The organism is Herbaspirillum sp. C9C3, assembly GCF_013359625.1.
In the GTDB taxonomy this organism is placed as follows: Bacteria; Pseudomonadota; Gammaproteobacteria; order Burkholderiales; family Burkholderiaceae_D; genus Herbaspirillum.
In genome coordinates, this window is record NZ_JABFMQ010000016.1 from 57,672 (window position 1) to 114,266 (window position 56,595).

At 62.6% G+C, this 56,595-nt stretch carries 53 protein-coding genes (1 of these 53 cut by a window edge); 17 read left to right on the plus strand and 36 right to left on the minus strand.

Features of this window, described 5'->3' with window-relative positions; translation table 11 throughout:
• The 5 genes from HNO82_RS15420 to HNO82_RS22390 form a co-directional block, all read left to right on the plus strand.
• Positions 1-203, plus strand: the 3' end of a protein-coding gene (locus HNO82_RS15420) for an HpcH/HpaI aldolase/citrate lyase family protein (RefSeq protein WP_175344327.1). 799 nt of this gene lie to the left of the window's left edge; the window shows 203 of its 1,002 coding nt (coding positions 800-1,002); its start codon lies beyond the left edge, outside the window; it ends in the stop codon at positions 201-203.
• 20 nt (positions 204-223) lie between these two features.
• On the plus strand, positions 224-772 hold the full coding sequence (locus HNO82_RS15425; RefSeq protein WP_008329961.1) for a hypothetical protein: 549 nt from the start codon (positions 224-226) through the stop codon (positions 770-772).
• Positions 773-900: 128 nt separating this feature from the next.
• The gene (gene acnA, locus HNO82_RS15430) at positions 901-3,612 is read left to right on the plus strand and encodes an aconitate hydratase AcnA (RefSeq protein ID WP_175344328.1); all 2,712 of its coding nucleotides are present in this window, start codon (positions 901-903) and stop codon (positions 3,610-3,612) included.
• Between the two features lie 150 nt (positions 3,613-3,762).
• Positions 3,763-5,010, plus strand: coding sequence for a DUF2863 family protein (locus HNO82_RS15435; RefSeq protein WP_175344329.1), 1,248 nt, complete (start codon positions 3,763-3,765; stop codon positions 5,008-5,010).
• A 47-nt stretch (positions 5,011-5,057) separates the two neighbouring features.
• Positions 5,058-5,186, plus strand: coding sequence for a hypothetical protein (locus HNO82_RS22390; RefSeq protein WP_008329968.1), 129 nt, complete (start codon positions 5,058-5,060; stop codon positions 5,184-5,186).
• 69 nt (positions 5,187-5,255) lie between these two features.
• On the opposite strand, the gene HNO82_RS15440 is transcribed toward HNO82_RS22390, so the two are convergent.
• From HNO82_RS15440 to HNO82_RS15500, 13 genes are all read right to left on the minus strand, one after another.
• Positions 5,256-5,762 (minus strand): chemotaxis protein CheW, encoded by a 507-nt coding sequence (locus HNO82_RS15440; RefSeq protein ID WP_008329969.1) that lies wholly within the window; start codon positions 5,760-5,762, stop codon positions 5,256-5,258.
• An 18-nt stretch (positions 5,763-5,780) separates the two neighbouring features.
• Positions 5,781-7,949 (minus strand): chemotaxis protein CheA, encoded by a 2,169-nt coding sequence (gene cheA / locus HNO82_RS15445; RefSeq protein WP_175344330.1) that lies wholly within the window; start codon positions 7,947-7,949, stop codon positions 5,781-5,783.
• A gap of 52 nt (positions 7,950-8,001) precedes the next feature.
• Positions 8,002-8,367, minus strand: coding sequence for a response regulator (locus tag HNO82_RS15450; RefSeq protein WP_006463269.1), 366 nt, complete (start codon positions 8,365-8,367; stop codon positions 8,002-8,004).
• 129 nt (positions 8,368-8,496) lie between these two features.
• Positions 8,497-9,051 carry a hypothetical protein gene (locus HNO82_RS15455; protein WP_008329972.1) on the minus strand — a complete coding sequence of 185 codons (555 nt, stop codon included), beginning with the start codon at positions 9,049-9,051 and terminating at the stop codon, positions 8,497-8,499.
• Between the two features lie 86 nt (positions 9,052-9,137).
• Entirely contained in the window at positions 9,138-10,076 is a 939-nt protein-coding gene (gene motB / locus HNO82_RS15460) for a flagellar motor protein MotB (protein ID WP_008329973.1), read from the minus strand.
• A gap of 77 nt (positions 10,077-10,153) precedes the next feature.
• Positions 10,154-11,014: a flagellar motor stator protein MotA gene (motA, locus tag HNO82_RS15465; RefSeq protein ID WP_008329974.1), complete on the minus strand. Its 861-nt coding sequence runs from the start codon at positions 11,012-11,014 to the stop codon at positions 10,154-10,156.
• Positions 11,015-11,203: 189 nt separating this feature from the next.
• A complete protein-coding gene (locus HNO82_RS15470) occupies positions 11,204-11,998 on the minus strand; it encodes a class I SAM-dependent methyltransferase (RefSeq protein ID WP_175344331.1) in 795 nt (264 codons plus the stop codon).
• Positions 11,999-12,096: 98 nt separating this feature from the next.
• Positions 12,097-12,711 carry a flagellar transcriptional regulator FlhC gene (flhC, locus tag HNO82_RS15475; protein WP_008329989.1) on the minus strand — a complete coding sequence of 205 codons (615 nt, stop codon included), beginning with the start codon at positions 12,709-12,711 and terminating at the stop codon, positions 12,097-12,099.
• Between the two features lie 174 nt (positions 12,712-12,885).
• A complete protein-coding gene (gene flhD, locus HNO82_RS15480; RefSeq protein ID WP_008329990.1) occupies positions 12,886-13,203 on the minus strand; it encodes a flagellar transcriptional regulator FlhD in 318 nt (105 codons plus the stop codon).
• Positions 13,204-13,882: 679 nt separating this feature from the next.
• Positions 13,883-15,079 (minus strand): cystathionine beta-lyase, encoded by a 1,197-nt coding sequence (locus HNO82_RS15485; RefSeq protein WP_175344332.1) that lies wholly within the window; start codon positions 15,077-15,079, stop codon positions 13,883-13,885.
• Positions 15,080-15,273: 194 nt separating this feature from the next.
• Positions 15,274-15,687: a hypothetical protein gene (locus HNO82_RS15490; protein WP_008329992.1), complete on the minus strand. Its 414-nt coding sequence runs from the start codon at positions 15,685-15,687 to the stop codon at positions 15,274-15,276.
• 14 nt (positions 15,688-15,701) lie between these two features.
• Positions 15,702-17,078 (minus strand): 30S ribosomal protein S12 methylthiotransferase RimO, encoded by a 1,377-nt coding sequence (gene rimO / locus HNO82_RS15495; protein ID WP_008329993.1) that lies wholly within the window; start codon positions 17,076-17,078, stop codon positions 15,702-15,704.
• A gap of 211 nt (positions 17,079-17,289) precedes the next feature.
• Positions 17,290-17,910 carry an FMN-dependent NADH-azoreductase gene (locus HNO82_RS15500; RefSeq protein WP_175344334.1) on the minus strand — a complete coding sequence of 207 codons (621 nt, stop codon included), beginning with the start codon at positions 17,908-17,910 and terminating at the stop codon, positions 17,290-17,292.
• Positions 17,911-18,009: 99 nt separating this feature from the next.
• Here HNO82_RS15500 and HNO82_RS15505 point away from each other — a divergent pair, with 99 nt between their 5' ends.
• Positions 18,010-18,870: a LysR family transcriptional regulator gene (locus HNO82_RS15505; protein WP_249777019.1), complete on the plus strand. Its 861-nt coding sequence runs from the start codon at positions 18,010-18,012 to the stop codon at positions 18,868-18,870.
• Between the two features lie 37 nt (positions 18,871-18,907).
• Here the strand turns inward: HNO82_RS15505 and phaR are convergent, their stop codons facing one another.
• From phaR to phaC, 3 genes are all read right to left on the minus strand, one after another.
• On the minus strand, positions 18,908-19,474 hold the full coding sequence (gene phaR, locus HNO82_RS15510) for a polyhydroxyalkanoate synthesis repressor PhaR (RefSeq protein WP_008329998.1): 567 nt from the start codon (positions 19,472-19,474) through the stop codon (positions 18,908-18,910).
• Positions 19,475-19,777: 303 nt separating this feature from the next.
• Positions 19,778-20,518 carry a 3-ketoacyl-ACP reductase gene (locus HNO82_RS15515; RefSeq protein WP_008330001.1) on the minus strand — a complete coding sequence of 247 codons (741 nt, stop codon included), beginning with the start codon at positions 20,516-20,518 and terminating at the stop codon, positions 19,778-19,780.
• Positions 20,519-20,767: 249 nt separating this feature from the next.
• Entirely contained in the window at positions 20,768-22,627 is a 1,860-nt protein-coding gene (gene phaC, locus HNO82_RS15520) for a class I poly(R)-hydroxyalkanoic acid synthase (RefSeq protein ID WP_175344335.1), read from the minus strand.
• 57 nt (positions 22,628-22,684) lie between these two features.
• On the opposite strand from phaC, the gene HNO82_RS15525 reads away from it, so the two are divergent.
• Complete coding sequence (locus HNO82_RS15525) at positions 22,685-22,954, plus strand: hypothetical protein (protein WP_175344336.1); 270 nt, start codon at positions 22,685-22,687, stop codon at positions 22,952-22,954.
• Positions 22,955-23,109: 155 nt separating this feature from the next.
• Here HNO82_RS15525 and HNO82_RS15530 read toward each other — a convergent pair whose 3' ends face one another.
• Together HNO82_RS15530 and HNO82_RS15535 are read right to left on the minus strand one after the other, a co-directional pair.
• Positions 23,110-23,373: a hypothetical protein gene (locus HNO82_RS15530; protein WP_008330006.1), complete on the minus strand. Its 264-nt coding sequence runs from the start codon at positions 23,371-23,373 to the stop codon at positions 23,110-23,112.
• Entirely contained in the window at positions 23,370-24,155 is a 786-nt protein-coding gene (locus HNO82_RS15535; protein ID WP_175344337.1) for a sulfite exporter TauE/SafE family protein, read from the minus strand. Before HNO82_RS15535 ends, HNO82_RS15530 begins: the two co-directional genes overlap by 4 nt.
• 151 nt (positions 24,156-24,306) lie before the next feature.
• Between HNO82_RS15535 and HNO82_RS15540 the strand changes: the two genes are divergently transcribed.
• Entirely contained in the window at positions 24,307-25,200 is an 894-nt protein-coding gene (locus tag HNO82_RS15540; protein WP_008330010.1) for a LysR substrate-binding domain-containing protein, read from the plus strand.
• 78 nt (positions 25,201-25,278) lie between these two features.
• Here HNO82_RS15540 and pgeF read toward each other — a convergent pair whose 3' ends face one another.
• The gene (gene pgeF / locus HNO82_RS15545; RefSeq protein ID WP_175344338.1) at positions 25,279-26,025 is read right to left on the minus strand and encodes a peptidoglycan editing factor PgeF; all 747 of its coding nucleotides are present in this window, start codon (positions 26,023-26,025) and stop codon (positions 25,279-25,281) included.
• Positions 26,026-26,037: 12 nt separating this feature from the next.
• Positions 26,038-27,156 (minus strand): RluA family pseudouridine synthase, encoded by a 1,119-nt coding sequence (locus HNO82_RS15550; protein ID WP_175344339.1) that lies wholly within the window; start codon positions 27,154-27,156, stop codon positions 26,038-26,040.
• A gap of 112 nt (positions 27,157-27,268) precedes the next feature.
• On the opposite strand from HNO82_RS15550, the gene HNO82_RS15555 reads away from it, so the two are divergent.
• The gene (locus HNO82_RS15555) at positions 27,269-28,069 is read left to right on the plus strand and encodes an outer membrane protein assembly factor BamD (protein ID WP_175344340.1); all 801 of its coding nucleotides are present in this window, start codon (positions 27,269-27,271) and stop codon (positions 28,067-28,069) included.
• 89 nt (positions 28,070-28,158) lie between these two features.
• Here the strand turns inward: HNO82_RS15555 and yaaA are convergent, their stop codons facing one another.
• Positions 28,159-28,935: a peroxide stress protein YaaA gene (gene yaaA / locus HNO82_RS15560; RefSeq protein ID WP_175344341.1), complete on the minus strand. Its 777-nt coding sequence runs from the start codon at positions 28,933-28,935 to the stop codon at positions 28,159-28,161.
• Positions 28,936-29,407: 472 nt separating this feature from the next.
• Between yaaA and HNO82_RS15565 the strand changes: the two genes are divergently transcribed.
• The 4 genes from HNO82_RS15565 to HNO82_RS15580 all read left to right on the plus strand — a co-directional run bounded on the left by HNO82_RS15565 (position 29,408) and on the right by HNO82_RS15580 (position 32,220).
• Complete coding sequence (locus HNO82_RS15565; RefSeq protein ID WP_034350685.1) at positions 29,408-29,692, plus strand: hypothetical protein; 285 nt, start codon at positions 29,408-29,410, stop codon at positions 29,690-29,692.
• A gap of 10 nt (positions 29,693-29,702) precedes the next feature.
• On the plus strand, positions 29,703-30,224 hold the full coding sequence (locus HNO82_RS15570; protein WP_175344342.1) for a putative toxin-antitoxin system toxin component, PIN family: 522 nt from the start codon (positions 29,703-29,705) through the stop codon (positions 30,222-30,224).
• 63 nt (positions 30,225-30,287) lie between these two features.
• Positions 30,288-31,445 carry a pyridoxal phosphate-dependent aminotransferase gene (locus HNO82_RS15575; RefSeq protein WP_175344343.1) on the plus strand — a complete coding sequence of 386 codons (1,158 nt, stop codon included), beginning with the start codon at positions 30,288-30,290 and terminating at the stop codon, positions 31,443-31,445.
• Between the two features lie 82 nt (positions 31,446-31,527).
• A complete protein-coding gene (locus tag HNO82_RS15580) occupies positions 31,528-32,220 on the plus strand; it encodes a glutathione binding-like protein (protein ID WP_008330052.1) in 693 nt (230 codons plus the stop codon).
• A 57-nt stretch (positions 32,221-32,277) separates the two neighbouring features.
• Here HNO82_RS15580 and HNO82_RS15585 read toward each other — a convergent pair whose 3' ends face one another.
• From HNO82_RS15585 to mfd, 12 genes are all read right to left on the minus strand, one after another.
• Positions 32,278-34,116 (minus strand): sensor domain-containing diguanylate cyclase, encoded by a 1,839-nt coding sequence (locus HNO82_RS15585; protein ID WP_217509939.1) that lies wholly within the window; start codon positions 34,114-34,116, stop codon positions 32,278-32,280.
• Positions 34,117-34,307: 191 nt separating this feature from the next.
• Complete coding sequence (locus HNO82_RS15590; RefSeq protein WP_175344345.1) at positions 34,308-34,763, minus strand: MaoC family dehydratase; 456 nt, start codon at positions 34,761-34,763, stop codon at positions 34,308-34,310.
• 78 nt (positions 34,764-34,841) lie between these two features.
• A complete protein-coding gene (locus tag HNO82_RS15595) occupies positions 34,842-35,870 on the minus strand; it encodes a GGDEF domain-containing response regulator (protein WP_175344346.1) in 1,029 nt (342 codons plus the stop codon).
• Positions 35,871-35,900: 30 nt separating this feature from the next.
• Positions 35,901-36,923: a chemotaxis response regulator protein-glutamate methylesterase gene (locus HNO82_RS15600; RefSeq protein WP_175344347.1), complete on the minus strand. Its 1,023-nt coding sequence runs from the start codon at positions 36,921-36,923 to the stop codon at positions 35,901-35,903.
• Positions 36,920-39,232: a hybrid sensor histidine kinase/response regulator gene (locus HNO82_RS15605; protein ID WP_175344348.1), complete on the minus strand. Its 2,313-nt coding sequence runs from the start codon at positions 39,230-39,232 to the stop codon at positions 36,920-36,922. Before HNO82_RS15605 ends, HNO82_RS15600 begins: the two co-directional genes overlap by 4 nt.
• Positions 39,229-39,906 (minus strand): chemotaxis protein CheW, encoded by a 678-nt coding sequence (locus HNO82_RS15610; protein WP_249777020.1) that lies wholly within the window; start codon positions 39,904-39,906, stop codon positions 39,229-39,231. Before HNO82_RS15610 ends, HNO82_RS15605 begins: the two co-directional genes overlap by 4 nt.
• The gene (locus tag HNO82_RS15615) at positions 39,899-41,179 is read right to left on the minus strand and encodes a CheR family methyltransferase (protein WP_175344349.1); all 1,281 of its coding nucleotides are present in this window, start codon (positions 41,177-41,179) and stop codon (positions 39,899-39,901) included. The genes HNO82_RS15610 and HNO82_RS15615 overlap by 8 nt, the downstream gene beginning before the upstream one ends.
• Entirely contained in the window at positions 41,176-41,643 is a 468-nt protein-coding gene (locus HNO82_RS15620) for a chemotaxis protein CheW (RefSeq protein ID WP_008330075.1), read from the minus strand. Before HNO82_RS15620 ends, HNO82_RS15615 begins: the two co-directional genes overlap by 4 nt.
• A 29-nt stretch (positions 41,644-41,672) precedes the next feature.
• Complete coding sequence (locus HNO82_RS15625) at positions 41,673-43,298, minus strand: methyl-accepting chemotaxis protein (RefSeq protein WP_175344350.1); 1,626 nt, start codon at positions 43,296-43,298, stop codon at positions 41,673-41,675.
• Between the two features lie 255 nt (positions 43,299-43,553).
• A complete protein-coding gene (locus tag HNO82_RS15630) occupies positions 43,554-43,916 on the minus strand; it encodes a DUF4870 family protein (RefSeq protein ID WP_008330079.1) in 363 nt (120 codons plus the stop codon).
• A gap of 36 nt (positions 43,917-43,952) precedes the next feature.
• Positions 43,953-44,819 carry a phosphoserine phosphatase SerB gene (gene serB / locus HNO82_RS15635; protein ID WP_175344351.1) on the minus strand — a complete coding sequence of 289 codons (867 nt, stop codon included), beginning with the start codon at positions 44,817-44,819 and terminating at the stop codon, positions 43,953-43,955.
• Between the two features lie 58 nt (positions 44,820-44,877).
• Entirely contained in the window at positions 44,878-48,315 is a 3,438-nt protein-coding gene (gene mfd, locus HNO82_RS15640) for a transcription-repair coupling factor (protein ID WP_175344352.1), read from the minus strand.
• A 198-nt stretch (positions 48,316-48,513) separates the two neighbouring features.
• On the opposite strand from mfd, the gene ispD reads away from it, so the two are divergent.
• The 3 genes from ispD (at position 48,514) to HNO82_RS15655 (ending at position 50,277) form a co-directional block, all read left to right on the plus strand.
• Entirely contained in the window at positions 48,514-49,254 is a 741-nt protein-coding gene (ispD, locus tag HNO82_RS15645; RefSeq protein ID WP_175344353.1) for a 2-C-methyl-D-erythritol 4-phosphate cytidylyltransferase, read from the plus strand.
• Positions 49,251-49,754, plus strand: coding sequence for a 2-C-methyl-D-erythritol 2,4-cyclodiphosphate synthase (ispF, locus tag HNO82_RS15650; protein WP_175344354.1), 504 nt, complete (start codon positions 49,251-49,253; stop codon positions 49,752-49,754). Before ispD ends, ispF begins: the two co-directional genes overlap by 4 nt.
• Positions 49,755-50,070: 316 nt before the next feature.
• A complete protein-coding gene (locus HNO82_RS15655; RefSeq protein WP_006464465.1) occupies positions 50,071-50,277 on the plus strand; it encodes a cold-shock protein in 207 nt (68 codons plus the stop codon).
• Positions 50,278-50,432: 155 nt separating this feature from the next.
• On the opposite strand, the gene aceB is transcribed toward HNO82_RS15655, so the two are convergent.
• Positions 50,433-52,019, minus strand: coding sequence for a malate synthase A (gene aceB, locus HNO82_RS15660; RefSeq protein ID WP_175344355.1), 1,587 nt, complete (start codon positions 52,017-52,019; stop codon positions 50,433-50,435).
• A gap of 252 nt (positions 52,020-52,271) precedes the next feature.
• Between aceB and HNO82_RS15665 the strand changes: the two genes are divergently transcribed.
• The gene (locus HNO82_RS15665; protein WP_175344356.1) at positions 52,272-53,180 is read left to right on the plus strand and encodes a LysR family transcriptional regulator; all 909 of its coding nucleotides are present in this window, start codon (positions 52,272-52,274) and stop codon (positions 53,178-53,180) included.
• Between the two features lie 69 nt (positions 53,181-53,249).
• Here the strand turns inward: HNO82_RS15665 and HNO82_RS15670 are convergent, their stop codons facing one another.
• Both HNO82_RS15670 and HNO82_RS15675 read right to left on the minus strand, forming a co-directional pair.
• Positions 53,250-54,860 (minus strand): methyl-accepting chemotaxis protein, encoded by a 1,611-nt coding sequence (locus tag HNO82_RS15670; protein WP_175344357.1) that lies wholly within the window; start codon positions 54,858-54,860, stop codon positions 53,250-53,252.
• A gap of 213 nt (positions 54,861-55,073) precedes the next feature.
• On the minus strand, positions 55,074-56,471 hold the full coding sequence (locus HNO82_RS15675; protein ID WP_175344358.1) for an aminotransferase-like domain-containing protein: 1,398 nt from the start codon (positions 56,469-56,471) through the stop codon (positions 55,074-55,076).
• Positions 56,472-56,595: the final 124 nt, after the last annotated feature.

Genomic DNA, 56,595 nt, shown 5'->3' on the forward strand with positions numbered 1-56,595 from the left:
AGGCCGGGACGGCGGCACAGATCTTGCTCAAGGCGCAGGCGGTGCAGTGGGGCCCGATTCAGCATGAGGGCAACCTGCATGACCGCGCCAGTTATCGCTATTACTGGAGTATCCTGCAACGCGCGCACGCCACCGGCATCGCGCTGCCGCCGGAGACTGCCCCCTGGTTCGCCCGCGGCGACGCCCTCTCAACCACGCAGTAACATCGTTTCAACCGACGTCCATGAAAAAGCACCTGACTCTCCTCGCCCTGCTGGGCGCCCTGTTTGCCACCGCCGGCATCACTGCGGCACATGCCCAACCCGACACCAAGCCGGCGGCCAAGAAAAAGGTCGTCAAGAAGGCGCACACCAGCAAGGCGCACGGCAAGAAGGCCGCCGCTGCCGCTGCCCCGGCCGCCAAGATGCCGTTCTCTTCCGATGCCGAGGATGATGACAGCGAACCCGACCTGGGCGGTACCGTCTCGGCCGACTTCCAGTGCGAAATGGGTCAGAAGCTGACCATCTGGAAGAACGAAGCCGATGACAAGCACATCGCCATCCGCTGGAACAAGCGCATCCACCGCCTCACCCGCGTGGCCACCACCACCGGTGCCAACCGCTTCGAAAACCACAAGATGGGCCTGGTCTGGATCGGTATTCCGGCCAAGGGCCTGCTGCTGGATTCCAAGAAGGGCCAGCAGTTGGCCAACGAATGCAAGAACGCCGAGCAGATGAAGGCAGCCGCCGCAGCACCGGCCGCCCTCCTCGCCGCGGCACCCCACCAGAACTGAGCCGGCAGCCGCCGGCGCAGTGTTTCAAGCAACACAGAATCAGGCAGCACCCCGCAGTTCACCATTGCAGCGCAAACCGGATTCGACTAGCTAGCATCACTAAATTGCCAAATTAAGGAGAAGAGGCCATGTCTCGCAACACATTGAACACCCTGAAGGAATTCAAGATTTCCGGTTCCAAGAAGGGCAAGTTCTACTCCCTGCCCGCCCTGCAAAAGTCGCTGGGCGTGAATATCTCGCGCCTGCCGGTGTCGATCCGCATCGTGCTGGAATCGGTGCTGCGCAACTGCGATGGCCAGAAGGTCACCGAAGAACACGTCAAGCAACTGGCCAACTGGGGCGCCAAGGCTGCCCGCGTCGATGAGATCCCCTTCGTGGTGGCCCGCGTGGTGCTGCAGGACTTCACCGGCGTGCCGCTGCTGGCCGACCTGGCCGCCATGCGCAACGTCGCCAGCAAGCTGGGCAAGAACCCCAAGAACATCGAGCCGCTGGTGCCGGTGGATCTGGTGGTGGACCACTCGGTGCAGATCGACCACTTCCGCGAGAAGAAGGCGCTGGACCTGAACATGAAGCTGGAATTCTCGCGCAACAACGAGCGCTACCAGTTCATGAAGTGGGGCATGCAGGCCTTCGACACCTTCGGCGTGGTGCCCCCGGGCTTCGGCATCGTCCACCAGGTCAACCTGGAATACCTGGCACGCGGCGTGCACAACAAGACCGGCGTCTACTACCCTGACACCCTGGTCGGCACCGACTCCCACACCACCATGATCAACGGCATCGGCGTGGTCGGCTGGGGCGTGGGCGGCATCGAAGCTGAAGCCGGCATGCTGGGCCAGCCGGTCTACTTCCTGACCCCGGACGTGGTCGGCGTGAACCTGACCGGCGCCCTGCGCGAAGGCGTCACCGCCACCGACCTGGTGCTGACCATCACCGAACTGCTGCGCCAGACCAAGGTCGTGGGCAAGTTCGTCGAATTCTTCGGTGAAGGTACCGAATCGCTGTCGCTGACCGACCGCGCCACCATCGCCAACATGGCACCGGAATACGGCGCCACCATGGGCTTCTTCCCGGTCGACGACGCTACCATCGACTACTTCAAGGGCACCGGCCGCACCAAGGCTGAAATCGACGCCTTCGAAGCCTATTTCAAGGCACAAGGCCTGTACGGCGTGCCCAAGGCCGGCCAGATCGACTACACCCAGGAAGTCTCGCTGGACCTGGGCACCGTCGCCCCGTCGCTGGCAGGTCCCAAGCGTCCGCAAGACCGCATCGAGATCGGCAACGTCAAGTCCACCTTCTCGGACCTGTTCACCAAGCCGACCGCTGAAAACGGCTTCAACAAGAAGGCCGAAGACCTGACCGCGTCCTACAAGAACGCCGATGGCGTGGATGTGCACAACGGTGACGTGCTGATCGCCGCCATCACCTCCTGCACCAACACCTCCAACCCGAGCGTGCTGCTGGCCGCTGGCCTGCTGGCCAAGAAGGCCGTGGAAGCCGGTCTGAAGGTCGCCCCGCACATCAAGACCTCGCTGGCCCCTGGCTCGCGCGTGGTGACCAAGTACCTGGAAGCGGCGGGTCTGCTGCCGTACCTGGAAAAGCTGGGCTTTGGCGTGACCGCCTACGGTTGCACCACCTGCATCGGCAACGCCGGCGACCTGACCCCGGCCATGAACGAAGCCATCGTCAAGAACGACGTGGTGGCCGCCGCCGTGCTGTCGGGCAACCGCAACTTCGAAGCCCGTATCCACCCGAACATCCGCGCCAACTTCCTGGCTTCGCCCCCGCTGGTGGTGGCCTACGCCATCGCCGGCAACGTCACCCGTGACCTGATGACCGAACCGGTCGGCAAGGGCCGTGGCGGCAAGCCGGTCTACCTGGGCGACATCTGGCCGACCTCGCAAGAGATCGAAAAGCTGCTCAAGTTCGCCATGAACGCCAAGACCTTCAAGGAAAACTATGCCGATGTGAAGGGCGCTCCCGGCAAGCTGTGGGAAGCCATCAAGGGCGTGGCCAAGGGCGAAGTCTACAACTGGCCGACCTCGACCTACATCGCCGAACCGCCGTTCTTCGAGAACTTCAGCGAAGAACCCAAGGCTGCTGCCACCGGCATCAGCGGTGCCCGCGCCCTGGGCGTGTTCGGCGACTCGATCACCACCGACCACATCTCCCCGGCCGGTTCCATCAAGGAATCCAGCCCGGCCGGCAAGTGGCTGCAAGCCAATGGCGTGCTGAAGGCTGACTTCAACTCCTATGGCTCGCGCCGCGGCAACCACGAGATCATGATGCGCGGCACCTTCGCCAACGTGCGTATCAAGAACCTGATGATCCCGGCCAAGGAAGACGGCTCGCGCGTCGAAGGCGGCATCACCATTCACCAGCCCTCCGGTGAAGAAATGTCGATCTACGACGCCGCCATGAAGTACGTGGCCGAAGGCACCCCGACCATGGTCTTCGGTGGCGAAGAGTACGGTACCGGCTCCTCCCGTGACTGGGCTGCCAAGGGCACCCAGTTGCTGGGCGTGAAGGCCGTGATCGCACGTTCCTTCGAGCGTATCCACCGTTCCAACCTGGTGGGCATGGGCGTGCTGCCGCTGCAGTTCCTGGGCAACGACAGCGTGCAGTCGCTGGGCATCACCGGTGAAGAAAGCTTCGACCTGAAGGGCCTGGAAGGCGAGATCAAGCCGCAACAGGAAGCCACCCTGGTGATCCACCGCAAGAACGGCCAGACCCAGGAAGTCAAGCTGCTGCTGCGTATCGACACCCCGATCGAAGTGGACTACTACAAGCATGGCGGCATCCTGCCGTTCGTGCTGCGTCAGCTGCTGGCAGCCTAAGCAGCGCACGTCCTACCTTGCAGCAAGGAAAACGCCGGATTCGTCCGGCGTTTTTTATTGCCCCTTGGCGCTGCGCAAAGGCAGCGGCTGACAGGGCTGACAAATCAACTACAATAGGCGGTTTCGTTTCCACAGATACAGATAGCCTACATGCGTCGTCCCGCCAAACGTTCCTCCTCCAAGCTTTCTGCCGACAGCCAGCATCTGGTGACCTTTGCGCAGGCCATCGCGCAGGCCTCCAGCCGGCTCGAAGAGCGCGCCTGGCTCAACCCCCTGGACGCCCTGCTCAACAAGCTGCTGCGCACCGGCCACCAGGGCTTGATCGATGCGGCCCTGGATCACCTCTTCAAGGCCGACCTGGATGCCTACGACGTGCTGATCGAAGCCGTCGAGGCCGGCAGTGAATCCACCTCGCTGGAACACGACGGCCAGCAATACGACGTGCAGCTGCTGGTGCTGCCGGTACTGGCCTGGACCCGCTTTGCCATCGCCTCCGGCCCCATCGGCAGCGAGCTGCTGGCGGCCATCGGCGCCCACCTGCACGCCCATGTGCTGGCCAAGGATGCCCGTCTGGCACTGGCGCCGACCCTGTTCTCCATCGAACAGCTGCCGCGCATGCACGCCGACGTCTTCGCCCTGACCCGCCAGATGGGCCAAACCGCCTTGAAGACCGGTCCGGTACAACTGCGCGGCGAACAGCCGCCCACCGCCGCCTTCCTGGCCGATACCCGCTATGTGATTGCGGCCGTGGTGGTGCCGGCCGGCGGCCCCCTGTTCCACTGGCAGGAAAGCGAACAACAGAGCCATTTCTCGGCCAGGAAGGCGGCAGCCTCCGAGGCCTGGACCCAGCAGGCCACACCGCTCTTCACGCGCCTGCTACCCGGCTGCAGCGTCGAACTGTTGCTGCCGCAAGCCTATTTCTTCGGCTGCCGCGAGGCCGACAAGCGCATCCGCCCGGCCTCCATCCGCGCCGCCGACTATTTCCTGACTCAGACCCTGGACATCTCCTCTGCCGAACTGCATGCCAGCATCGGTGGCTTCTCCGAGGACATCAATGGTCAGATCGATGAATACCGCATCGGCTTTTCCATCGGCGGCGATCCGACCGTAGTCTATGGGACCGTCTGGCCGCTGTATGAGCAGGAAAGCGGTGAAGAACTGCCCATGATCATCCCCGCCGGCGCCGGCCTGCTGGAGGGCATGCCCGCCAGTCCGCTGCAGCAGATCCTCACGGTGCTGCGCGAATGCGGCATCGTGCACATCAAGCATCATGCAGAACGCTTCACCATGGAGTTTTGCGACGACTGCGGCGCACCGCTCTTCCCTGATCGGGAAGGTGAACTGGTGCACGCGGAAATGCCGGAAGATACGCCTCCTCCGGTCGAGCACTTCCACTGAGAGATGAAGCAAAGTGCTGCTGCCGGGCAGCACGCGCGGCGCCGGACATGGCCGGCCTGCACAAAGCTTCACAGGCGCCGGACAGCGCCCATAAAAAAGGCATCCACCACAGGGCGGATGCCTTTTTCTCTTCTGTATCGGGCTATCGTGCCCGCTTTTCCTGCGCGACCGAATGACGACGGACGTCAGATCCGGCCTGCGTCTCCTCCGGATCCTCTGCGACCTGCCTGAGCAGCCTCAGTGACTCAGGCTGCCAGCTTTTCGATCAGACCCATCTCGGCGCTGGACATCAGCTTGTCGATGTCCACCAGGATCAGCATGCGCTGTTCCAGGGTACCCAGACCGATCAGGTAATCGGAATCGAAGGTGGTACCCATCTCCGGTGCCGGCTTGATCTGTTCCTGGGTCAGCGTGATGACGTCGGAGACGCTGTCGACCACCATGCCCACGACGCGACCGCCGATGTTCAAGATGATGACCACGGTGAACTGGTCATAAGTCGGCTCGCCCAGCTGGAACTTGATGCGCATGTCCACGATGGGCACGATGATGCCGCGCAGGTTCACGACGCCCTTGATGAAGTCGGGCGAATTGGCGATGCGGGTCACGGCTTCGTAGCCGCGGATTTCCTGAACCTTCAGAATATCGATGCCGTATTCTTCCTTGCCCAGGGTGAAGGCGAGAAACTCGTTTCCGTTGCTGTCGGTCTTGTCGCCGAAGCCGGAAAGATTCTTGGTTGCAGTGTCAGACATGTTGAGGCCCTTTAAATATCAGGAAAATACAGATTCGTCATTCAGTTGGCGGCTGGATCGCAGCAAGGCTGCCACATCGACAATCAGGGCGACGCCGCCGTCGCCCAGAATGGTAGCACCGGAAATGCCAGCAACTTTCCGATAGTTGGATTCCAGGTTCTTCACAACGATTTGCTGTTGTCCGATCAGGTCATCCACGAAAAGTGCCGCCTTTTTCCCATCTGACTCCAAAATGACCACCAATCCTTGCGAGGGATCGGTGAATGAAGGTTCGATGTTGAAAATCTGATACAGCGGGATCAGCGGCAGATATTCGCCACGTACACGCAGCACCTTGCCCTGACCGGAAATTTCCTTGATATCTTGCGGCAAAGGCTGCAAAGATTCAACCACATATCCTAGCGGCAATATGTAAACTTCTTCACCGATGCGAATCGACATCCCGTCCAGGATCGCCAGCGTCAGCGGCAGCGAGATTGAAATCGTGGTGCCGAAACCCTTGCTGGAGCGAATATCCACCGCGCCGCCCATGGCCAGGATGTTGCGTTTGACCACGTCCATGCCCACGCCGCGGCCGGACACGTCGGTGACCTGCTCGGCGGTGGAGAAACCCGGTTCGAAGATCAGTTGCCACACTTCGGCGTCGGTCAGGCTGTCGGTCACCGGCATGCCCTGCTGCTTGGCCTTGGCCAGGATCTTGTCGCGGTTCAGGCCGCCACCGTCGTCGGTAACTTCAATGATGATGTTGCCGCCCTGGTGCTCGGCCGACAGGGACAGCACACCGGCCTCGCCCTTGCCGGCAGCGCGCCGGGCCTCTGGCTGTTCGATGCCGTGGTCGATGCTGTTACGCACCAGGTGGGTGAGCGGATCGACGATGCGCTCGATCAAGCCCTTGTCCAGCTCGGTGGCCGCGCCGTGGGTGACGAACTCGACCTGCTTGCCCAGCTTGTGCGCCAGGTCGCGCACCATGCGCGGGAAGCGCGAGAAGACGTAATCCATCGGCATCATGCGGATCGACATCACCGATTCCTGCAGATCCCGCGTATTGCGGCTCAACTGGCTCACGCTGTTGAGCAGGTGTTCATGGTGCATCGGGTCGAGCTTGCCCACGCGCTGCTCGATCATGGCCTGGGTAATCACCAGTTCGCCGACCAGGTTGATGAGCTGGTCGACCTTTTCGATGCTGACCCGGATGGAGGAGGACTCCTGGCCGGTGCCGCCCTTGGCCGCCCTCTTTTCGCCGCCATGGTCGCCCTGCAGATGACCATCGTCGTGATGGCCATTGCCGTTGCCATTACCGTTACCGGCACCACCCGCATGGGCCTCGCCATCGGCCTTCTTGGCGCTGATGTCCAGGGGCACGAAGGGCGCGAAGAAACCGTAGCCCTGCTCGCGCTCCTTGTCCTCGATGGCGGTGTGATTGTCGAAGAAACCGTAACCCTGGGTGCGTTCACGCTCTTCCTGGGTGACGAAATTGTCGAAGAAGCCATAGCCGCGCTCTTCGTCGCTGCTTTTGGCGGTTTCGACGGCCTGCGAAATCTTCAGGTCGGCGACATTGACGATGAAGGCACAGATGGCGACCACGTCATCGATCGGTTCAGCCGTATCCAGAATGAAGATCCATTTGCCCTCGGGCGATTTGGACTTCTCCAGCTTGCCCAGCATGGAGAGCTCGTCGGCCAGGGCTTCGGCATCCTTGTCGGCGATCTCGGGCATGTCCAGGCGGTAGCGGCGCACGCCGCCCGGACCGACCACGACCGCAGCGCCCGCCTCCGCCTTGGGAGCGGCGCTGGAACTCTTGCCCTGCGACAGGGCTTCGAGCAGCATGCGCACGTCGCCGACCGCATCCTGATCGACCTCGGCGCCGTGCTTGTGGCCGTCCAGCATGGACTTGAGCACGTCCTTGGCCGCCAGGAAGGCATCTACGTGCTCCGAGGTCAGCTTCATCTGGCCCTGGCGGATGCGGTCCAGCAGCGACTCCAGGACGTGCGTGACTTCGGCAATATCGGTCAGGCCGAAGGTGGACGAACCACCCTTGATCGAATGCGCGGCACGAAACACCGCATTGAGGTCTTCCGGATCGGGAGACGCCACATTGACGGCCAACAACAGCTTTTCCATTTCCGCGAGGCCTTCCTCGGCCTCGTCGAAAAAGACCTGGAAAAACTGGCTCATATCAATGCTCATGCCTGGGCTCCATGCTGGATGCTGTACGTATCTTCTTGTTATCCCGGCAAGATCAGCCGATCACCTTGCGCACCACCTCGGTCAGGCGCTGCGGATCGAAGGGCTTGACCAGCCAGCCATTGGCACCGGCGGCCTTGCCCTTGGCCTTCATCTCGTCGCTGAATTCGGTGGTCAGCATCAGGATGGGCACGCGCGCATAGCTGGTCAGCTCGCGCAGGGAGCGGATCAGGGTCAGGCCGTCCATGCGCGGCATGTTCTGGTCGGTCAGGACCAGGTCGAAGGTATGCGTCTTGGCCTTTTCCAGCGCGTCCACCCCGTCGACCGCCTCGGTCACGTTGTAACCCGCAGCTTTCAGACTGAATACCACCATCTGACGCAGTGACCCGGAATCATCTACTGCGAGAATCGTTTTGGACATCGTTACTCCCTGTTTCTTCAATAAGGCTCATGCGCGTATGTATTATGCCGCACCCTTGGCCACCCACCTATCGTCCCGCCAAGGCCGGAATGACCTAGTTCAATCTTGTACCACTCAGCCAGCCACCGCTCAGAACAGCTCGATATCGCCACTTTCCATGCGGGTCTGGCGCACCGCCTTCCACAGTCCGGTGTCGAGCACGTTCAAGCGCTCCTCCATGACCTGTACCGTGCTGGCCAGCAGTTCCTTGACCTCTTCATCGGTCTGGCCCTGCTCGGGCACGATCTCGAAACTGTTTGCACTGAGCACGCCCAGCGCTTCACGCAGGCCGATCACGCGGCGCACGATGCGCTCGAGCAGCTGGCTGGTCATGTCCTGGAACTGCAAGCCGGTCACCGCCGCGTTGACGTGATGGCTGACCTCTGCCTGGGTGGCCTTGAGCTGCTCGATGCTCTGGCCGTCGAAATGACCGGTGCCGTTCATCAGCCCTTCCAGGATGGTCTGCTGCAACTGTACCGAGCGATGCAGTTCCATGAAGCTGTTGCCCAGCTTGCCTATGGCTTCGCCCAGCAGAATGTTGGTCTGGACCAGGTCCGACTCCACTTCCGTCAGTTGGCGGCTGCCGCCGCTGGCAGTATCGAGCAACAAGCGCTTGAGCTCCTGCAGCATGGTCTTGGTCGGCATATCCGGCTCTCTTCCCCTGTTCAAATGGAACACTTCTGCTTCATTGGCAAACCCCGCGTACAACCGCGCAGGCCTGGCACCTGCGCTCAGTTCTTGGCCGGCGCACTGAGCCCCTGCTGCACGTCTTCGCCGCTGGCGTCGGTGGGCACGTTCAACGAGCCACTGTCCTTTTCCACCAGTTCCTCTGCCTTCTTGTTCATGACGATGATGCTGATGCGACGATTGATCGGGTTGAACGGATCTTCCTTGTCCAGCAGCACCGCCGAGGACAGACCCACCACCCGCAGCACCTTCGACTCATCCATGCCGCCGATGATCAGTTCGCGTCGCGAGGCGTTGGCGCGGTCCGCCGACAGCTCCCAGTTGCTGTAGCCCTTCTCCCCCTGCGAATAGGGCGTGGCATCGGTGTGACCGGACAGGCTGATCTTGTTGGGCACATCGTTGAGCGTGCGACCGATCTCGTGCAGGATTTCCTTGGTATAGGGCTGCAGCTGGGCACTGGCCAGGGCAAACATGGGACGGTTCTTCTCGTCGACGATCTGGATGCGCAAGCCTTCGGAGGTGATGTCGATCAACAGCTGATTCTTGAACTGCTTGAGGGTCGGATTGGAATCGATGGCCTTTTCGATCCGCGCTTTCAATTCTTCCAGGCGGCTACGCTCGGCGCGCTCCAGCTCCTGCTGCGCCTGCTTGAGGTTCTGCTTGCGCGAGACCACATCGTTTTCACCCTTGCGCAGCTGGCCGTCCTGGCGGGTCAGATCCTTGCCGCCCCCCGGCAACACGGTGTTGGCGTCACCGCTGCCGGAACCACCGGCCATGGCCACCTTCAGCGGGGTCTTGAAGTATTCGGCAATACCGTTCAGGTCCCCCTTGGCGGTCGACCCCAGCAGCCACATGAGCAGGAAGAAGGCCATCATCGCCGTCACGAAGTCGGCGTACGCAATCTTCCAGGCGCCACCGTGGTGACCCCCGCCGCCTTTCTTGATGCGTTTGACGATAATGGGACGTAGACCTTCGTCGGCCATGCCTGTGCTCCTGCTTCAATACTGATGTCTGTGTGAATCGCCCTGCAAGCTGATCTCCCCGGACCAGCCTGGCAGCCTTACTTGCCCTTGGCCTGCTTGACGTGCTCTTCCAGTTCGAGGAAGGTCGGACGCTCGGTCGAGAACAGGACCTTGCGGCCGAATTCGATCGACAGGGCCGGCGCATAGCCATTGAGGCTGGCCAGCAGGGTCACCTTCACGCACTGGTAGATCTTGGTCGATTCGTGCAGCTTCTGTTCCAGCAGGCTGGAGAGCGGGCCCACGAAACCGTAGGCCAGCAGAATACCGAGGAAGGTACCGACCAGCGCGTGCGCGATCAGCATGCCCAGCTCGGAGGGCGGGATACCCACCGATTCCATGGTGTGCACCACGCCCATGACCGCTGCCACGATACCGAAGGCCGGCATGCCGTCGCCCAGCTTGGCGATGCAGTGCACCGGAATTTCGCCCTCGTGGTGGTGGGTCTCGATTTCGTTGTCCATCAGGTTTTCGATCTGGAACGCATCCATGTTGCCCGAGACCATCAGACGCAGGTAATCGGTCATGAATTCGATCAGGTGATGGTCCGCCAGCACGCCCGGGTACTTGCTGAAGATGGGGCTGCTCTCGGGCTCTTCGATATCGCCTTCGATCGACATCAGACCTTCCTTGCGGGATTTGGTCAGGATTTCGAACAGCAGCGCCATCAGTTCCATGTACAGCGCCTTGGTATAGGCACTGCCCTTGAAGACGGTGGGCAAGGCCTTCAGGGTCGCCTTGATCGCCTTGCCGTTGTTACCGACCAGGAAAGCGCCCCCTGCAGCACCGCCGATCATGAGCAGCTCGATTGGCTGGAACAGTGCCCCCAGGTGGCCCCCTGCCATGGCAAAGCCGCCGAAGACGGACGCCATGACCACGATATATCCAATGATGACTAACAAGTGCCTACTCCCGTCCCTGTGGCGTTGAGTGTATTTTCACGTTCATCAGATTACAGGTATTCCAATCAAGCAAATGAGGGAATACATATCCGAAAAACGCCCTTCCTTTTTGATTTACGGCTGAATTGGCACAAACTTGATACGTCGCGTCTCGCAGCCGCTGCCAAGGGCCTGCGCGGCTCCCAGCCCTCACATGCGCCACCCGTGCAGCACCCTGCCGCCGTCCTCGGGGGCGACCACGACATCAGGTGTAGCACCGGGAATATGAAACTCATAGCTCAGAAGCAGCGTCCCCGGCCGCATCTCGGCGCGCGCCTTGTGCCACAGCGCCTCCATCGCCGCCGGTGACAGGTAGGCGAACACCACGTCGTAATCACCGAAATCGAGCCGCAGGTAGTCGCCGCGCACGAAACGGCAGCGATCACCTGCCAGCATCGCGCGCACCCGGCTGACCAGCCAAGGCAGGGGCGCGATCTCGATACCGGTGAATTCGCTCTCGGGGCGGCGGCGCGACAGATCCAGCACGGCGCCGCCCAGGCCGCTGCCGATATCCATGAAGCGGATCGGCTGCCCCTCCGGCAGCAGGCCGGCCACCGCATCCCAGGCGCGCTGCCCGGAAGGATAGAACGGCACCTGGCTGCGGAAGGTCGACCAGAACAACACCAGCATGAACAGGAATACCGCCAGGAATACCCACGGCGGCACGTGCAGCTGCGCCACACCCAATGCGGCCACCGGGAACACCAGCAGGATCAGCCACCACCATATGGCCATGCGGCACAGACGCGCCAGCAGCGCGGCCATCACGCCATGCAGCAGGGCAGTCTGGAGGGGGGAAAGAGGAGCAAGACCGGCGCGCTGAAAAAGCACATCCAGCACATTGGCGCCGACCAGCGCCAGCGCGAACAGCAGCAGGGCCCGCAGCGCCGGCGCCTGCCACCAGGGCCTGCGACCGGCGGCGGGGTGATTCTCAGGTTCGGACATCGAGGCAATCGGCCTTATTCTTTTTTGGTTGAACACCCTGGCCCATTACCGCCTCGCTGCAGACCTGCAGCAAGGCATTGGTACATCCCTGCTCCGGCTCAGGCCACAGCGGCCAGGACCGACGTGGCGACCAGGGGCGCGGCAGCAGCCACCGGCAGGGCAGCCTCGGCCAGACCCATGGTGACGGCATCCTTGGCCTTCTTGGTCTTGCCGGCCCGCGACGGCATGTGGCACAGACCGCACAGGTAATCCTGGTGCAGGTCCAGACGATGCACGACGAAATGGCCATTGCACTTGCAGCAGGGCGTGGTCATGAGCATCTTGCTTTCGAAGAAGCGCACCAGCGTCCAGGCGCGGGTCAGCGAGAGCACGGGTTCGCCGGCATCGTTGTAGCCAACCTGCTCCAGGTAGAGCTTGTAGGCCTTCATGACGGCTTCGATGCCATTGATGCGGGCGTGCTCCACCAGATAGCGATGGATATTGATGAACAGCGACGAATGGATATTGGGCTGCCAGGTGATGAACCAGTCCGTGGAGAACGGCAGCATGCCCTTGGGCGGCGAGACGCCCTTCAATTCCTTGTACAGCTTCAGCAGACGCTCGCGCGAGAGTGAAGTTTCGGATTCCAGCAACTGGAGGCGCGCCCCCAGATTGATCAGTTCGATGGCCAGCTGAATTTCCTGCGCCTCTGTGACAACGCTCTTCTTAGCCATGGTGCTACCCCCCGGTGATTTCGTAATAAGTCTGCCTGACCCCGACTCGCGTGCCGCCGGCAAGCGAACTCTCAGGCATGAATGCAAGACACAAACTTGATAAAGCGTTGAACGTCTTCCCCTCCGGCGCGTTGACTTCCCCTGGACACGCCGGCCCTGCCTTGTCTTGTTGTTTTACGAAATTTGTTCGCTGGGCTGACAGGCCATCAGAATGGCCGCATGCGACTGCGCCAGGCTTTTGTCCTTGTTGTAGTTGGTCAGCATGCCGAGGATGGCACCATCGTCGAAACGGAAACGCGTCAACATCATGTTGGTCGCCGCCAGTTTCATGATCTGCACATTGGACAGACCTTCGATCAGATCGGCAATCTCGGCGCTGATGCCCAGACGGAAGATTGCGGTCGGCTTGTCCGAACGGATCATTTGCTGCGCCAGCATGAGATAGCTCAGGTTGGCATCGCGGATCTCCGCCATCATGTCGTTGGTATTCATTTGCACCCCACCTCGGTATGAGAACTTCCTACGGCTCGCGCTCAGGCTGCGTCGAGCTGCTTACAATCGCTTACATTTACTTGACTGCAAGCCAATTCTGAGGGGGGCAGGACAGGCGGGAAATTAGACTTGGTCGGTATTTTTAGACGGAGAACACCCGGTTCAACTTGTAGGAGTTCGTCTTACACGAGGGCGGGATATGCGTGAAGTTTTCTGCGTTGGATACGAGAGAGTCAGGATGCTTGCGACTTCCCGCTCCTATCAGGGATTTCCTGATCAAAAGGTTTCTTGCCTGAAATGACAACAGAAACTTGCCTTAAAAGAAACTAAATAAGTTGTAAATCTTCGAGGATTTCTCCCTGATTGTTGCTGGAGGGCGACTAGCTCATCCACATTTCTTCTCATATTGAGGGATTCAACTGTAGTTTGCTTCAGCTTCCCGACTAAGAAAACTTGCAGTTATTTACCTGCCTTGATGATTTTTGCGCAACATCTTCACAGGAAAAACCAAGGTATCGAGAATGGCTACCATTCTATGACGGTGGGCCAGGCCTCAAAACGATAAACAGATGCGCCATTTACCTTTATTCAATTTCTGGCAGGCAAACTGAACCTTGGCGCAGGGGTGACCGGGCCGCTCGCCTGCGGCCGGTGCGGGGATGGCAGGCGAGCAGGCAGCTTACAACCGGGCCAGGGCCTGTCCGATATCGGCGATCAGGTCATCCGGAGCTTCCAGCCCGATGTTGAAGCGCACCAGCAAGCCGTCGCGCTGCCACTGGTGGCGCATGCCGCGCATCCGGTACGGCACGCACAGGCTGTGGGCACCGCCCCAGCTGTAGCCGATCTTGAAGAGCTGCAGGCTGTCGACGAAGCGGTCGGTTTGCTCTTCGCTGTAACGGGGATCGAAGATCACCGAGAACAGCCCCCCTGCCCCGGTGAAATCGCGCTTCCAGTGGGCGTGTCCGGGGCAATCCTCGAAGGCGGGATGGAGTACGGCGACGATTTCCGGACGTTGCTGGAGCCAGGCCGCTACCTTGCGCGCAGCGGCATCGTGCGCCTCGAAGCGCAGGCGCATCGAGGACAGGCTGCGCAGCACCATATAGACATCGTCCATGCCCACGCCGAAGCCCAGGCGCATGTGGGCCAGTTCCAGTTTTTCGTTGAGGGCCTGGTCGCGCACGATGACCGCGCCCATCAGCACGTCCGAACCGCCGGACTGGTACTTGGTGACAGCCTGCATGACGATGTCCACGCCATGCTCGAAGGCCTTGAAGGCGATGCCGGCCGACCAGGTATTGTCGATGGCCACCAGCACGCCCTTGTCATGGGCGGCACGGCACAGGGCCGGGATGTCGGGCACCTCCATGGAGACTGAACCGGGTGCCTCGGTCCACACCAGGCGCGTATTGGGCTGGATCAGCGCGGACAGGCCAGCGCCGATCATCGGGTCATAGAAGCGCGCCGTGATCTGGAAATCGCGTTCCAGCCACTGGCCCAGATCCTTGCTGGGTCCGTAGACGTTATCGGGCAGCAGCACGTCGTCGCCGCTCTTGAGAAAGGCGAAATTGACCATGGCGATGGCCGCCAGGCCGCTGGGGGTGACACGGCAATAAGTGCCGCCCTCGATCTCGGCCAGCCGGGCTTCGAGCACGAAGCTGGTCGGCGTGCCATGCAGGCCGTAGGTGTAGCCGAGCTTTTCACGCCAGTCGCGTGAACGCATGGCCGCCACGTTGGGGAACAGCACGGTGGAAGCGTGATGGATACCGACCGGGAAGGCCTCGAAACCGTCGGGAGCACGGTAGCGACTATGGACCAGTGCGGTCTGCGGATCGAGCGGAAGGGAGGATGCGGGGAACGTTGCGTTGGAATCGGACACGGATCTGCCTCAGGAAACGATGGCGCCCCGGGAGCGGGGCGCAAAAGTCTCACTATACGCGCAGCTTGTTCACATCGAAAGCAAGAGCATGGGCCGCAGGCCCGCTGGCGACGGCGATGCTTGCGCAAGAGGCTGAACCAAACTTCATATCACCTTTTCAGCGCCCCTGTCCGGGGCTGTCCGTGGGCGGGCAATCAGGGCAACTGCAGCGCAAAGGGCTTGTTGATGCTGCCATCGGCATTGGACCAGGTACCGGTGATGGACTGGCCCTGACGGTGCCCTTCCCATTGGCCGGAGACGTCCTTGCCGTTGACGGATTCTTCCATCAGCAGATCGTCACCGTCGACCTCACCGGCCACCAGAATCTCGGGCGAACCGCCGAAGAAGAAATAACGCCCTTCCAGGCCATCCTCGTTCTTCTTGGGTTGCAGCGAAAGCTGGATCTGGCGCCCGTCGATCTGGCCGCGCAGCACCACGGCGTGCGTCATCAGGGTCTGCCGCAGCGAGCCTTCCGGGGCATTGGCGACCGGCCCGGAGGAAGCCGCCCGAGCTGGCAGGAGCGCGCTGGCGCTGCACAGCACCAGTGCCGCCAGCAGGGGGCGGCGCATCGGCAGTGCGTGCATCACTCGGCGGCACCCCAGAGGTCGTGGGCATCGGCGGCGGTGATGCGCACGTCGACGAACTGGCCGACTTCCAGCTTGCGGTGCGGTTCGAAGGGTGGTTTTACGTAGACCACGCCATCGATCTCGGGCGCATCCGAGTAGGTGCGGCCGGTACCGCCGTTGCGGTCCACTTCATCGATGAGCACGCGCAGGGTCTTGCCGACCTTGGCTTGCAGACGCTTTTTGGAGATGTCTTCCTGCAGCTGCATGACGCGGCCACGGCGCTCTTCGCGCACTTCTTCGGGCACCGGATTGGCGATCTCGTTGGCGGTGGCGCCTTCCACCGGGGAATAGGCGAAGCAGCCCAGGCGGTCGATCTCGGCTTCCTTGAGGAAGTCCAGCAGGTACTCGAATTCAGCCTCGGTTTCGCCGGGGAAGCCGGCGATGAAGGTGGAGCGGATCGTAATATCCGGGCACAGCGCGCGCCAGGCCTGGATACGCTCGATGTTCTTCTCGCCATTGGCGGGACGCTTCATGCGCTTGAGCACGTCCGGGTGGGCGTGTTGCAGCGGCACGTCCAGGTAGGGCAGGATCTTGCCTTCGGCCATCAGCGGGATGATCTGGTCCACGTGCGGGTACGGGTAGACGTAGTGCAGACGCACCCAGGCGCCATATTGCTGTGCCAGCTCGCCGAGGGCACCGACCAGTTGGGTCATGTGGGTCTTGATGGGCTTGCCGTTCCAGAAACCGGTACGGAACTTCACATCCACGCCATAGGCGCTGGTGTCCTGCGAGATCACCAGCAATTCCTTCACGCCGGCCTTGAAGAGGTTCTCGGCTTCGAGCATGACATCGGCGATGGGGCGCGAGACCAGATCCCCGCGCATGGAGGGGATGATGCAGAAGCTGCAGCGATGGTTGCAGCCTTCCGAAATCTTCAGGTAGGCGAAATGCTTGGGGGTCAGCTTGACGCCCTGCGGCGGCACCAGGTCGATGAAGGGCGCATGCGGCTTGGGCAGGTGCTTGTGCACGGCCTGCATGACTTCGCCCACGGCGTGTGGGCCGGTCACTTCGAGGACCTTGGGGTGGATCTTCTGGATGATGTCGTCGCCGTCGGCATCCTTCTTGGCGCCGAGACAGCCGGTGACGATGACCTTGCCGTTTTCGTTCAGGGCTTCGCCGATGGCGTCCAGCGATTCCTGCACGGCAGCGTCGATGAAACCGCAGGTATTGACGATCACCAGATCGGCGCCGTCATAGGACTTGGCGGTATCGTAGCCTTCGGCGCGCAGCTGGGTCAGGATCTGTTCGGAATCGACCAGTGCCTTGGGGCAGCCGAGGGAGACGAAACCGACCTTGGGCAGGGCCGGGGTGGCGGGGGAAGACGGGTTGGACATGGCAGATGGCTCAGTGAGGCGGGCCGGAAACGGCCGACAATACGGGAAAAAGCAAAAAATGCTTTAAAAATCAGGGCGCTATTGTACAACGTCCACTGCCGGGCGCTTGCTTTTGACGGTTTCGGGTGTACTTCGGGTGGGATCGCAACCGTCTCGGTCGCCTGACTGGTACTTGGCGAGAACGTGAGCTAACAGCAATTCGACATGCCAATCAGAAGTTGGATGCAATCTCTACAGCCTGCTGCTCCGCACGCTGCCTGGTCTGCTCGAAGTCAGGATTGACCACGGTAGGCGCAAAGTGAATTTGCTGAATATCCTCCACGCCAACGAACTTCAGCCAGTCGGTCAGATAGGGCGTACTGAAATCGGATCCGAAGTTCACCGGAATACGATGGTGATAGACACCACTGGCATGTATGATGCAAGCCTTTTTATTCTTCAGAAGGCCGCTGTATCCCTTCTCAAGATCGAAGCCGAATGCCCAGCCCGGCTGGGTAACGACGTCAATGAACTGCTTGAGAATATAGGGCAGGCCGTTGTTCCAAAGGGGTACGTTGATCACGTAGGCATCGGCAGAAGCAAACCGGTCAAACACTTCCCTGATGCCGGCCCATGCGCGTTTTTGTTCGGTGGCCGCCTCTGCGCCGGTAAACAGGGCCATCTTCGCACTGACGGCTAGCTCCCCGAACTCCGGCAGTTTTCCGGAGAACAAATCGAAGCGATCAACTTCAATGGCCTTGCGCTTTTTCAGTTCGCACAGAAACACTTCCGCGAGCTGCAACGAACGGCTGTCTGTACTGCGAGACGACGAATTGATATGCAGAATCTTCATGCTGTAGGTCCTCCTTGAGTTAAGTTTTTTAACTCTAAAGCAAGGATTTCCCTGAAGGAATTCCCAAAAATCAGCCTTCCTCTGTGCATAAATACCCATATGAATAGCTTGCAATGGGACGATGTTCGATATTTCCTGACCTTAAGCCGCGAAGGTAGCCTGTCCGCCTCAGCCAGATTGCTCGAAGTCGAACACTCAACGGTAGCGCGCCGCGTAGGCAATCTTGAAAAGACGCTCAAGGTCAAATTGTTTGACCGCTTGGCACGTGGATGGGTATTGACCAGGGAAGGCGTGGAACTGTCCAGGCAGGCAGAGTCGCTGGAAATGGAAATGCTCTCGCTGTGGCGTACGGCGTTAGCTAACACCACGCTGTCAGGCACGGTGCGTCTGTCGGCGCCGCCGATCCTGATGAGCGACTTTCTGGTTCCCAGATTGTCGTCTTTTCAGGAGAAATACCGGGAGATCGAGCTGGAGCTGATCGGCGAGAGTCGCGGCGCCGACCTGAGTCGCCGAGAAGCGGATATCGCATTACGCATGAGCGAACCAAAGAGTCCGCAACTGGTGGCACGTCTGTTGTGCAATGTGAACTACAAGCTCTATGGGGTACCGGCATGGCTGGAGAGACCGGAATCCGAGCGTTCATTCATCGGGCTCGACCTGAGGAGCGACTGCTGGCAAAAGATCTGGCTGGAAAAATATGTAAGCCCACGCAGTTACGCGCTAAGGACCAACGACATTCGCGCCATGTACCACGCCGCATTGTCCGGGATCGGCATGGCGCTCTTGCCGCGATTCATGGTGGCAGAAGACAGTCGGCTTGTGTCCATACCGATGCCGAAGTCCCCGCCGCCCTGCCCCTTGTACCTCGTCATGCATTCCGACGTACGCAGAGCACCACGCATCCGCGCGACGGCTGACTTTCTGATCGACCTGGTGCAGTCGCACGCCCACAACTTCTGAGCGGTCCAGTCAGCCTGCGGGGAGGAGAAAGAACCGTTTATTTCTTCTGATCCGGCGGCGTACCCGGCGCACCAAAGGGGAAGGTACCAAACATGTTCTTGGTCTGACTCTGCATCTGCTCCTGCATCTGGATGAACAGGTTCTTGCTCTGTTCGATGTAGTTGCTCATCATGCCCTGCATCATCGGACCTTGTACGTTCATGAACTGCGTCCACATCTCGGGGCTGAAGGGCTTGCCTTCGTAGAAGCCCTTGGAGTTCTCGGCCAGCTTGTTCTGGATGTCGATGAAGGTCTGGATGTTCTTTTCCAGGTAGTTGCCCATCATGCCCTGCATGGCATGGCCGTAGTAACGGATGATCTGCGACAGCGCGCCGCTGGAGAACATCGGCACGCCATGCGACTCTTCTTCCAGGATGATCTGCAACAGAATGCTGCGGGTCAGGTCGTCGCCGCTCTTGGCGTCGACCACGGTGAATTCTTCATTGTCCAGCACCAGTTGCTTGACGTCGGTCAGCGTGATGTAGGAACTGGTCTGGGTATCGTACAGACGGCGGTTGGGATATTTCTTGATCAAGCGATCTGCCGAATTTTTTGCAGTAGTCATCTGAAGTCCAGTCTCTCTCTCATTGCAGCCGTCTTGCCGGCCTTGGTTTGCAGCGGTGCGGGTGGCATCGATGCGGTCCTCACCCGCGGGCGTCCGGGACATTGTGCTGTCCTCTCCTTGCTTCTTCTCTCTTCTACTGTGTGCCACCTGCTTTTTGCAGGGCAGCAACGCAAGCCATTATAGGGGCGAAGAGCGGCAAAAGGGGAGCCCTGACGTGCCAGACTGACAAAATCCCAGCCCGTGACACACGTAAAAACGGCCACGCATGCGGCACTGCCGCGCACGTGGCCGTCGAAGACGGCATCAGCCCATGTACAGGCCGCCGTTGAGCGAGAAGTCCGAACCGGTGGCGTACCCGCCCTCAGACGAGGCGATCCAGGCGACGATGGAGGCGATTTCCTCCGGCTCACCCAGGCGCTTGACGGGAATACCGGAGACGATCTTCTCCAGCACTTCCGGACGGATGGCGCGCACCATGTCGGTCCCGATATAGCCCGGCGAGACGGTGTTGACCGTCACGCCCTTGGTCGCCACTTCCTGCGCCAGCGCCATGGTGAAGCCGTGGATGCCGGCCTTGGCGGTGGAATAGTTGGTCTGGCCGAACTGGCCCTTCTGGCCATTGACCGAGGAGATATTGATGATGCGACCAAAACCGCGCTCGCACATGCCCTCGATGACCTGCTTGGTAACGTTGAAGAGCGAATTCAGGTTGGTGTCGATGACCGCATCCCAGTCGCCCTTGCTCATCTTGCGGAACTGGCCGTCGCGGGTGATGCCGGCGTTGTTGACCAGCACGTCCACTTCGCCGATCTCGGCGCGCACCTTCTCGAAGGCGGCCTTGGTCGATTCCCAGTCCGAGACGTTGCCTTCGGATGCGTGGATGTCATAGCCCTGGCCGCGCATGGTCGCCAGCCAGGAATCCTTGCGGGTGGAATTGGGACCGCAGCCGGCCACCACGGTGTAGCCGTCCTTGCACAGACGGGTGCAGATGGCGGTTCCGATGCCGCCCATGCCGCCGGTCACATATGCGATACGCTTGCTCATTATGCTGCCTCCTATAGGGATGGTGATTTATTGGGGTAAGCCCTGCTCCCCTCTTTCGCGTCTGCTTTGCGCCGCATTGGTGGAGGCCCTTCGCGCGAAGGGCGCTCCTTTGTCTTGTCAGGCCGGGCTGCGCCGCGGATGCGCTGTCGGCCGTCTCTCTCTGTCGGCGGGCCGGTACCGGTCACCGCCCTCTTCTTTATCCATGCCGCCGGCTTCTGTGGCCCTTCCTGGCCGGCTGGCAGATTCGCATCAACCAGCCGCCTGGTCGGCCTTGACCTTGACGTAGCGTCCCGGTGCCGGTTCGATGGGCTTGTAGCGCGTCGAACCCGCAGCCTTGGGGGCAGCCACCTTGCGCCCGCCATGCTTGGCCAGGAAGGCGGCCCACTCGCCCCACCAGCTGCCCGGATGCTCGGTCGCACCCGCCATCCAGGTATCAGCATCGCTGCCGGCACGGGCCTTGTCGTTGATCCAGTAGTTGCGCTTGTTCCTGGAGGCCGGATTGATCACTCCCGCAATGTGACCCGAGGCGCCCAGCACGAAGCGGTTGTTGCTGCGCTTGCCGGCATTGATCAGCTCCAGCGACGCATAGGCCGATTTCCACGGCACGATGTGGTCATCGCGCGAGGCATAGATGAAAGCCGGCGCGCTGATCTTGCGCAGGTCGATCTTCTCGCCGCCCACGGTGAGGCGCCCGGGTTCCTTGAGCGCATTCTCCAGATACATGTGCCGCAGGTAGTAGCAGAACATCGGCCCGGGCAGGTTGGTGCTGTCGGCATTCCAGTACAGCAGGTCGAAGGCGCTGGGCTTCTCGCCCTTCAGGTAATTCGATTCGACGTAGTTCCACAGCAGGTCGTTGGGACGCAGGCTGGAGAAGGCACTGGCAAAATCGCGTCCGGCCATCAGGCCGCGCTGGCCGATCATCTGCTCGCGCAGGGCCAGCTGCATCTCGTCGATGTAGACATCGATGGCGCCAGTGTCGGAGAAATCGAGGAAGGTCGTCAGGAGTGTCAGGCTGGACACCGGATCTTCGCCGCGCGCGGCCAGCAGCGCCAGCGCACAGGACAGGATGGTGCCCCCCACGCAGAAACCGAGCGCATTGATCTGCGGCTGCTTGCTGATTTCCTGGACCAGATGGATGGAGCGCACCACGGCGTCATCCACGTAGTTTTCCCAGGTGGCGGTCTCGACCGTGGCATCAGCATTGCGCCAGGAAATCAGGAACACGGTATGCCCCTGCTCCACCGCATAACGCACCAGCGAATTCTGCGGTTGCAGGTCGAGAATGTAGAACTTGTTGATGCAGGGCGGCACGATCAACAACGGCACCGCATGCACGGTCTTGGTCAGCGGTGCGTACTGGATGAGCTGGAACAGTGCGTTCTCGAAGATCACCGAACCGGCACTGGCGCCCACGTCGCGACCCACTTCGAAAGCGGTCTCGTCCGTCTGGGAGATGTGCCCCTTCTGCAGGTCGGCCAGCAATTGCGCGATGCCTTGCGTGAGACTCTCGCCGCGTGTCTCCAGGATCTTCTGCTGCGCCACCGGATTGGTGGCCAGGAAGTTGGCCGGTGACATCGCATCAATCATCTGCTGCACCGCAAAACGCAGTTTGTGGCGCACCTTCTCGGTGCCCTTGACCGCATCGGCCAGGGCCAGCAGGAAGCGGGAATTCAACTGGTAGGCGGCCGCCTGGAACGCGAAGTAAGGGTGTTCCTGCCAGGCCGGTGCCGACAGGCGGCGGTCGGTGATGGCCGGCGTCTTGGCCGCCAGCATCGACTGCCACAGCTCGCCGAATTCGCGGGTGTAGTCCTGCTGCAGGCGGACCAGATCGGCGGGATCGAGGGTGGCACCCAGGTCGCCAAGTTGCTTGAGCAGGACCGTGGGATCGATCTGCCCGGCACCGGGCGGCATCGCACCACCGGGGAAACCCTGAAAGCCCGGCATCTGCGGCATGCCCGGCATCGCGGGCACGGGCGGCAAATGCGACTTGAACTGCTCGAACTGGGATTGGAATTGGGACTGCAACGAGGTCCAGAACTTCGGATCGGACATCTGTGCCAGCCACGCGGATACATCGGGAGAGGGTTGCTGCGGATTCTGCTTGTTCATGCTCGGATCTGCAATTTTCGCGTATCGTTACGGTTTGTCTCGAAGCGTCACTTCACCATGGTCATCGTCGCTATCGCATGGCTCTACGTCGTCTTCATGATGTCGATCACCGAACAGTCGGCGATTGCTGGCGTCGCCACTTTCCTGCTGTACGGGATAATTCCCCTGACCATCGTTTTATACCTGATGGGTACGCCGCAACGCAAGCGGAATCGTCAAAAGATGAAGAAATTGACAGCTGAGCGCAAGGAAGAAATCAGCGATGAGCCGCCCGTCAAACGCGAGTCCGTCAACCCGGATGGGGCACCGCGCGATCCCGCTGGGTGAGTCCTCCCCCTTCCGATGCTCGTGCGGAAAACTTAGAAAACGACATCAACCGCCAAGCTGTGCGCGCCTCCACAACGCCCGCAGCATGCCGGTTTGCGCACTGCATCATGCAGTGATGCCGGGCGGCAAAACTCAGCAAAACGACCAAGATCACGTCAGCCTCGCGCCACCCGTCGCAAGGTGATCCGGCGATAGCAGGGTTTCAGTACGGCAAGCATGTCGCGCAGCACCGCCGATCCACGCCAGGGTGGCGAAACATAGGCCATCCGTAACTTCAGGCCATCGCGGTCACGTAACTCACAATCAAGCATGGCGATCATGCTGCCATCGAGCCAGGCATAGACATGCACTTCATTGGCCTGGCGCTGCCGGGGGCCTTCGATCTGCCAGCCGCGGGACTGCTGGATGGCGTGACTCATCGTGTCGCCTCCAGCAGATCGAGCAGGTGCCAGGCCAGATGCAGACCCAGCAGCAGCAAACCGATGAAGAAGCAGCGACGGAAGGTGGCGGCGCGCACCCGCGCCCGCACCCGGCTGCCGATGGCCATACCCAGCAAGGCGGGCAACAGCACCATCAACGACGCCCAGCCTACGCCTGCGCTGAAGGCTCCCGCTTGCCCCAGGTTGACGGCCAGGGCCAGCGTGGAGACGGTAAAGGACAAACCCAACGCCTGGATCAGCTGGTCGCGCGGCAAGCCCAGCGCTTGCAGATACGGTACCACCGGAATCACGAATACGCCGGTGGCCGCCGTCACCAGCCCTGTCAGCAAACCGATGAGCGGCGACCACCAGCGCTCATGACGGGGCGGTACCGTCGGTGTCCAGGCTGCCAGTCCGGCCAGCGCATACAGCATCAGCGCCACACCCAACACCACGATGGCATGACGGCCACCATCGGCGCGCATGAATCCGGCACCGGCCAGCGTGCCGATGACCACGCCTGCGAGCAGCGTCCACAGGCGTTTTGCCAGCATCAGCAAGGCGCCGCCCGTGGCCAGCTGCCAGCCATTGGTGACCATCGAGGGCAGGATCAGCAAAGCCGCTGCCTGCACCGGTGACATCACCAGACTGAGCAATCCGATGGCCACCGTCGGCAGACCCAGGCCGATCACGCCCTTGACGAAGCCGGCCAGCAGGAACACGGCCAGGCTCACGGCCAGCGTCGCGGCGTTCATCTCGACAAGGGAAAGCAGGCTGGGCATGGCGGGAAAAGGAGTGTGAAGAGAGGATGGCGAAGAATCGATGCTTGCCAGTCTGCCAGTCCTCGCCCGCCCTGAAAATGTGGAATACACTTAGCCAGCCTTCGGCCTGGCCGAAGGCTCAACGCGACTCCCCCACCTTCCAGGCACACCGATGAGCCATCGTTTCGAACTGTCCGACCTGCGTCTTTTCCTGCACATTGTGGAAAGCGGCAGCATCACGGCCGGCGCCGAACGCGCCCACATGGCGCTGGCCTCGGCCAGTGCACGCATTCGCAACATGGAGGATGCACTGGGCACCGCCCTGCTGGAACGCGGCCGGCGCGGTGTGCAGACCACCGATGCAGGGCGCGCCCTGGCCCATCACGCACGCATGATGGCGCAACAGATGCAGCAGCTGCGCGATGAACTGGGCCAGTATGCGCAGGGCCTGAAGGGCCATATCCGGCTGCTGTGCAATACCTCGGCCATGACCGAATTCCTGCCGGAAGTGCTGGCCCGGTTCCTGGCCCGGCATCCGCACACCGATATCGAACTGGAAGAGAAACTGAGCTATGAAGTGGTGCAGGCCGTGGTCGATGGCGTGGCCGATGTCGGCATCATCGCCGACTCCGCCGACAGCGGCCCGCTGCAGACCTTTCCGTTCCGCCAGGATCATCTGGTGGCGGTGCTGGCCAGGAAACATCCGCTGGCGCGCCGCAAGTCATTGGCCTTCAGTGAATTGCTGGGCGAGGATTTCATCGGACTGTCCGGTGACAGCGCCCTGCAACAGCACCTCTCCAGCCATGCCGCCCGTGCCGGACGGCGTCTGCAATACCGGGTGCGGCTGCGCAGCTTCGACGGCATCTGCCGCATGGTGGAGCATCAGGTGGGCGTGGCGGTGATTCCGGCCACGGCGGCCCAGGACTGCGCGGCGCACAGGGATATTCGCACCATCCCGCTCACCGATGGCTGGAGCCGGCGCCAGCTGCTCATCTGCGTGCGCGGGCTGGAAGGCTTGCCCGGCCCTACGCGCGAACTGATCCTGGCCCTGCAAGGCCACGCGTGAGGCAGCAGGAAAAATGGCGGCGCCGCAGAGCCGCCATCGATCAGGCAAAGAAGGATTCGCCCCCGCTCGCAGTCTTGCTCACTTGAGCCAGATCAGCGAGCCCATGCGTCCGGTGGTCTTGTCGCGCCGGTAGGAATAGAAACGGGAATCGGCCACGGTACAAAGGCCGCCTCCGCTGACCTCCTGCACATCCACGCGGGCCAGGCGCTGGCGGGCCAGTTGGTAGATGTCAGCCAGGTATTTTCCGGGGCGTCCCGGATACCCACGGAAGGCCATGTGCGCCGCGGGCAGTTCCGCCATGAAAGCCTCGCGCACCTCGGCGCCGACCTCGAAATGCTCCGGCCCGATGGCCGGCCCCAGCCAGGCCAGGATGTCCTGCGCGCCACGTGTGCGCATGGCCGCCACGGTCTGTTCCAGCACGCCGGCAGCCAGCCCGCGCCAGCCGGCGTGGGCGGCACCGACGACGCTGCCGGCGCGGTCACAGAACAGCACCGGCAGGCAGTCGGCCGTCATCATCACGCACACCGCGCCGGGCGTACTGCTGATGCAGGCGTCAGCCGTGGGCTGGTCGGGCAGCGCGGCGGCATCGAGCACCGTCACGCCATGCACCTGCGTCAGCCAGGCCGGTTCGGCGGGCAGCAGGCGGCGCAGCAGCGCGCGGTTGCGTGCCACCCGCTGTGCATCGTCCTCGACGTGGGTGCCCAGATTCAGGCCGTAGCCGCCCTGCCCGTCCCCGTAGGGCGCCGGGCTGAAGCCGCCGGCGCGCAGGGTGGTCAGAGCACCGATGTTATCGGGTGCGGCCCAGTCGGGGATCAGCAGTTCCATGGGCGGGCTCGCTCAATAGTCGTCATCGTCTTCGTCATAGTCGCCCAGGACCGGATCGGCCTCCTCGCTCATCTCCGGGATGACCGCCAGGGCCGGGTCGATGTGGGCGCTCTTGAGCAGGGCTTCGATATCCGCCGGCAAGGGTGCCGCCCACTGCCGGAACTTGCCCGAAGTCGGATGCACCAGGCCCAGGCGCCCGGCCAGCAGTGCCTGACGCGGGAAGATGGGCGCCAGATGCTGCTTGCCATAGAGCGTATCGCCCACCAGCGCAAAGCCCAGCGATTGCAGGTGTACGCGGATCTGATGGGTACGACCGGTTTCCAGGCGGCAATGCACCAGACTGACCGGCTTGCGGTCGATCTCGCCGGTCGCCAGGCGACGGTAATGGGTCACCGCCGGCTTGGCGCGCATGCTCTGCGACACGGCCATCTTGATGCGGTCGCGCGGATGGCGCGCCATCGGTGCATTGATGGTACCGGAGAGCTGCGGCAGGCCCCACACCAGCGCCAGGTACTGACGCTTCATGCTGCGTGCCTGCAACTGACGCACCAGGTCGGTCTGGGCGGCCAGGGTCTTGGCCACCACCATCAGGCCGCTGGTTTCCTTGTCCAGACGGTGCACGATGCCGGCGCGCGGCACGTTGGCCAGGGCCGGGCAATGATGCAGCAGGCCGTTCAACAGCGTGCCGCTCCAGTTGCCGGCGGCCGGATGCACCACCAGGCCGGCCGGCTTGTTCAAGATGATGATGGACTTGTCCTCATGCAGGATGTCCAGATCCATGGCTTCGGGGGCATAAGGCTGGTCGGCCGGCACCGATTGCGGCGCCACCTCCACCAGCTCGTCGCCCAGCATGGTCATCTTGCCCTTGGCGGGCGCGCCGTCAACGGTCACGTGGCCGTCTTCGATCCATTGCTGGATGCGGCTGCGCGAGAATTCGGGCATCAGGCCGGACAGGACCTTGTCCAGCCGCTGGCCGATGACCTCGTCATCCAGGCGAAAACTCAGGGGCTCCAGGCTGGAGACGCTTTCCTCACCGGCTTGCTCGCCGTCATCGAAATCGTCCTCCAGCGGGAGGTCGGTCTTTACAGGCTCATCGCCATTTGTAATCGGAAGGGGTTTCTTACGTGACATCAGCTATAATCGCCGGATCGGGTTGATTGTATTTCGGGTATCGATGCAGCCGGCTCGGGTAGGCGCACAGCGCCATGCACAACTGATAGTCCCAGACAAGCACACAAGAGTCATGCACAAAATCTTATTGAAGTTTTTCATCATCGGTTTTGCCCTCTCGCTCACCGCCTGCGGCCTCTTGCCGGAACAAAAGGACGAGACGGTCGGCTGGTCTGCCCCGAAATTATACTCGGAAGCCAAGGATGAACTGAATGCCGGCGGCTACGACAAGGCGATCAAGTATTTCGAGAAGCTGGAATCGCGCTACCCCTTCGGTACCTACGCCCAGCAGGCACAGATGGACATCGCCTACGCCTACTATCGCCAGAACGAGCAGGCGCAGGGTCTGGCCGCGGTGGACCGCTTCATCAAGCTGCACCCGAACCACCCCAATGTGGACTACATGTACTACCTGCGCGGCCTGATCAACTTCAATGATCGCACCAGCATCTTCGACACCTTCACCGACCAGGACAACACCGAGCGCGATCCCAAGGCCATGCGTGACGCCTTCGACTCGTTCAAGCTGCTGGCCGAACGTTTCCCCGACAGCAAGTACACCCCGGACGCCATTGCCCGCATGAAATACCTGGTCAATGCCATGTCGCAATACGACGTCCACGTGGCCAACTACTACTTCCGCCGTGGCGCCTACGTGTCGGCCGCCAACCGCGCCCAGGCTGCCATCAAGCAGTATCCGGATTCCCCGGCCAACGAAGAGGCGCTGTTCATCCTGATGCGCTCCTATGAGGCTCTGGGCCAGACCAAGCTGAAGGAAGATACCGAACGCATCATCCAGGCCACCTATCCCAACAGCCCCTGGTACCACGGCGGCCCCAAGCCCAAGTCCAAGCCCTGGTGGAAGGTCTGGTAAGCCCGACCCGGCAACGACAAGCAAAAAAACCTCGCCATGCGCATGGCGAGGTTTTTTTTCGCGTTGCCGGTGGACCTGTCGGCCCGGGCTCAGCCCTCCAGCTTGCGGCGGAACACCCAGCTGCTCTCGGTCGAGACTTCGGGTGCAAAGGCATAGCCCTCGACATCGAAGCCCTTGAGCTTTTCCGGCTGGCTGATGTTCTTCTGGGCCGCATAGCGCGCCATCAGGCCGCGCGCCCGCTTGGCATAGAAGGAAATGATCTTGTACTTGCCGCCCTTCCAGTCCTCGAACACCGGACAGACCACCTGTGCCTTGAGCAGCTTGGGCTTGACCACCTTGAAGTATTCCTCCGAAGCCAGGTTCACCAGCACCGGCGTCTTCTGCGCCGCCAGTTCGCCATTGAGCGCCTCGGTGATCTCGCTGCCCCAGAAGGCATAGAGATCCTTGCCGCCCGGATTGGCCAGCTTGGTGCCCATCTCCAGGCGGTACGGCTGCATCAGGTCCAGCGGGCGCAGCATGCCATACAGGCCCGAGAGGATGCGCACGTGCTGCTGCAGGTAATCCAGCTGCCTGGCATTGAGCGAGCCGGCATCCAGCCCTTCGTAGACGTCGCCGTTGAAAGCCAGCACGGCCTGCTTGGCATTTCTGGTGGTGAACTTGCGCGACCAGCTGGCATAGCGGTTCACGTTCAGCACCGACAACTGGTCGGAAATGCCCATGAGACTGCCGATCTCGGCCGGCGACTTGGTCTTGAGGACCTCGATGAGTTCGGCCGAACGCGACACGAAGGCGGGCGTGGTGTGGAGCTCGGTGTTGGCAGGCGTGTCATAGTCCAGCGACTTGGCGGGAGACAAAACAATCAGCATGAGGCGTTCATCCAATGATCAGGTTGGGACAGAGTGGCCGTCATGATACCCAAAGCGCGGCGCTTGCGTGCGGAGGGGGGCGGCTGGAAGCCGATATGAAAGTCTGGACAACAAAATGCCGGTTGTTGCGCCTTTGAAGCGTGCACCGCGGCTCCTACACTGAAGCATTGGACATGATGGCGAACCCTGGCGCCAGGACGCTCAAGCGCCCGTCCGTCGACGGCGGCACGGGGGAGCAGCGTGGCCGCACGGAGAGCGGGATCGGTTCCGATTCAAGTTCGGCAGCAGACTTGCCGTTAATCAACAAGGCAGCAAGCAGGTGATTTGGCAAGGAAGCAAGGAAGCACGGCAGCAGCAGCTCAGTCTTCCAGGGCCGACATCGTCTCGGCACTTTGCCGGCATTTTGCTGTCCATGAGAGACAAGGGCAGCCCTGCCCGCCTGACCCCGCCGGCCACCGGCAAGGAGGACATCATGAAACGAGACAAAGCCCTCATGGGCGAAATCCTGAAACAGCTGGCAGCCTTCGGCACTCTCTACGGCGACGTCGAGAAGATCCAGAGCACCCTGCCCGGACAGGTGGCGCCGGAGGTGATCCTGCATCATCTGCGCCTGCTCTATGACCGGGGGCTGGTGGCGGTGGACATGCACAATTTCTGGCGCGTCACCGATCAGGGGTATGATGCGCTCGAAGCCGGCGGCGATCTCTTTGCCAAGCAGGAAGCGCCGCCTCCCGGCCATCGCGGCATCGACAACTAGTTTTCACTCAATGAGCATCCAGGCAACACCTTCCCTCAGCGCTGTGCTTCCCCAGTCTTCCGGCCCTGCTGCTGACGCCCCCGCCGGGCGCCAGCGCGTGGTGCTGGACACCAACGTTTGTCTGGACCTGTTCGTCTTCCGCGACCCGCGCTGGGCCGCCTTGCTGGCAGCTCTGGAGCAAGCAACGGTAGAGGCCTACACCCGCGAGGATTGCCGCAACGAGTGGCTGGCCGTGCTGGACTATCCGCATCTGCCGGTCACGCCCGAGACCAAGCCGGCCATCTGCGCCGAATTCGACCGCCTGCTGCGCTGCCTGCCGCTGGCGCAGGTCAATACCTTCGGCCTGCCCCTTTGCACCGATGGCGATGATCAGAAATTCCTCGAACTGGCCCTGCAATGCCAGGCCCACGTGCTGGTCAGCAAGGACAAGGCCGTTCTCAAACTCGGCAAGCGCACCCTCAAGCGCGGCCTCTTTGCCATCGTGCCGCCCCAGCTCTGGCGGGCCGATGCCTTCCTCGATCCGGCGACCTGAAGCGCCGCGAGAATCCGGCTAGAATAGCGGGCTTGCGATCATCACAAGAACGAGCCCGCTGCAATGAGCACCCCCAACATCGTCACCAAGCTGCCCAAGGTCGGCACCACCATCTTCACCGTCATGTCTGCCCTGGCCAGCGAAAAAGGCGCGGTCAACCTGGGGCAAGGCTTCCCTGATTTCCATTGCGATCCGGCGCTGGTCGATGCCGTCACCCGCGCCATGCAGGAGGGTCTGAACCAGTACCCGCCCATGGCCGGTGTGCTGCCGCTGCGCGAAGCCATCGCCGACAAGGTCGAGCGCCTCTACGGCCATCGCTATGACCCGGTCTCCGAGATCACCGTCACCGCCGGTGCCACCCAGGGCATCCTGACCTCGGTGCTGTGCGCCGTGCATCCGGGCGATGAAGTCATCGTGATCGAACCGGTTTATGACTGCTACGTCCCCGCCATCGAGCTGGCCGGTGGCGTACCGGTGTTCGTACAGATGGAAGTGGGCGCGGCGGGTTACAGCATCCCCTGGGACAAGGTCAAGGCAGCCGTCACGCCCAAGACCCGCATGATCATGGTCAACACCCCGCACAACCCGACCGGCAGCGTCATGCGCGCCGCCGACGTGGCCGCGCTGGCCGACATCGTACGCGGCACCGATATCCTGATCCTCTCCGACGAGGTCTACGAGCACATGGTCTTCGATGGCCAGCCGCATGAATCGCTGGCACGCCATCCGGATCTGGCCGGGCGCAGCTTCATCAATTCCAGCTTCGGCAAGACCTATCACGTCACCGGCTGGAAAATTGGCTATGTGGCGGCACCGGCTGCGCTCACCGCAGAATTCCGCAAGGTCCACCAGTTCAACGTCTTTACCGTCAACACCCCGGTGCAGTATGGTCTGGCCGAGTATATGAAGAACCCGGCACCGTACCTGGACTTGCCGGCGTTTTACCAGAACAAGCGTGACCTTTTCCGCGCAGGACTGGCCAACACCCGTTTCGAGCTGCTGCCCTCGCAGGGCACCTATTTCCAGTGCGTGAAGTACGACGCCATCTCGGACCAGTCCGAAGCCGACTTCTGCAAATGGCTCACCAGTGAAATCGGCGTGGCGGCCATCCCGGTCTCGGCCTTCTACAACACGCCCAAGGAATCGGGCATCGTGCGCTTCTGCTTCGCCAAGAAGGATGAAACGCTGCAACTGGCGCTGGACCGGCTGGCGAAGCTGTAATAAGACGGTCAGTGCGCAAATCGTTTAGATGTTTTCGATAACGTGACTTCCCCCTCAACACGACACGCAGAAAAGGAACGCCATGATTGACGTCTACAGCTGGGCTACCCCCAATGGCCACAAGGTCCACATCATGCTGGAAGAATGCGGCCTGCCCTACACCGCGCATGCCATCGATATCGGTGCCGGTGACCAGTTCACGCCCGAATTCCTGAAGATCTCGCCCAACAACAAGATTCCCGCCATCGTCGACCCCGATGGTCCGGACGGCGCACCGATCTCGCTATTCGAATCCGGCGCCATTCTGATCTACCTGGCCGGCAAGACGGGGCGCTTCCTGGGCGAGACCGTGCGCGAGAAGTATGAAGTGCTGCAATGGGTGATGTTCCAGATGGGCGGCCTGGGGCCGATGCTGGGCCAGGCGCATCACTTCCGCCTGTACGCGCCGGAGCAGATCGAATACGCCGTCAACCGCTACAGCAACGAAGCGCGCCGCCTGTATCAGGTCATGGACAAGCAACTGGGCCAGCATGCTTACCTGGCCGGAGACAACTACACCATCGCCGACATCGCCTGCTTCCCCTGGACCCGTTCGCACAAGAACCAGGGTATCGATCTGGCGGATTTCCCCAACGTCAAGCGCTGGTTCGATGCCATCAACGCGCGTGCCGCCGTACAGCGTGGCGTGACCGTGCTGGCCGACCAGCGCAAGCCGCTGCAGGACGACAAGGCCCGCGAACTGCTGTTCGGCAAGAGTCAGTACCAGAAACGCTGATCAGCACGAGGGACGGGAACTGGCTGGGAGCACGGCTGCACGCCAGCCGCACCCGACTCAGGGACAGGCAAAGGGCGCAAACTCGAAACGGTTGCGCCCTTTTTCCTTGGCGCGGTAGAGGGCATCGTCGCTGGCGCGCAGGACCTGCTCCTGACCGATGCAGTCGCTCTGCATCAGGGCGATGCCGATCGACAACGTCACCTCCACCTCCTTGCCCTCGTGCAGCATGGGATGACTGGCAAAGCTGGCCTGCAGCCGCATGGCGAACTCGGCGGCGGCCTGCAGATTGGCGCCGGTCAGGATCACCGCGAATTCCTCGCCGCCCAGTCGGCCCGCGGTATCGGTCCTGCGCAACTGGCTCTTGAGCACTTGCGCAAAATGTGTGAGGACCTGGTCGCCCACGGCGTGACCGAGGCTGTCGTTGATGCGCTTGAAATGATCGAGGTCGCACATCAGCACCGCCGCCGTATCGAGCATGCCGCGCTGGATGCGGTTGTACTCTTCCTGCAGGCGCTGCATGAAGAAACGACGGTTGGGCAGCTGGGTGAGGAAATCGGTGAGCGCGAATTCCTGCAGCTCCAGTTCGAAGGTCTTGCTCTGGCTGATGTCACTGATGAAGCCATGCCACAGCGTGGTGCCGTCTTCCAGGCGGCGCGGACGCGCCTGGCCGCGCAGCCAGCGCACGCCATGGTCGGCCGAGATGACGCGGAACTCCAGCATCCAGTGCGCAGCGCCGGCCAGAACCGCCTGGCGCGCCGCCTCGTATAGGGGCAGGTCTTCGGGATGGATGACGGTATCGATGATGGCGGGTGTCTCCAGCAACTGCTGAGGCGTCAGGCCATAGGTCTCGCGCGCCCCTTCACTGACGTAGGTGAAGTAACCGCGCTCGCCGGGCGGAACGCGAAACTGAAACACCATGCCGGGAATCTCGCTGGTCAGGTAATCGAGCATGCGGCTGCTCTTGGCCAGTTTTTCCGTAAGCCGCTTGATCTCGGTGATGTCGGTGGTGGTACCGATCATGCGCAGCGCATTGCCCTGGGCATCGCGCGCCACCACCTTGCCACGGCTGCTGATCCACTTGTAGCTGCCGTCGCGGCAGCGGATGCGGTGCTCCACCTGGTAAGTGTCCGAGCGCGAAGCAAAATGCTGGCGGATGCTCTCCTGCACCTCGGGCAGGTCGTCCGGATGGATGCGCTGGTAGGCATCTTCCAGATGGCTGGACAGCTCCCAGTCCTCGTAACCGAGGATGGCCTTCCAGCCGCGCGAATAATACATCTCGCCGGTCACGGCATTGCGGTCCCAGATGCCGGTGCCACTGCCCTCGATGGCCAGCGCCATGCGCTCGTCGGCTTCGCCCGGCGGCTCGCTCTTGACGCGCGCATGGACCGGTACCAGCGCCCGCTCGATGGCCAGCATGGCCATCGATACCGCTGCGCCGACGGTATCGCGATAGGCCTGATCGGAATGAGAGGCGTGGCCAAGTGCCTCGGTGGCGGCGCAAATGGTCAGGATGCCCGCGACTTCACCTGCGAAGGAGCGCAGCGGCAGCATTTCCAGCAGGCAGCGTTCATGGCGCGCCGCCAGTGCGGTCAGGCCATGCCAGAACTGCGGCGTATCGGGATCGTCCACCTCCAGCGCGGTCAGCTCGGCCAGGAAGGCCGGCGCCACGCGCGGGGCCGCGCCCACGCGCATGCGGCGAGCCTGCGGATCGAACAGGAAGATGGCCAGGGCACGTTGCGGATAGCTGCCCGAGAAACCGCTGGCGATCCGGTCCAGCAATTGCTCCAGCGGCGCACCGCGCGCAATGTAGGACAGCGTCACGTTGTTGAAGGCGAGCGCCTTCCGGTTGAACTCGGGATCGGCGTCGATCTGGCAGGGCGGGCGTTCTGGCATCATGAGCAACAGGATCGGCAAGGACGCGGCGGTGGCAGGCACGCCACCGTACGTAAAGACATTAGCACCTTATGACAACTTTTGTCAGCTTCGCACCCTGGCCCGCATGAAAAACCATGCCGATCGGCAAGGACGATGCCATCAGGCCACACAATGTATGAGCTTCTGCGAGGAAGCGTGCAGGTGTTGCGCGCCTAGTACCGGCGTACGAGGAATTCGGCCACGCATACCGGCTTGTCCGAACCTTCACATTCCACGGTAATGAGCCAGGTCAGTTGCACGCCCCCGGGGATGTCCTCGGTGGACTCCAGCCGGATGATGCCGCGCACTTTCCGCCCCACCGGCAGGGGCGCCGGGAAGCGTACGCGATTCAAGCCATAGTTGAGCAGCATGCGCACATCCGGCCCCAGGCTGATGGACTCCGAGAGCAGGCGCGGCAACAGCGCCAGCGTCAGGAAACCATGGGCCACGGTGCCACCGTAGGGCAGCTCGCGGGCGGCGCGTTCGGGGTCGACATGAATCCATTGGTGGTCGCCGGTGGCGTCGGCGAAACGGTCCACCTGCTCTTGCGACACGCTGATCCAGTCACTGCTGGCCACTTCCTGGCCCGCCAGCGATTTCAGTTCTTCCAGGCTGGCAATGGTACGCATGCTGGCTTCCTTCCCTTGTCGTTATCGTATGTATGGGCCACGGGCGCACGGTGCGCGGCCTTCCTTGTCGTCCTGTGTTCAGCCGTCCTGCCAGACCACCCGGTTGCGGCCCTGCTGCTTGGCCAGGTAGAGACGACGGTCAGCCATCTCGATCAGTTCGCGGATGTCCTGCTCGGGGCTCGGTACCATGGTGGCAGCACCAATGCTCACGGTGAGCCAGGCACCGACCTTGGAGCGCTCATGCGGGACTTGGTTCGCCTCGATCAGCTGGCACAGCTTCTGGCCCAATGCCTGCGCCCCCTCCAGCGGGGTGCGCGGCAGGATCATGGCAAATTCCTCGCCGCCGAAGCGCGCCGACAGGTCGGCCGGGCGCTGGATGCTCTCGTCCAGCGTCTGCGCCACCTGGCGCAGCACCGCATCGCCTGCGACGTGACCATAGTTGTCGTTGTAGAGCTTGAAGAAATCCACATCGATGAGCAACAGCGACAGGTGCAGCCCGTCCCGCCGTGCGCGGCGCCATTCGGCACCCAGGTAGTCATCGAAATATCGACGGTTGGCGATGCCGGTCAGGCCATCGGTATTGGTCAGGCGCTGCAGCTCGAAATTGGTCTTCTGCAGCTGTTGCTGGCTCTCGCGCAGGGCACGGTACGCCGCGTCCCGCTGCAGCAGGTTGATGTAGGAGCGCGAGTGATAACGCAGCCGCGCCACCAGTTCGATCACATCCGGCAATTTGACCATGTAATCGTTTGCCCCGCCGCCAAAGGCGTCGCGCTTGATCACGGCATCATCCCGCGAAGACAGCACGATGATGGGCACATTGGCCAGCACCGGGCTGGCGCGGTACTGTCGCACCAAAGTCATGCCATCTACGCCCGGCATCACCAGGTCCTGCAGGATGACCGTGGGTCGCGTCTTTTCGGCCACGGCCAGCGCCTCATCGGCACGGGTGCAGAAGTGGAAGTCGATGTTCTCTTCGCTGGCCAGGGCGCGACGGATGGCCTCCCCGACCATGGCCTGGTCATCCACCAGCAAGACCATGATCCTGTACTCCTCGGCGGGCAAGACGGGGCCGCCGCCCGGGGTGTCGGTTGCTTGCACCGAGCTCATCATGCTTTCCTTCATTTCAATTCAATGGCCTCACGCTGCGGCCAGCAGTGTCTGCAGTCGCGCCGCCATGGCACTGACCGGCAAGACATCGACGGCGGCGTTGAGCGCTACGGCAGCCTTGGGCATGCCGTAGACGGCGCAGCTTTTCTGGTCCTGCGCCAGGGTGTGGCAGCCATTGTCGCGCAGGGCCTTGAGGCCGGCAGCGCCATCACGGCCCATGCCGGTCAGCAGTACGCCGGTGGCCCGGCCTTCCCAGTGGCGCAGGATACTATGGAAGAAGGCATCCACCGAGGGCCGGTAGACATCGCCTGGCGCGCCGTCGATGTAGCCAAGACGGTTGCCTTCCTTGAAGACGAGATGGTGGTTGCTCCCTGCCAGCAGGACCTCGCCCCGGCGCGGCAGGTCGCCTTCGACGGCCAGGCGCACGCGCAGCACCGACTGCTGCTGCAGCCATTGCGCCATGCCGGGGGCGAAGGCGGCATCGATATGCTGCACGATCACGATACTGCCGGGAAACTCGCGCGGTACCAGCTTGAGCAGGGTCGACAGCGCCGCCGGTCCGCCGGCGGAGGCACCGATGGCCACTAACGGCGCCAGGTCCCCGTGGGCGGCCGGCAGTGGCGGGCGCACCGGTCGTCGCACGGGTGCGGCCATATCGTCCGGGCTCAGGCGTCCGAGATTGTCGATCTTCTCGATCAGGGCCGCCGCATCGCGCTTGCCGGCCGCACCGATGAGCGCCGGCGTCTGGGTGGCGTCGAGTGCGCCATATCCCATGGCTTCGTAGATCTTGGCGGCGCTGGTATCCATGTCGGAGGTCACCACCAGGATCGGGCACGGGGTGTCCTGCATGATGCGGCGGGTGGCTTCCACACCATCCATCTTGGGCATGAGCAGGTCCATCAGCACCACATCGGGCAACTGCCAGGCACACATCTGCACGGCCTGTTCGCCATCGCGGGCGATCCAGATCAATTCGTGGCGGCCACTCTCGGCAATCACCCGGCGCAGCACTTCCACCATCATGGGGGTGTCGTTGACGATGCCGATCTTCACGTTGTCGCCTCTCCAATCAAGTCTACGACGGCCTGCAACAGGCTTTCATCGTGGAAACTGCTCTTGGTGAAGTAATGATCGGCACCTGCGGCCAGGCCACGCTGCCGATCTTCTTCACGATCCTTGTAGGACACGATCATCACCGGCAGCGCCTGCAATTGCGGCGCACCGCGGATCAGTCCGACCAGCTCGATGCCATCCATGCGCGGCATGTCGATGTCGGTGATGACCAGGTCGAAGGGCTCGGCACGCACGGCGTTCCAGCCATCCATGCCATCCACGGCCACCGTGACCTGATACCCCCGGTTGCTCAGCAACTTGCGTTCCAGCTCACGCACGGTGAGCGAGTCATCCACCACCAGCACCTTCTTGCGCACGACCACGGCGGCCTCGCCGGCACCATCCTGGTCGACCGTCTGCAGGCGTCCGGAAGCGGTCAGCTTTTGCACCGTGCGCAGCAGGTCGGCCACGTCCAGGATCAGCAAGGGTGCGCCATCTTCCATCAGGGCACCGGCCAGGATGTCGGCAATCTTGCCCAGGCGTGGATCCAGCGGTTGCACCACCAGCATGCGCTCGCCCAGGAAAGCATCGACCGCCACCCCGTAGCTGTGTTCTCCCTCGCCGATGACCACGACGCACACGCTGCCATCACGGGCGCGCCACTGGCCGCGCTGCAGCACCTGGTGCGCACTGACCAGGCCGACCTGGCGGCCCTCATGGCTGAAGTGCTGGTAGCCTTCCAGGGTCTGCAGGGCTTCGGCCGGCAAACGCAAGGTCCGGTTGACGTAGGCCAGCGGAAACGCATAAGGTTCACCGGCAATGTCCACCAGCAGGCTGCGGATCACCGACAGCGTCAGCGGCAGCTGCAACAGGAAGCGGCTGCCCTGCCCGCTGCGCGTGGTGATACGGATCGTGCCACGCACCTGCTTGAGCATGTCGGCCACCACGTCCAGACCGACGCCGCGACCGGAAATCTCGGTGACCGTCTCGCGCAGGCTGAAGCTGGGCAACAGCAGGAAATCCAGCAATTCCGCCTCGGACAGGCGCGCGGCAATCTCCGGGGTCGACAGTCCTCGTGCTACCACGGTGCGGCGCAGTTCCTCCAGGTCGATGCCGGCACCATCATCGGCCACCTCGATCAAGAGCATGCCGGCACTGTGACGTGCCTCCAGCCGCACCACCCCCTGTTCCGGTTTGCCGGCCGCACCGCGCGTGAGGGGATCCTCGATGCCATGGTCGACCGCGTTACGCAGCAGGTGCCCCAGGGGCGCCTCCAGTTTTTCGAGGATGTCGCGGTCGATCTGGGTGGCATTGCCGTGGATGTCCAGTCTCACCGACTTGCCCAGTGCATGACCGACATCGCGCACCATGCGCGCAAAGCCGGCGGTCCCGTCCGCAAAGGGCCGCATGCGGCAGGCCAGCGCCTCATCATAGAGCTGTTGCGAGAGATTGACCGAGCGCCGGTCAAAGGCATCCAGCGCAATCAATTGTTCCCCCAGCAGTTGCTGGTTGGTCTGCATCAACGCACGCAGTTCGCTCAGGGTGGCCTGGGCGAATTCATCGAGCTGGCTGGTCGACAGTTTCTGTTGCAACAGGTCCAGCGCCTGCACGGCTTCACGCTGTACGCGCTTCATGCGCAGCATGCTGGCCGAAAACGGCTTGAGGCGACGCGACTCCACCAGCGATTCGCCGGTCAGGCTCAACAGCCGGTCCAGGCTGTCCGCACTGACCCGCACGGCACGCGCAGCCGGTAGCGACGAGGCAGTCTGCGCGAGCGGGGAAACGGCAGCGGCTTGCGCCGTCGGCAGCGAGGAGGGAGAGCCAGCTGGCTGCGTGGCCGCCTCGGCAGCCTGGGCCTCCTGCATCGCCGCCGAAGGCACCGGCCAGGGATCGGCCTGGCCGCCACTCATCACGGCCGGCAAGGCTTGCAGGAAAGCCTGTACTTCAGCGTGGCCGGCAGAATCGGCCCAGGACTCGTCGCCGTCAGGCGGCGAGGCGATACGCCCCAGCAGATCGGCGCCGCGCAGCAGGACGTCGATGTGCTTCTTCTCCAGCAGCAGCTTGCCCTGCTGCGCCAGCACGAAACAGTCCTCCAGCACATGGGCCACCTTGACTGCCGTTTCCAGTCCGACGATGCGGGCCGCACCCTTGAGCGAATGGCCGGCACGCATGCAGGCCTCCAGGTGTTCGGCGGCCGTCGGTTGCTGCTCCAGCGCCAGCAGGCTGGTGTTGAGCTGGGCGATCTGGCTTTCCGCCTCGAAGCGGAACAGGTCCAGCATGGACATCTGGCTGAGATCGGGCGTACTCATGTCATGCTCCGGTTGAGTACGTAGAACAGCAATTCGTGGTCCAGCAGGCCGATGGGACGACCGCGCCATTCCAGCATGCCACGTGTGTACTGGATCGCCGCCTGGGCCAGCGTGGTAGGCACCGGTGCCAGGCTCTGCGGGGCGTAGCGATGGACGCCGGCCACTTCCTCCACCGGAAACACCAGCACCTGCCCTTCATGGGCGGCCACCAGCAGATGCGGCGCCGGGGTCTGGTCCGGCAGCTGGAACAGCCGGGCGAGCCAGACGCAGATGCGCAGGCTGCCGCGAATGTTGAGTACTCCGGCAATGGCGGCATTGCGCTGATGCGGCAGGCTGTGCAGCGGGCGCGTCGCGGTCACTTCCTGGACCACGGAGGTGGCGATGGCCAGCCACTCGCCGGCCACGCGTACCACCAGGGCCGAGGCCATTGCGCCGCGCTCCTGTCCGCTCTCCGCCTGCGCCTGGGTTTCGCCCGCGTGCAGCCATTGCTGTGCCACCTCGGCCGAGGCCTCGACGCGATCGAGCTGCTGCAGGGCAGCGCGGGCAAAGGTCGGACAGTTCAGGCAGCGGATGTGCTGCGCCAGTTCGGCACAACTGCCGTCGCCCTTGGTACCGATGCGATTCCAGCAGGCATCCGGCGTCGTGGGCGCGGGGGGCATCGTCGGCTCAGCCATGATGCGGCTCCTCGCTCGCCGTCACGCGATCGGCGCGCTGCCGCAGACGTTCTGCCCCGGCCGGATCGCCCTGGGCCTGCAACAAGGCCGCCAGCTGCAGCAAGGCGGCCTGGTGCCGGGGCGCCAGATAGAGCACCTTGCGATAGCAGTGCCGGGCCTGCTCGGTCTGCCCCCCAGCATCGTGGATCAGGCCCAGCAGGTAGAAGGCGTCGGCACTGGGCCCCTGCTCGCCGATGGCCTGCTCGCACAATGCGGCGGCCTGGGCCAGTTGCCCCTGATCGGCCAGAGAGCGGGCACGCTGCAGCACCGTGCGGGCAGGGTTCGACGGGGCGGGCTCAGCGGGGAGCGCAGGCGCGGCGGCACCAACCGCCCTTGAAGTCGGGGGCACGACCGGCCGCCGTCGACCACCGAGGTCGGAGGGTGCCAAGAGCGGCAGCGGCATGACCAGCGGCGCTTCGCGCGTGGCCGAGCGCGGCACCGCCACGCGCTTGCGAAAACCAAAGGCCAGTGCAATGCCGGCCGACTCCAGGCGCGGACTGAGCAGGATGCCGCCTTCGGCGGGACCGACGAAGATCAGTCCATCGGGTTTCATGAGACTTTCCAGCAATGTCACGACCTGGCGCTGCACCTCGCGCTCGAAGTAGATCAGCACATTGCGACAGAAGATGACATCGTAAGGAGCGGCCTGGCGCAGAAAGTCCGGTGCCAGCAGATTGCCGGGCGCAAAGCGGACCAGCTGGCGTATCGCTTCATGCAGTTGCCAGCCCTGCTCCGCAGGCGTGAAATGGCGGTCCCGGAAACCCAGTTCCTGGCCCCGGAAGGAATTGCGGCCATAAAGACCGGCGGCAGCAATTTCCAGCGAGCGTGTCCGGATATCGTAGGCGTCGATGACGAACTGCGATGGCATCACCCCCGCCTCCAGCAACGCCATGGCCAGCGAATACGGCTCTTCGCCAGTGGAACAAGGCAGGCTGAGAATGCGCACCGGTACGGTCGGCTGCGCCGCCAGACGTTCGCGCGCCAGGCGCGCCACGGCCAGGATGGCTTCACGATCGCGAAAGAACCAGGTCTCCGGCACCACGGCCAATTCGATCAATGCCTGCAACTCGACCGCCGAACTTTGCAGCCGCGCCAGATAGCGGCCATCGTCATCGATTTCCAGCGCCGCCATGCGTTCGCGCACCACGCGCTCGATGAGGCTGCTGCCCACGGTGGCCATGTCCAGCCCCATGGCGGATTTGAGCCTGTCGGCGATCAGCGGCAGACTCTTCATGCCGGCACCTCGGGATAGAGCAAGGCGCGCGTGGCCGGATCGAGCAGGTCGCCCACCTCCACCCGTTGCAGCAATCCGCCCTGATGGGGCATGACCGGCCCCAGATAGGGCGCGCCCTCATTGCGCACGGCAGCGGGCACGAAATCATCAGGATCGATGCGCAAGGTCTGCGTGGCCTGTTCCAGGATCAGCCCGAGCAACACCGCCACCGCCTGGCTGTGGTGGTAGTGCACCAGCACCAGGCGCGTGCTCACGCGGGCCGGGGCGGGCCGCCCCAGCACCAGCATGGACAGGTCGATCACCGGCACATGGCCGAGGCCATGCGGCAGCAGTCCGGCCACCCAGGCCGGCGCGCCGGGCAAGGACTTGCAGGGCGACAGCGGCAACACCATCGCCACCTCGGCAGTGGGCAAGGCGTAGCGCTCTTGTCCAAGGGAAAACAACAAGTGCAGGCACTGGCTCATGGGGACGCTGGGGCAGAGCGACGCGGCGCTCAGTCCGTTACCTTGAAGCGCGAGACGCCATTGCGCAGTTCATTGGAGACCACGTTCAACTCGTCGATGGCCTGACTCGATTGTTGCAGCGATTCCACGGTCTGCTGGGCCGCTTCGGAGAGCTGCACCAGAGCCTGGTTGATCTGCTCGGCGCTGCTGGCCTGGGCCTGCATGCCTTCGTTGACGATCTGAAAGCGCGGCGACAGCGCCTGCACCTGGGCGATGATCTGCGAGAGCTGGCTGCCGGCGGTCTGCACGTCCTGCATGCCGCGTCGTACCTGGTCGGAGAACTTGTCCATGCCCATCACACCGGCGGCCACGGCCGACTGGATTTCCTTGACCATCACCTCGATGTCATAGGTCGCCACCGCAGTCTGGTCAGCCAGACGACGGATCTCCGTGGCCACCACCGAGAAACCGCGACCATGTTCGCCGGCCTTCTCGGCCTCGATGGCGGCATTGAGCGAGAGCAGATTGGTCTGGTCGGCCACCTTGGTGATGGTAGTGACGACCTGGTTGATGTTGCCCGCCTTCTCGTTGAGGATGGCCAGCTTGGCGCTGACCGAACCGGCGGCGTCCATGACGTTCTGCATGGTGTCGCCCATGCGGGTAAGACCCGCCTGCCCGCTGCCGGCCAGGGCAGACGTCTGTTCGGAAACGACCGACACTTCATTCATGGTCCGCACCAGGTCACGCGAGGTGGCATGAATCTCGCGGGAGGTGGCGCCGATCTCGGTGGTGGTGGCGGCGGTTTCGGCGGCGGTGGCCTGCTGCTGGCGCGCCGTAGCAGCGATCTCGGTCACCGAGGTGGCCACCCGAGCAGAGGACTTCTGCGCCTGCGACACCAGCGCGGTCAACTCATCGGTCATGCGGTCGAAGCCAGTGCCGAGCACGCCGAACTCATCATTGCGCTGCAGCGACACGCGACGCGAAAAATCGCCCGAGCGCATGATATCGAGCAAACCCATGAGCCTCTGCAACGGCTCGTTGATCGCCCGCATCAGGAAGAAACCGCACACCAGCGCAACCAGCAAGGCGGCCATGAGCGAGGTCATCATCGCGAACTGGGCGGCGTTGACCGCGTCGGTGATGCGGCTGGCAGCAAGGTCGGCAATGCCCTTGTTGGTATCGACCATGCGCTGCGTCAACTGGTAACCGGCGCGCCATTGCGGACGGAGTTGCTCGTTGACGATCTTGTCGATGGGCGCGCGCTGGCCGAAGTCCATCTTCAGCAACTCGCCCACAATGGCACGGTACTTCTGGCGCGTCTCCTTGAATTGCTCGAAGAGCTTGCGGTCGTTATCGCTGAAGACGGACTTGCCGTAGTCTTCCTGCAGCCGGTCCAGGCGTTCACCGTTGCGGCGCAGCAGGGCCAGGTCGGCCTGGCGCTCCGCGTCACTGTTGTCGACCTGAATGATCTGCTGGGTCATGAGCAGGTTTTCATACCAGGCGGCATTGATCTGACTGCTGTAGTAAAGGCCGGGCGTGGAATCCTCGCGCAGCGCCGTGGCGCTTTTCTCGATACGACCGAGATTGACCGCCGAGATGCCAGCCATGAGCGCCATGAGCAGCAGGATGAGCGCGAAGCTCCCGAGGATGCGTTGCTTGATCGTCCAGTTCTTCATGCGCAGTGTTCCCCCTTGGAGTGAGCGGCCCCGCCCTGGCGCCCCGAGCGGGAGGCGCATGAACGAAAGTTCGCCTGATGCTAGCCTGATGCTAGCCTGATGCACTCTGGTGCATAGTGCAATTTAGTAATAATTCGAGATTATCATTGAAATCTTTCAATATCACCATTATCCCTTGTGCAAAGCCTCTTTGCTTTCCAGCAATGCGAAACGGCACCCTGAGGTGCCGTTTCGGTCGTACAGCCAGCGCTGGGGTCACACCGGCATGGGCTTGTTGTCCTGCAGGTCGAGGAAGCCCTTGATGAGGCGGTAGGCTTTCCAGATCCAGGCCAGCGAGAACACCAGGATGGCCAGCGGAATGCCGATCACGGTGGCCCACAGGACACCGCCGGCGAACAGCCAGAACAGGTACCACCAGAAGGACCGGATCTGCCAGCGATGGTGGGTGTAGAGGAAGGTATCGCGCACCTCGCCGCGCTTGAGATAGTTGACGATCAGCGGCAGCCACGACAGCATGCCCAGGGAAAACACCAGGCAGGCGGCATGCGCCAGATAGAGCCACCAGACCAGGTCACGGCCGGTCTGGGTCTGCGGGTCCAATACCAGTTCCTGGTTCATCGCATCTCCTGAAGTGAGGGGAAACCGGCCACGGAATCAGGCCAGCAGATTCAAGATGCCGTCCAGCCCCACGAAATTCAAGCCCACGTTGGCCTGGGCGCGCACCACCGGCTTGGCACGGAAGGCCACCGACAGGCCCGAGATGCCCATCATGCGCAAGTCGTTGGCACCATCACCCATGACGATGGCCTGGGATGGCTCGGCGCCGATTTCGCGGCAGACACGCTCCACCGTCGCACGCTTCTCGTCGGCATTGACGATGCCGCCCACCACCTTGCCGGTGAGCTTGCCATCGACCACTTCCAGGGTATTGGCATGGGTGTAGTCCAGCGTCAGACGCGCCTTCATGCGGTCGGTGAAGAAGGTGAAACCGCCCGAGACCAGCAGCGTCTTCAGGCCCGCAGCCTGCACGGCCTTGAGCATGTTCTCTGCGCCCGGGGACAATTGCAGGCGCTCATCGTAGACACGCTGCAAGGCGCCCGCATCGAGCCCCTTGAGCAAAGCCACCCGGCGCGTCAGGCTTTCGTTGAACTCGATCTCGCCGCGCATGGCTGCCTCGGTAATCTCGGCCACCTGCGGCTTCAAGCCCTGCATGTCGGCGATCTCGTCAATGCACTCGATAGTGATGAGCGTCGAATCCATGTCCATGGCCACCAGGCGAAAATCAGTCAGCTTGCGGCCTTCCTCGATGAAGGCATAGTCCAGCCGTGCCTGCAGGCAGGCAGCGTCGATGCGGGCCTTGAGCGCATCGCTCGGGCTCACCCCGGCCACGCGCCAGGCATCGGCGTCCGCCACGCGGCTATCACCGAGGCGTTCGGCGCGGCCACCGGCCAACTGCGCAATGGTCTCGATGGCCGAAGAAGAAACAGCGTGGTGCTTGGGGGCTTGCAGGATCAGGTTCATGTTGTTCTGTTGATTCGTTGATGCGGTTGGAGTCGGTAATACGCGGCCGGGAAGCGGTTCAGCCGGTGAGTGCCTTCATGGTCGCCTTGACCTGCTGCACACGGGCATTGAGATCCGGCATGCTGGCCGTGATGCGCAGCTTGTCCGGACCATTGAGCTTGACCTGGCGGTTCTTCTGCACCAGCTCGATGATGCGCATGGCGTCGATCGGCGGATTGGGAACGAACTGCAGCAGCGCCGCCTCCGAATGCGCATCGATCTTGATGATGCCCAGCGGCTTGGCGGCAATGCGCAGGCGGTGCGTTTCGATGAGCGCCTTGGCGGCATCCGGCAGCTTGCCGAAGCGGTCGATCAGTTCTTCCTGCAAGGCGTCGATGGCATCGGCTTTCTCGCAGTTGGCCAGGCGCTTGTAGAGCGACAAGCGCTCATGCACGTCGCCGCAGAAGTCATTGGGCAGCAGTGCAGGCGCATGCAGGTTGATTTCGGTAGTGGTCGACAAGGGCGCGGCGAGATCCGGTTCGCGGCCATCCTTCAAGGCGCGCACGGCTTCGTTCAACATGTCCGAATACATCTGGAAACCGATCTCGTGGATCTCGCCCGACTGATGATCGCCCAGCACTTCGCCGGCGCCACGGATTTCCAGGTCGTGCATGGCGAGATAGAAACCGCTGCCCAGTTCCTCCATCTGCTGGATCGCTTCCAGCCGGCGCTGGGCCTGCTTGGACAGGCCCTGCACATCCTGCACCAGCAGATAGGCATAGGCCTGGTGATGCGAACGACCGACCCGGCCACGCAACTGGTGCAGCTGGGCCAGACCGAACTTGTCGGCACGGTGCATGATGATGGTGTTGGCGGTGGGCACGTCGATGCCGGTCTCGATGATGGTGGTGCACAACAGGATGTTGAAGCGCTGCGCCACGAAGTCGCGCATCACCTTTTCCAGGTCGCGCTCGTGCATCTGGCCGTGGGCCACGCCGATGCGCGCTTCAGGTAGCAGCTGTTCGAGCGCAGCCTTGCGGTTGGCGATGGTTTCCACTTCATTGTGCAGGAAGTAAACCTGGCCGCCACGCTTCAACTCGCGCAGGCAGGCTTCGCGGATGGTCGATTCCTGCTCGGCGCGCACGAAGGTCTTGATGGCCAGACGCTTTTGCGGGGCGGTGGCGATCACCGAGAAATCACGCAATCCTTCCAGCGCCATGCCCAGCGTGCGCGGAATCGGGGTGGCCGTCAGCGTCAAGACATCGACCTCGGCGCGCAAGGACTTCAGGGCTTCCTTCTGGCGCACGCCGAAACGGTGTTCCTCGTCGATGATGACCAGCCCCAGGCGCGAGAACTTCACTTCGTCCGACAGCAGCTTGTGCGTGCCGATGACGATATCGATGGTGCCATCAGCCAGGCCCTTGATGGCCTGCGTGACTTCCTTGCCGGTACGGAAGCGCGAGAGCTCGGCGATCTTGACCGGCCAGTTGGCGAAACGATCGGCAAAGGTGGCGGCGTGCTGTTCGGCCAAGAGCGTGGTCGGGGCCAGAATGGCGACCTGCTTGCCACCCATCACGGCCACGAAGGCGGCGCGCAAGGCGACCTCGGTCTTGCCGAAGCCGACGTCGCCGCAGATGAGGCGGTCCATGGGCTTGCCCCCGGTCATGTCCTTGATGACGGCTTGGATGGCGGCGGCCTGGTCGGCAGTCTCTTCGAAACCGAAGCTGTCGGCGAAGGCTTCATAGTCATGTGCCGAATACTGGAAGGCATGGCCCTGCCTCAATGCGCGGCGGGCGTACAGGTTCAGCAGTTCGGCGGCGGTATCGCGCACCTGCTGGGCCGCCTTGCGCTTGGCCTTTTCCCACTGGCCCGAACCCAGCGCATGCAGCGGTGCATCTTCGGGCGAGGCGCCCGAATAACGTGAAATCACGTGCAGTTGCGAGACCGGGACATAGAGCTTGGTTTCCTTGGCATATTCCAGATGGAGGAATTCGGTCTCGCCCTCCCCCAGGTCCATGCTGACCAGGCCCATGTAGCGACCGATACCGTGGCTGCTGTGCACCACCGGGTCGCCGATCTTCAGTTCCGACAGATCGCGCACCATGTATTCCACATCGGTGGCGGCCTGCTGCTTGCGGCTGCCGACGCGGCGGCCACTGCCGGCGTACAGCTCGGTCTCGGTGACCAGCGCCAGGCCGCCCGCAGTGACGAAGCCCGTGTGCAAGGGGGCCACGCCCAGCATCAGCGGTTCATCACTGGAGAGGAAGCTGTTCCAGTCCTCGCACAGGACCGGATGCACATCGTATTCGGCAAAGTACTGCTGCAAAGTCTCGCGTCGGCCATTGCTCTCGGCACAGATCAGCACCCGCTCGGCCCCCTTCAGGAGGAAGCTGCGCAGGTTGACCAGCGGATCATCCGCACGACGGTTCACGGCGATATTGGGCAAGGGCGAGGAGATGGCCGAGGGCGCATCATCGCTCTTGAGCACCCAGCGGGCGTGGGGTTTCAGCAGGGTGAAGAAATCTTCATCGTCCAGGTAGATGGCGCGCGGCTCCAGCACCGGGCGCTCGCGGTCGGCGTGAAGGAAATTCCAACGCGAGCGGGTATCGCTCCAGAAGCGCTTGATGGCCTGCTCGATGTCACCCACGGTGGCGAACATGGCATTGGCCGGCAGGTACTGGAACAGCGTGGCCGTCTCTTCGAAGAACAGCGGCAGGTAGTATTCGATACCTGCTGCGGCGATGCCGTTGCCGATGTCCTTGTAGATGGCCGAGCGTGATGGATCACCCTCGAACACTTCGCGCCAGCGATTGCGGAAGGCCAGGCGCGAGGCTTCATCCATCGGGAATTCACGGCCCGGCAGCAGCCGCACCTCCGGCACCGGATAGAGCGAACGCTGGGTATCGGCATCGAAGGTGCGGATGGTCTCGATGGTGTCGCCGAACAGGTCCAGGCGATACGGCAACACCGAACCCATCGGGAAGATGTCGATCAGGCCGCCACGCACCGAATATTCACCCGGCGACATCACCTGGCCCACATGGGTGTAGCCGGCCAGGGTGAGCTGGGACTTGAGCTTGCCTTCGTCGAGCTTTTCGCCCTGCTTGAAGAAGAAGGTATAGGCCGCCAGGAACTGCGGCGGGGCCATGCGCAGCAAGGCGGTGGTAGCCGGTACGATCAGCAGGTCGCACTGGCCGGACTGCACTTCATAGAGCGTGGCCAGGCGTTCGGACACCAGGTCCTGGTGCGGCGAGAAGGCGTCATAAGGCAGGGTTTCCCAATCCGGCAGCAGGTGGCAACGCAGGCGCTCGCCCTCCTTGGGCTGGAACCAGGGGATTTCAGCCAGCAGGCGCTGGGCATCGGTGGCCCCGGCCACCACCACGGCCAGCATGCGCCCTTCGGCCTTCAGGGCCAGCGCGGCCTGGGCCAGCAGATAGGCATCGGCGGAACCGTGCACGGCGGGAGGCTGGAAACGCACACCTGCCTTGGGCAGGCTTTTTTTCGGATCAAAAGACATCAGGATCGGGAGGATCGGCTTGGTTTGGACTTGTTTCGCGTACGGCAACTGACGAGGCCCGGCGGCGGCGACCAGGCTGGCAGCGCCGCAAAATGCCGGTCGCTTGCAAGGGATTGGCATTAGAATTCAGCCTCTCATTATAAACGAAGGCCCCATCGCAGGCCGCCGCCAGGCGGGTGCCGGGGCCAGGTGCATGGCATGAACCCTTCGCAGTCCGCTTCTTCCCCGCCCCGCCACTTTGCGCTCATCCCCGCCGCAGGCGTGGGCGCGCGCATGGGCGGCCAGATTCCCAAGCAATACCTGCCGCTGGCAGGCCTCCCCATGCTGCTGCATGCGCTGCAAACCTTCGCGGCGCATGGCCGCATCGCCCACACCTTCATCGTGGTCAGTGCCGAGGATGGCTGGATCGACTCCCTCATGACGCCCGCCCTGCTGCAACGCGCAAGCGTCCTGCGGGTGGGCGGACCGACGCGGCAGGACAGCGTCTTCAACGGGCTCAACGCCATCCGTGATCAGGTGGCCGATACCGACCGCGTGCTGGTGCACGACGCCGCCCGCCCCGGCCTGGATGTGCCGCTGCTGGACCGTCTGCTCGATGCCCTGGCCGACGATGAAGTCGGTGGCCTGCTGGCCCTGCCAGTGGTCGATACCCTCAAGCGCAGCGATGGCGCCGGATCGCCCCGCTCGCAGGAGACCGTGCCGCGTGCCGGCCTGTGGGCGGCGCAGACACCGCAGATGTTTCCCTATGCCCTGCTGCGGCGCGCCTTGCGGCAGGCGCAAGCGCAAGGCCGCCTGGGCGAGATCACCGACGACGCCAGCGCCATCGAAATGCTGGGCTTGCGTCCGCGCCTGGTCGAGGGCAGCCCCCGCAATCTCAAGGTCACACTGGCGCAGGACGCCGCCCTGGCTGAATTCTTCCTGAAAGGTCCGCACGCATGAACGCTTCTCCCCCCTTCCCTTTCCGTATCGGCCAGGGCTATGACTGCCACGCCCTGGTGGAAGGCCGCCCGCTGATCCTGGGTGGTGTCACCATCCCGCACAAGAAGGGCCTGCTCGGCCACTCGGACGCCGATGCCCTGCTGCATGCCATCACCGATGCGCTCTTCGGCGCTGCCGCGCTGGGCGACATCGGCCGCCACTTCCCCGATACCGATGCGCAGTTCAAGGGCGCCGACTCGCGCGTGCTGCTGCGCGAGGCGGCCAAGCGCCTGGCTGCTGCCGGCTATACCGTGGGCAACGTGGATGCCACCATCATCGCCCAGGCGCCCAAGATGGCCCCGCATATTCCCATCATGGTGGCCAACGTGGCGGCGGACCTGGGGATTTCTGAAGGGCAAGTCAATATCAAGGCAAAAACCAATGAAAAAATGGGTTTTTTGGGACGTGAAGAAGGGATTGCCACCGAAGCGGTTGTGCTGGTCCACCGTCAAAACGGTTGAAAAACGCTGTCAGAAAGTTCCCGACAAGCCGGCGTAGGACACCCACCGACACGCCAAAAGCCGCACCAGACAAGGGATTGAAGCCGGTTTGGCGCACCATTTCCCGGCATGGAAAGAAATCTAAGGCACCAGAATCAGCCATTAAAACTTTTAATGGAAGATTCGTACCGAAAATGGCTTGCATTCTCGATTTAATGAGTATAATCGTCGCGTCGTTAGGATTCGAGCTGGTAGTGCGGTTCTTCGCTGTCATTCCTCCCGAGTAACGATAAAGAGCCGGGCGCAAGCCCCAATCAATTAAATTTAGGAGTCCGTAATGGCAACTGGTACCGTCAAGTGGTTCAACGATGCAAAGGGTTTTGGTTTCATCACCCCCGATGAAGGCGGCGAAGATCTGTTCGCTCACTTCTCGGCTATTCAATCGAATGGTTTCAAGTCCCTGAAGGAAAACCAACGCGTTTCCTTCGAAGTGACCACCGGCCCGAAGGGCAAGCAAGCTTCGAACATCGTTCCGGCTGCTTAAGCTTTTCAAGCTGATAAAAAATCCCCGACACGTCGGGGATTTTTTTCGTCTGCAGCTTTCACAGTGTGAAGAAACAGACCTGAAAGAGACCTCAAAAAAATCCCCGCCCTCTTGCGAGAGGCGGGGATTTTCATTTCTGCTCAAGCAGAGCTGAATCAGATTTCTTCGTACAGCGGCAGCGTCAGGAACTCGGCGAAGGTCTCGGAGGTGGACATTTCTTCAAAGATCTTGGCCGCGCGGTCATAGGTCGGGCCATCACCTGCCACTTGCTTCACCTTGGCCAGCTCTTCCGGAATCATGGCGCGTACCATGTCGGCAGTGACCTTGCGACCGTCTTCCAGATTGCCCTTGGCACTGCGGATCCACTGCCACACCTGGGCACGGCTGATCTCGGCGGTAGCCGCATCTTCCATCAGGTTGTGGATGGGCACGCAGCCATTGCCGGCCAGCCAGGCGCCCAGGTAATGGATGCCGACGTTGATGTTGTAGCGCAGGCCGGCCTCGGTGATCGGAGTTTCCGGCTGGAAGTTGAGCAGGTCAGCGGCTTTCACTTCCACGTCCGGACGCTGCTTTTCGAACTGGTTGGGCTTGTCGCCCAGCACGGCCACGAATTCCTTCATGGAGGCTTCGACCAGGCCCGGGTGAGCCACCCAGCCGCCGTCGTAACCGTCGGTCGCATCGCGGCGCTTGTCGTTGATGATGCCCTGCATGGCGATGGCGTTCTTTTCCGGATCGTTCTTGATCGGGATCAGCGCGCTCATGCCACCGATGGCCGGGGCGCCGCGCTTGTGGCAGGTCTTCAGCAGCAGCAGTGCGTAGGCGCGCATGAAGGGCGAGGTCATGGTGACCTTGGCGCGATCGGCCAGGCAGAAGTCCTTGTCGTTCTTGAACTTCTTGATGCAGGAGAAGATGTAGTCCCAACGACCGGCGTTCAGACCGGCGCTGTGCTCACGCAGTTCGTACAGGATTTCTTCCATCTCGAAGGCGGCGGTGATGGTTTCGATCAGCACGGTGGCCTTGATGGTGCCTTGCGGCAGGCCGATCTCGTTCTGCGCCATCACGAAGATGTCGTTCCACAGACGCGCTTCCAGATGCGATTCCATCTTCGGCAGGTAGAAGTAAGGACCGGCGCCGCGCGCCAGCTGTTCCTTGGCGTTGTGGAACAGGAACAGAGCGAAGTCGAAGATGCCGCCGGAGATGCGCTTGCCATCGATGGTGACGTGCTTCTCGTCCAGGTGCCAGCCACGCGGACGCACCACCAGGGTGGCGATCTTGTCGTTGAGCTTGTAGCTCTTGCCGTTCGATTCCAGCGAAATGGTGCGGCGGATCGCGTCGTAGAGGTTGATCTGTCCGCTGATCTGGTTGTCCCACACCGGCGAGTTGGAATCCTCGAAGTCGGTCATGTAGCTGTCGGCGCCCGAGTTGAAGGCGTTGATGACCATCTTGCGCTCGACCGGACCGGTGATTTCCACCCGGCGGCACTTCAGGGCTTCGGGGATGGGAGCGATCTTCCAGTCGCCGGTGCGGATGGCTTCGGTTTCCTTCAGGAAGTCGGGGCGTTCGCCGGCATCCAGGCGCTTGACGCGCTCGGCACGGGCGGCCAGCAGTTCCTGGCGACGCGCTTCGAAGGCGCGCGAGAGCTTGGCGACCAGTGACAGGGCGTCAAAGGTCAGGACGTTCTCGTAACCCGGCTTGATCTCGCCGGAGATTTCCATGCCGGTGGGCAGCTTCAGTTGCGTCATGCTGGACTCCTCAAAAAGAAAAATGGACTGGTGAATCTTGTTTTCATGATTGTGCCTGAGACTATGCAGCTTTTTGCATCGCATCAGACACTTTATGTACGCAGTATATTTAAACCAAATCGATAGTAGTGAAAGCTTTTATCAATTTATCTTTGCGTTTTAGTCATAAGTGAGCAGATAATCGCCGCAGCACGTCGGCGCAGGGCCGGCGCGGCTTTGCCGCCCGTTTCCGGGTCTTTTGAAGAGGACAGCATGGACCAGTTCAAGCAGATTTCGACCTTTGCCGAGGTCGCCGCCCGTGGCAGCCTGTCGGCGGCGGCCCGTGCCGAGGGCATCGCCCCGGCCATGATAGGGCGGCGGCTGGATGCGCTGGAGGAGCGCCTGGGCGTGAAGCTGTTGCAGCGAACCACGCGCAAGATCGTGCTCACCAACGAAGGCGCAGCCTTTCTGGAAGACTGCCAGCGCATCCTGGCTGACCTGGAAGATGCCGAATCGGCGGTGTCCGAACGCAGCGCGCGTGCCAGTGGCCAGTTGCTGATTTCGGCCCCGGCCGGGTTCGGTCGCCAGCACGTGGCCCCCCTGGTGCCCTCCTTTCTGGCAGAGCACCGCGATGTCACCCTCACGCTGAACCTCAATGACCGCATTGCCGACGTCATCGGGGAAGGCATCGACGTCGCCATCCGCATTGCCACCCTGACCGACTCCAACCTGGTGAGCGTGAAACTGGCCGAGAATCATCGGGTCATCGTCGCCGCTCCCTCCTACCTGCGCCGCCACGGCACCCCGCAGACCCCGGACGAACTGGTACGCCACAATTGCCTGGCCATGAGCAGCGAAGGCAGCCAGCGTGGCTGGACACTCAAGCAGTCCGGCAAGGTGAGCGTCTACAAGGTCGGGGGCAACATGGTCTGCAATGACGGTGAAGTGCTGCACAACTGGGCGCTGGCCGGACGCGGCCTGGCCTGGCGGTCGATGTGGGAAGTGGGCGCAGCCATCGAAGCTGGCGAGCTGGTGACGGTGCTGGACAAGTTTGCCGCTCCGGCACCATCGATCTACGCAGTGTTTGCGCAGCGACGCCACCTGCCCTTGCGCATCCGCACCTTCGTGGATTTTCTGCGTCATGCCTATGCGCAGCCGGATTACTGGAAGCAGCGTCGCTGAGGCTGCCGCAGCCGCAGAAAAGACAAAACGGCCCCCGCGGGGCCGTCCTGGCAAGTCCAGTCAGTGAGCTCAGTGCGGCAGCGTCGGGCCGGCCGGGGTCACGTCGATCTCCCGCCTGACCGGCGCCTCGCCTTCATTGACCCGGAACACGCTGACCATCTGCGCCAGCCGTCCCGCCTGGTTCTGCATCGAGGCAGCAGCAGCTGCCGCCTGCTCGACCAGGGCCGCATTCTGCTGGGTCACCTGATCCATCTGCGTAATGGCCAGGTTGATCTGCTCGATGCCGCTGGTCTGCTCGGCACTGGCTGCACTGATCTCGGCCACGATATCGGTAACGTGGCGCACGCTGCTGACCACTTCCTGCATGGTGGCACCGGCCTGCTCGACCAGGCGACTGCCGTCGCCGACCTTCGCGACCGAATCATTGATCAGCTCCTTGATCTCCTTGGCCGCCGAGGCCGAACGCTGGGCCAGCGAACGCACTTCCGAGGCCACCACGGCAAACCCGCGTCCCTGCTCACCGGCGCGCGCTGCTTCCACGGCGGCATTGAGCGCAAGGATATTGGTCTGGAAGGCAATCCCGTCGATCACGCTGATAATGTCCACGATCTTGCGCGAAGAAGCATTGATGGCGCCCATGGTATCGACCACCTGACTGACCACGCCGCCACCCTGCTCGGCCACGCTGGAGGCCGATTGCGCCAGCTGGCTGGCCTGGCGCGCGTTGTCGGCGTTCTGGCGCACGGTGGAAATCAGCTCTTCCATGGCCGAGGCGGTTTCTTCCAGTGAACTGGCCTGCTGCTCGGTACGACTGGAGAGATCCAGATTGCCGGCGGCGATCTCGGCCGAGGCCGTGCTGATGGTATCGGTGCCGTTACGGACATTGGAGACGATGCTGCGCAGGCTGTCATTCATCTCCTTGAGCGATTGCAGCAGTTGGCCGGTCTCGTCGCGCGAATTGACCTGTACCTGGGTGGCCAGGTCGCCCTCGGCCACCTTGCGCGAGACCACCACCGCCGTCTGCAGCGGCCGGGTGATGCCCAGCGTGAGCAGACGCGCCAGCACGATGCCCAGGAGCAGGATCAGCCCCTCCAGCACCAGGATCAGGATGCGGCTCTGGACGGCGATGTGGTCGATTTCCTTGGCGGTCTCATCGATATCCAGGCGCTGGATGTCCACCATGTCGCGCATCAGTTTCTGATAGGTCGCGGCCGCCGGGACGAAGACCTTGTCGAGCAGGCGCATGGCCTCCTCCACGTTGCCCGCGGCCTTGAGCTTGACGATCTCGTCGCGCGAAGACAGATAGACCTTGCGCTGCTCCCCGATTTTCTGGAACAGGGCCTTTTCCTCCGGGGTGACCAGCAAGGGTTCGACCTGTTTCTGGTACTCGGTGGAACTCTTGGTGGAGGCAGCGGCTTCCTCCGCGAAGTAGGTCGCCAGCGACGGGTCGCTGCTCTTGGCGATGGCCAGCGTGCGGCGGATACCCGCCGTCAGATTGGTATACCAGTCGCCCATGAGGCGCTCGGTCTTGATGGGGTCGCTCATCATCTCGCGCGTGGCGGACGCGACCTGCTCCAGTCGCCACAGGCTGATGCCCGCCACGATCGCGGAAAACGCCAGTATCACGGCAAAGCCCAGCGTGAGGCGTTTGCCAATGTTCATATTGCCAAGGATATTCATCTCTGCTCCATCCCCAGCGGAGCGTCCGGGCGGAGGCTCCGCAGTGTCATCTTGATTATTGTTGTCACCCCGGCAGTCCCCGACTGCCGTCCCTCAGCACTATGGCATGCGAGCGCAGGCAGGACAAGAAAGCTAAGCCTCGAACAGACGGGCAATGGCGGCTCTCTTCCTGCCTGAACGGAAAACCCGATAGTGCCCCCAGCAGACGGGAATTCAGCTTGCCTGCTCCAGCAAGCTGGCCATGGCGGCGGTAAATCGCGGGTCCGACAGCAGGCCGACATTGAAGCGCGACCACGGGACGCTGTGCTCGGGATCGACGTGGAAGATGCTGCCCGGCGCCAGCACCACATGATGCGCCATGAGGCCCCGGGCCAGTTGCCTGGCATCGGCAAAGCCGGGAAATCTCGCCCACAGGTACATCGATTGCTGGGGCGTACAAAACAGTTGTGCCCCAAGCTGCTGCAACTGATGGCCGGCCGCTTCGGTGGCCTGCGCCAGACGGTCGCGCAGGCGGGCGGTGTGGCGGCTGAAGTGGCCATCGGACAGGATCACGTCCAGCGTGCGCTCGCAGTATTCGGAACTGCTCATGTGCACCAGCATCTTGATATCGGCCAGGTCGCTGGCCAGATCCCGATGGCAGGCAATGAAGCCCACCCGCAGCGCCGCCGAGACCGACTTGGAAAAGCTGCCGATATAGAGCGTTCGGCGCAACTGGTCCAGCGTGGCCACGCGCGGTGCGGTGGCCGGTTTGAAGTCGGCGAAGGCATCGTTCTCCACGATCAGGGCATCGTAGCGGTCGGCCAGTTGCAGGATCTTGTGAGCCTTGTGGGGCGAGGTGTCCGAGGCCGTGGGATTGTGCCCCAGCGACTGGGTGAAGAACAGCAAGGGCTTGCCCGCCACCTGCAGTTCACGCTCCAGGGCCTCAATGTCCGGCCCGTCCGGGTGGCGCGGGATGCCGATGATGCGGGCACCGGAAAGCTTGAGCTTGCCGTACAACATGTAGTAGCCCGGTTCATCGACCAGCACCCGGTCCCCCGGGCCAATGAAGTTGCGGATCACGATATCGAGCGCCTGGTTGGCACCGTGGGTCAGCACGATCTGGCTGGTCGCGGCCTCGATCCCATGCTGCGCGAGCTTGTGCACCAGGTGCTGGCGCAGCGGCAGGTAGCCGAAGCGGCTGCCGTAGCCGAACAGCGCGCCCATGCCGGTGCGCACTACCTTCTGGTGGAACTTGTCCAGCCGCACGTCATGCAGCCATTCCACCGGCGGAAAGCCATCCCCCAGGCGCAGATGACCGGGGTCGTGCTTCAACTGCTCACGCATGAGCCAGACCACGTCCATGGCACGGCTGAGACTGCCCTCCTCCTCTTCCTTGGGGCGCGGCGGCGTGGCGCACACGAAGAAGCCCGAGCCGCGCCGGGGCTCGACCACGCCCTGCGCCGTCAACTCCTCGAAGACATTGACGATGGTGTTCTTGGCGCAGTCATGCTGCGCCGACAGCGCGCGGATCGACGGCAGACGGCTGCCGGGCGCATAGGCGCCCTCGGCGATCTGGCGGCGGATCAGTTCCACCAGTGTCCGGGTCAGGGTGAGGGTCTGGGCTGGGGCCATGGGTGATCAAATCTTGCTGCAATGCAAAGGGATTGTCCTGGGTACAGTTGCACCACTGTTGGCGCCAACTGTACCCATGCGCAATGGTACACCCTTGTTATTCTGCCAGCGCTGGAGAGGGCCG

Excerpts from the sequence above, each read along its gene's own strand:
- aceB (WP_175344355.1), bottom strand. The coding sequence starts at position 52,019 with ATGACGCAACTGAAGCTGCCCACCGGCATGGAAATCTCCGGCGAGATC.
- HNO82_RS15530 (WP_008330006.1), bottom strand. The coding sequence starts at position 23,373 with ATGAGTCACGCCATCCAGCAGTCCCGCGGCTGGCAGATCGAAGGCCCC.
- HNO82_RS15525 (WP_175344336.1), top strand. The coding sequence starts at position 22,685 with ATGGTCATCGTCGCTATCGCATGGCTCTACGTCGTCTTCATGATGTCG.
- acnA (WP_175344328.1), top strand. The coding sequence starts at position 901 with ATGTCTCGCAACACATTGAACACCCTGAAGGAATTCAAGATTTCCGGT.
- serB (WP_175344351.1), bottom strand. The coding sequence starts at position 44,819 with ATGAACCTGATCCTGCAAGCCCCCAAGCACCACGCTGTTTCTTCTTCG.
- HNO82_RS15575 (WP_175344343.1), top strand. The coding sequence starts at position 30,288 with ATGAGCACCCCCAACATCGTCACCAAGCTGCCCAAGGTCGGCACCACC.
- HNO82_RS15425 (WP_008329961.1), top strand. The coding sequence starts at position 224 with ATGAAAAAGCACCTGACTCTCCTCGCCCTGCTGGGCGCCCTGTTTGCC.
- HNO82_RS15590 (WP_175344345.1), bottom strand. The coding sequence starts at position 34,763 with ATGCGTACCATTGCCAGCCTGGAAGAACTGAAATCGCTGGCGGGCCAG.
- HNO82_RS15605 (WP_175344348.1), bottom strand. The coding sequence starts at position 39,232 with ATGAGTACGCCCGATCTCAGCCAGATGTCCATGCTGGACCTGTTCCGC.
- motB (WP_008329973.1), bottom strand. The coding sequence starts at position 10,076 with ATGGCCGACGAAGGTCTACGTCCCATTATCGTCAAACGCATCAAGAAA.
- HNO82_RS15470 (WP_175344331.1), bottom strand. The coding sequence starts at position 11,998 with ATGTCCGAACCTGAGAATCACCCCGCCGCCGGTCGCAGGCCCTGGTGG.
- HNO82_RS15540 (WP_008330010.1), top strand. The coding sequence starts at position 24,307 with ATGAGCCATCGTTTCGAACTGTCCGACCTGCGTCTTTTCCTGCACATT.
- HNO82_RS15665 (WP_175344356.1), top strand. The coding sequence starts at position 52,272 with ATGGACCAGTTCAAGCAGATTTCGACCTTTGCCGAGGTCGCCGCCCGT.
- HNO82_RS15565 (WP_034350685.1), top strand. The coding sequence starts at position 29,408 with ATGAAACGAGACAAAGCCCTCATGGGCGAAATCCTGAAACAGCTGGCA.
- HNO82_RS15610 (WP_249777020.1), bottom strand. The coding sequence starts at position 39,906 with ATGGCTGAGCCGACGATGCCCCCCGCGCCCACGACGCCGGATGCCTGC.
- cheA (WP_175344330.1), bottom strand. The coding sequence starts at position 7,949 with ATGAGCATTGATATGAGCCAGTTTTTCCAGGTCTTTTTCGACGAGGCC.
- rimO (WP_008329993.1), bottom strand. The coding sequence starts at position 17,078 with ATGTCCAACCCGTCTTCCCCCGCCACCCCGGCCCTGCCCAAGGTCGGT.
- HNO82_RS15505 (WP_249777019.1), top strand. The coding sequence starts at position 18,010 with ATGAATAGCTTGCAATGGGACGATGTTCGATATTTCCTGACCTTAAGC.
- flhD (WP_008329990.1), bottom strand. The coding sequence starts at position 13,203 with ATGAATACCAACGACATGATGGCGGAGATCCGCGATGCCAACCTGAGC.
- HNO82_RS15515 (WP_008330001.1), bottom strand. The coding sequence starts at position 20,518 with ATGAGCAAGCGTATCGCATATGTGACCGGCGGCATGGGCGGCATCGGA.
- HNO82_RS15580 (WP_008330052.1), top strand. The coding sequence starts at position 31,528 with ATGATTGACGTCTACAGCTGGGCTACCCCCAATGGCCACAAGGTCCAC.
- HNO82_RS15570 (WP_175344342.1), top strand. The coding sequence starts at position 29,703 with ATGAGCATCCAGGCAACACCTTCCCTCAGCGCTGTGCTTCCCCAGTCT.
- ispD (WP_175344353.1), top strand. The coding sequence starts at position 48,514 with ATGAACCCTTCGCAGTCCGCTTCTTCCCCGCCCCGCCACTTTGCGCTC.
- HNO82_RS15630 (WP_008330079.1), bottom strand. The coding sequence starts at position 43,916 with ATGAACCAGGAACTGGTATTGGACCCGCAGACCCAGACCGGCCGTGAC.
- HNO82_RS15620 (WP_008330075.1), bottom strand. The coding sequence starts at position 41,643 with ATGAGCCAGTGCCTGCACTTGTTGTTTTCCCTTGGACAAGAGCGCTAC.
- HNO82_RS15595 (WP_175344346.1), bottom strand. The coding sequence starts at position 35,870 with ATGAGCTCGGTGCAAGCAACCGACACCCCGGGCGGCGGCCCCGTCTTG.
- HNO82_RS15440 (WP_008329969.1), bottom strand. The coding sequence starts at position 5,762 with ATGTCTGACACTGCAACCAAGAATCTTTCCGGCTTCGGCGACAAGACC.
- HNO82_RS15435 (WP_175344329.1), top strand. The coding sequence starts at position 3,763 with ATGCGTCGTCCCGCCAAACGTTCCTCCTCCAAGCTTTCTGCCGACAGC.
- HNO82_RS15450 (WP_006463269.1), bottom strand. The coding sequence starts at position 8,367 with ATGTCCAAAACGATTCTCGCAGTAGATGATTCCGGGTCACTGCGTCAG.
- phaR (WP_008329998.1), bottom strand. The coding sequence starts at position 19,474 with ATGACTACTGCAAAAAATTCGGCAGATCGCTTGATCAAGAAATATCCC.
- phaC (WP_175344335.1), bottom strand. The coding sequence starts at position 22,627 with ATGAACAAGCAGAATCCGCAGCAACCCTCTCCCGATGTATCCGCGTGG.
- HNO82_RS15535 (WP_175344337.1), bottom strand. The coding sequence starts at position 24,155 with ATGCCCAGCCTGCTTTCCCTTGTCGAGATGAACGCCGCGACGCTGGCC.
- HNO82_RS15625 (WP_175344350.1), bottom strand. The coding sequence starts at position 43,298 with ATGAAGAACTGGACGATCAAGCAACGCATCCTCGGGAGCTTCGCGCTC.
- HNO82_RS15550 (WP_175344339.1), bottom strand. The coding sequence starts at position 27,156 with ATGTCACGTAAGAAACCCCTTCCGATTACAAATGGCGATGAGCCTGTA.
- pgeF (WP_175344338.1), bottom strand. The coding sequence starts at position 26,025 with ATGGAACTGCTGATCCCCGACTGGGCCGCACCCGATAACATCGGTGCT.
- ispF (WP_175344354.1), top strand. The coding sequence starts at position 49,251 with ATGAACGCTTCTCCCCCCTTCCCTTTCCGTATCGGCCAGGGCTATGAC.
- HNO82_RS15670 (WP_175344357.1), bottom strand. The coding sequence starts at position 54,860 with ATGAATATCCTTGGCAATATGAACATTGGCAAACGCCTCACGCTGGGC.
- yaaA (WP_175344341.1), bottom strand. The coding sequence starts at position 28,935 with ATGCTGATTGTTTTGTCTCCCGCCAAGTCGCTGGACTATGACACGCCT.
- HNO82_RS15490 (WP_008329992.1), bottom strand. The coding sequence starts at position 15,687 with ATGCGCCGCCCCCTGCTGGCGGCACTGGTGCTGTGCAGCGCCAGCGCG.
- HNO82_RS15585 (WP_217509939.1), bottom strand. The coding sequence starts at position 34,116 with ATGATGCCAGAACGCCCGCCCTGCCAGATCGACGCCGATCCCGAGTTC.
- HNO82_RS15555 (WP_175344340.1), top strand. The coding sequence starts at position 27,269 with ATGCACAAAATCTTATTGAAGTTTTTCATCATCGGTTTTGCCCTCTCG.
- HNO82_RS15455 (WP_008329972.1), bottom strand. The coding sequence starts at position 9,051 with ATGCCGACCAAGACCATGCTGCAGGAGCTCAAGCGCTTGTTGCTCGAT.
- HNO82_RS15675 (WP_175344358.1), bottom strand. The coding sequence starts at position 56,471 with ATGGCCCCAGCCCAGACCCTCACCCTGACCCGGACACTGGTGGAACTG.
- mfd (WP_175344352.1), bottom strand. The coding sequence starts at position 48,315 with ATGTCTTTTGATCCGAAAAAAAGCCTGCCCAAGGCAGGTGTGCGTTTC.
- HNO82_RS15655 (WP_006464465.1), top strand. The coding sequence starts at position 50,071 with ATGGCAACTGGTACCGTCAAGTGGTTCAACGATGCAAAGGGTTTTGGT.
- HNO82_RS15500 (WP_175344334.1), bottom strand. The coding sequence starts at position 17,910 with ATGAAGATTCTGCATATCAATTCGTCGTCTCGCAGTACAGACAGCCGT.
- HNO82_RS15615 (WP_175344349.1), bottom strand. The coding sequence starts at position 41,179 with ATGAAGAGTCTGCCGCTGATCGCCGACAGGCTCAAATCCGCCATGGGG.
- HNO82_RS22390 (WP_008329968.1), top strand. The coding sequence starts at position 5,058 with ATGGCCGGCCTGCACAAAGCTTCACAGGCGCCGGACAGCGCCCATAAA.
- flhC (WP_008329989.1), bottom strand. The coding sequence starts at position 12,711 with ATGGCTAAGAAGAGCGTTGTCACAGAGGCGCAGGAAATTCAGCTGGCC.